This window comes from Micromonospora sp. NPDC048040, from assembly GCF_055587185.1.
The window spans coordinates 1-48,894 of sequence record NZ_JBVJGT010000015.1; the positions used below are offsets into that span (position 1 = coordinate 1).

A 48,894-nucleotide genomic window follows, 5' to 3' on the forward strand; every position below is an offset into this window, starting at 1 on the left:
CCCCCCCCCCCCCCCCCCCCCCCCCCCCCCCCCCCCCCCCCCCCCCCCCCCCCCCCCCCCCCCCCCCCCCCCCCCCCCCCCCCCCCCCCCCCACCGCCGTGGAGGTCAGTCGAAGATGGGGCCGAGCTCGCGGGAGCGCTTGAGCTCGTAGAAGCCCGGGGTGCCGGCGACCAGCAGGACGCCGTCCCAGAGCCGACCCGCCGCCTCGCCCTTCGGACGCGGGGTGACCACCGGGCCGAAGAAGGCGACCATGCCGCCGTCCGGGCCGGGCGCGTGGATCACCGGGGTGCCGACGTCGGTGCCGACCGGGCGCATGCCGGCCTCGTGGCTGGCCCGCAGCGCCTCGTCGTAACCGGCGCTCTCGGCGGCTTCGGCCAGCGCCGGGTCGAGCCCGGCGTCGGCCAGCGCGGCCGCGAACAGCTCCGGCGAGAGCTTCTCCTCCCCGAGGTGGATCCGGGTGCCCAGCGCGGTGTAGAGCTTCCGGACGGCCTCCTGGCCGTACCGCTGCTCCGCCGCGATGCAGACCCGCACCGGCCCCCAGCCCGTGCGCATCAGCTCCTGGTACTTCTCGGGCACCTCCCGGCCCTCGTTCAGCACCGACAGGCTCATCACGTGGAAGCGGACGTCCACGTCCCGGACCTGCTCGACCTCCAGCAGCCAGCGGGAGGTGATCCACGCCCACGGGCAGATGGGGTCGAACCACATGTCTACGGCGACACGCTCGCTCACGGTTGGTCCCTTCACGACAGGTGGCGCCGGCCTCCGGCGCCTTCCCTGATCTTCACCCCGCCGGCCATCGACCGACACCGGAATGAGAGCGTGACCTCGCCCACCGCGGGGTGTTCGTGCATGGAAGACTCGAATCCGGCCGTCACGAGCGGTCGGTGACGGCGCCAACGAGGCGTACGGCGAGACGGGATGGAGACGAACAGTGCCGGGAGTGCGCAACCTGACGCAGGTCGAGGCCACCGAGCGGGCCCGCCTGCTCGACGTGACCGGGTACGACATCAGTCTGGACCTCTCGACCGCCGTCCAGGCGGCCGAGGGTCGCACCTTCCGATCCACCACCGAGATCCGGTTCCGGTGCACCGAGCCGGGGTCGAGCACCTTCATCGAGGTGGCCGCCGACTCGGTGCGGTCGGCGACGCTGAACGGCGCCCCGGTCGACCTCGGCGGCTGGTCGGCGGAGAAGGGTCTGACGCTGTCCGGGCTGGGCAGCGAGAACACGCTGGTGGTCGACGCGGACTTCGCGTACTCGAACAGCGGGCAGGGCCTGCACCGCACGGTCGACCCGGTCGACGGCGAGACCTACCTCTACAGCCAGTTCGAGACGGCGGACGCGCAGCGGGTCTTCGCCTGCTTCGACCAGCCCGACCTGAAGAGCGTCTACACCTGGCACGCCACCGTCCCGGACCACTGGAAGGTGGTCTCGAACATGCCGGTGGAGCGCGAGGAACCGGCGGGCGAGGGCCTCAAGACGGTGCACTTCGCCACCTCCGTGCGGATGAGCACCTACATCACCGCGCTCTGCGCCGGCCCGTACCACGAGGTGCGGGACAGCCACGACGGCATCGACCTGGGCGCGTACTGCCGCGCCTCCATGGCGCAGTACATGGACTCGGACGACCTCTTCCTGATCACCAAGCAGGGCTTCGACTTCTTCCACGAGCAGTTCGGCGTCCGCTACCCGCTGCCCAAGTACGACCAGCTCTGGGTGCCCGACTTCAACGCCGGCGCGATGGAGAACTTCGGCTGCGTCACGCACGCGGAGGCGCACTACATCTTCCGCTCGCAGGTGACCGACTTCGAGTACGAGCAGCGGGCCAACACGATCCTGCACGAGCTGGCCCACATGTGGTTCGGCGACCTGGTCACCATGCGCTGGTGGAACGACCTGTGGCTGAACGAGTCGTTCGCCGAGTGGGCCAGCCACTGGTGCAACACCCACGCGACCCGGTTCCGCGAGGCGTGGACGACCTTCCTCTCCATCCGCAAGAACTGGGGCTACCGGCAGGACCAGCTCTCCTCCACCCACCCGGTCTACTGCGAGATGCCGGACCTGGAGGCCGTCGAGGTCAACTTCGACGGGATCACCTACGCCAAGGGCGCCAGCGTGCTCAAGCAGCTGGTCGCGTACGTGGGCGAGGAGCCGTTCCTGGCCGGCCTGCGGGCGTACTTCGGCAAGCACGCGTGGGGCAACGCCACCTTCGACGACCTGCTCACCGAGCTGGAGGCCGCCTCCGGCCGGGAGCTGCGCAAGTTCGCCGCGCAGTGGTTGGAGACCGCGCAGGTCAACACGCTGCGGCCGGAGGTGACCATCGGGACGGACGGCGCCTACGAGAACGTCGTGGTACGCCAGGAGGCGCCGGCCGGGCACCCGACGCTGCGCACGCACCGGATCGGGGTCGGCCTCTACGACCTGACCGACGGCCGGCTGGTCCGCCGCGAGCGCATCGAGGTCGACGTGACCGGCGAGCGGACGGAGCTGGCCGAGCTGCGCGGCGTGCGCGCCGCCGACGTGCTGCTGCTCAACGACGACGACCTCACCTACACCAAGCTGCGGCTGGACGAGCGGTCGATGGCCACCGTGGTGCAGCACATCGCCGGGCTCGAGTCGTCGCTGGCCCGCGCGCTCTGCTGGACGGCCGCCTGGGACATGACCCGGGACGCCGAGCTGGCCGCCCGCGACTACGTGGCGCTGGTGCTGGCCGGGCTGCCCGCCGAGACCGACATCAACCTGGTCACCGCGACGCTGCGGCAGGCCACCACGACCCTCACCGTCTACGCCGACCCGGCCTGGGCGCCGACCGGCTGGGCGGAGCTGGCCCGCACCGCCCGCACCGCGCTGGCCGCCGCCGAGCCGGGCAGCGGCTTCCAGCTCGCGTGGGCCCGGGCGTACGCCTCGGCGGCCCGCTCCGCCGAGGACCTGGCGACCCTGCGCGGCTGGCTGGCCGGCAGCGGCGTCCCCGCCGGGCTGACCGTCGACACCGAGCTGCGCTGGACGGTGCTGGACGCGCTGGTCGCCAACGGCGCGGCCGGTCCCGCCGAGATCGAGGCCGAGCTGGCCACCGACCGGACGGCCAGCGGCGACCGGGAGGCGGCGCACGCGCACGCGCTGGTGCCGACGGCGGAGAACAAGGCCGCCGTCTGGGCGGAGCTGACCGGGCCGGAGGCACTGCCGAACTGGCGGCACCGGGCGCTGCTGCAGGGCTTCACCCACGCGGCGCAGGTCGAGCTGACCGCGCCGTACCGGGAGAAGTACTTCGCCGTGGTGGGTCAGGTGTGGGCCAGCCGGGACAGCGAGCCGGCGCAGGAGTTCGCGCAGCTGGCGTACCCGACGTACCTGGTGGAGGACGAGACCGTGGCGGCGACCGACGCGTGGCTGGCCGCCGACGGGCACCCGGCCCCGCTGCGCCGGCTGGTCGCCGAGGGCCGCGACGGCGTCGTCCGGGCCCTCAAGGCCCGCGCCAGGGACGCCCGGAGCGCCTGAGCAGGTCCGACAGGCCGGGGCCGGCGTGGGGAGACCCGCGCCGGCCCGACCGCCCGGGTCCGCTCACGACGAAGCCCGGTCCGCACTGGCGGACCGGGCTTCGGTGTGAACGGGGGCGCTCAGCCCTTGCCGGCGTGGCTGGCGAGCTGGTCGAGGCCGTTGATGATGCCGCCGGCCAGGTCGCCGCCGCCGAAGGCCGCCACCATGGACAGGGCAGCGAGCCGGGCGTACGTGTCCGGGATGCGCTTGCGGGCGTGCCGGCCGGTGACGATCTCCAGCTGGCGCTGGTTGGGCGACACCGCGATCAGCACCGACCGGTCCGGCTCGGCGAGCTGGCGGTGCAGCCGCTCGGCGTGCTCCCGGATCGGCTCGTCGAGGCCGCCGACGAACACCGAGAAGACCAGGCCGGTGCCCTGGTCGGCCAGGCGCAGGGCCTCGTCGATGCGCAGCAGCTGGCGGGTCGTGAACGGCCCGTCCAGCACCTCGGGCGGATTCCCCGTCCCGACCTGCTTCTCACCAACGGTCACTTGCGCCTCCGGTTCCACCGGCCGGCGCCTCGATGCCGGCCTTCTCCTGCTTGCGGCTGGTCAGCGCCGGCGCCTGCGCGCCCGCTGCCAGGGCGGTGCCGGCCGAGTCGGCCAGCTGCTCCGGACGGCCCAGGAACCAGACCGGAGTGAAGTCGAAGGGCCGGCCCGGCCGGTAGCGCTTGTCGCCGCCACCGCCGCCACCACGGCTACCGGCGTACGCCAGGCCGGCGATCACCAGCACAGCGGCGGCCGGGATGCCGACGAAGACCAGCAACGTCTCGGTTACAGACAATCCCAACGCCCCCAGGCGGAAGAAGAGACCTCGAAAATCCGGGTCGGGTGGACGATCATGGTGTCGACCGCCCGACTCCGCTGCCATTCACGTTAGCGGAGCCGACGGTCCGCCAGATTGCGGGGTGGCGTTCCCACCGGCCACTGGAGTTCTCCAGTTGCGCAGCGGTGGCGACCAACCTCGCGTCGTCGCCGTACCGGCCGGTGAGCAGGACTCCCACGGGCAACCCCTCGGCGGTGACGCCGACCGGCAGCGAAACCGACGGATCGCCGGTGACGTTGAAGACGGCGCAGTACGGCGAGAACCGGCGTTGCCGGTCGAAATCCTCCGCCGGGTCGCCGCCCTCGGCGAACCAGCCCACCGGGGCCTGGGGCGCGGCGAGCGTCGGGCAGAGCAGCAGGTCGCACCCGGCGGTGCGCCGGACACCGAGGCGCACCTGCGCCTGGAGCTCGCCGAGCGTGGCGGTGAGGGTGCCGGCGGAGACCTCCGCACCCCGGGCGCGCAGGTGGCGGGTCAGCGGCAGCAGGTCGCCCTCCCGCTCCGGCGGCACGGGCGCGAGCGCCAGCACGTACCAGACGATCTCGAACAGCGGCCACACCGCGGGCCCGAGCGGCGCGGGGACGTCGACCACCTCGTGGCCGGCGGCGGTGAGCAGCGCGGCGGCCCGGTCCACGGCGGCGACGCAGTCGGGGTGGACCGGTTCCTCGGCGAGCATCGGGGCGGTGAACCGGCCCACCCGCAGCCGACCGGGCTCCGCCGCCCGGGCCGCGGCGAGGAAGCCGCCGGCCGGCGGGGCGGGCGCCAGGTAGGGCTCGCCGGGCACCGGCTGGGCCAGCACGTCGAGCAGGGCCGCCACGTCGGCGACCGTCCGCCCGACCGGCCCGTTGGTCGGCAGGCCGTAGGCGCCGAACCCGACGGGGCCGCCGGGGACCAGGCCCCGGCTCGGCTTGTAGCCGACCAGCCCGCACAGCGACGCCGGGATGCGCAGCGAGCCGCCGCCGTCGGAGCCCTGGGCGACGGGCACCAGCCCGGCCGCGACGGCCGCCGCCGCCCCGCCGCTGGAGCCCCCGGCGGTGTACGCCAGGTCCCACGGGTTGCGGGCCGGCGGGGCGACCAGCCCCTCGGAGTAGAGCGAGCAGCCCAGCTCGGAGGTGGTGGTCTTGCCCAGGCTGACCAGCCCGGCCGCGCGCATGAACCGGACCACGTCGGCGTCGACGGGCGGCACGAAGTCGGCGAACGCGGCCGAGCCGAAGGTGGTGCGCACCCCGGCGGTGAGGGTGAGGTCCTTGATCGCCGTCGGCACGCCGTGCAGCGGGCCGCGGTCCCCGGCGGGCGCGGCGTCGGCGGCGCGGGCCGCCGCGCGGGCCAGCTCCGGGGTGACCGTGACGAACGCGCCGACCGTGTCGCCGAGCGCGTCGACCCGGGTGAGGTGGTGCTCGACCAGCTCGACGCTGGACAGCTCGCCGCGGGCGATCGCGGCGGCCTGCTCCAGCGCGGTCAGGTCGTGCGGCTCGGCCATCCCGTCATCCTGCCTGGTCCGGCCGCCGCTTTGCCGGACGACACGACCGGCCGGCCCGGCGAGAGGCCCAGGTCCCCCGGCACGCCGGAACCGGCCGGTCCCTCGCCGAACGCGCCCGTGCGACGTACGGCACTCCTGCCCCGTCCCGTTACCGACCGAGGAAGCGCAGGGCGTTGCCGCCGAGCAGCTTGGCGCGCTGGTCGTCGGTGAGGAAGTCCGCCTCGCGCACCACCCGCCCGACCGGCCGCTCCCCCAGCGGGTACGGGTAGTCGCTGCCGAGCAGCACCCGGTCGGCGCCCATCGTGTCGACCAGCAGCCGCAGCGCCGGCCCGGAGAAGACGACCGAGTCGACGCGGAACCGGTCGACGTAGGAGCTGGGCGGGGCGGCGGAGGATCCGCGCACCAGATCGCCCCGGCGGTGCCAGGCGTTGTCGGCGCGGCCCAGCCAGAACGGGAAGCTGCCACCGCCGTGGGCGAAGCAGATCCGCAGCGTGTCGGGCACCTTGTCGAAGACGCCGCCGAGGATCAGCGCCAGCACCGACAGGTGCGTCTCGGCGGGCATGCCGGTGAGCCAGCGGGCCATCCAGCGGTCCAGCCGGGGGCCGCCCGGCATGTCCCACGGGTGCACGAAGACCGGCGCGCCGACCTCGGCGCAGTGGGTCAGGAACTGCACGATCCCGGCGTCGTCGAGGTCGCGGTCGCCGACGTGGTTGCCGATCTCCACGCCCGCGTGCCCGGCCGCGAGGCAGCGGTCCAGCTCGGCGCAGGCGGCGTCCGCGTCCTGCAACGGCACCTGGCAGAACGGCACCAGCCGGTCGCCGCCGGCGGCCGTGACCTCCAGGGTGAGGTCGTTGAAGATCCGCGCGACCTTCGCGGCCTGGTCGGCGGGGCGGTCGTAGCCGAAGAAGACCGGGGTGGGCGAGACGACCTGCACGTCGACGCCGTCCGCCGCCATGTCGCCGAGCCGCGTCGGCGCGTCCCAGCACTCCGCGCCGACCGGCCGGAACTCCGTCTCCCCCACCATGATCATGGCGGCGCGCTCGGAGTCGACCCGCAGCCAGGGCCAGCCGGACCCGCCGCACGCCGCGGCCAGGTCCGGCCACCCCCTCGGTACGACGTGCGTGTGCACGTCGACCACCGGGAACCGCGCCTGCCCCGGCAGGCCCTCGGCGGGACCCGCCATCAGCCCTTGCCCGGGTGCAGCGCGCCGCAGTTGTCGCAGGTGCGCGCCTTCTCGTCGGCGTAGAACGCCTGGAAGACCGGGGGCAGGTCGGCGGCGATGTCGCGGACCTGCAACTCGACCTCGTGCACCTTGTGGCTGCACTCCGGGCAGTACCACTGGAACCTCTCCAGCGTGCCCTCCTCGCGTACCCGCTCGATGACCATCCCGATCGAGCCGGCCTCCGGCCGCTGCGGCGAGTGCGGCGTGTTGCGCGGCAGCATCCACATCTGGCCCTCGCGGATGTGCACCGTCCGCGGCCCCTCCGGGGTCATCAGGTTGACGTGCATGTTGCCCTTGACCTGGTAGAAGAACTCCTCGTACGGGTCGACGTGGAAGTCGGTGCGCTGGTTGGGCCCGCCCACCACCATGACGATGAAGTCGTCGCTGCCCGGCAACATCTCCTTGTTGCCCACCGGCGGCTTGAGCAGGTGCTGGTTCTCGGCAATCCAGCCCGGAAAGCTGAACGGCTCGGCGATCTCACTCATGACTGACCTCCCGAGGGAAGAAGGGCCACGGCCTGAATCTCGATGAGCAGGTGCGGGTGGGGCAACTGGTGCACCGCCACCGTGGTGCGGGTCGGGCCGGTCGCGTCGAAGAACTCCGCCCAGACCTCGTTGTAGCCACCGAAGTCGTTCATGTTGACCAGATAGGTGGTGACCTGCACGAGGTCGGACAGGTCCGCGCCGACCGAGCGCAGCAGGTCCCGGATGTTCTCGACGACCGCCCGGGTCTGCACCCGGATGTCGAGGTTGGTGGTGCCGAACTCGTCCACCTCGACGCCGGCGAAGGTGTTGTCCGGCCGCCGCGACGACGTACCGGAGACGAAGACGAACCCACCCGCCACCTTGACGTGCGGAAACGCCCCCCGCGGCACGGCCTTCCCCGCCACGACGCGCGCCTCGGTCCCGCTCATGACCCACCACCTGGCAGGGACGCCGGAGCGGCGACCACGACGGGGTTCCGGGCAGCCCGCCCGGCGGAGGGATCAAGCCTGACCGCCCGGAGCTGGGCGGGCTGCCCGGAACCCCCCACCCCGATCACGACGACGCCCGCAGCGAAGCGGTGCCGAGCTTCTCCACTACGGCCCGGACATGAGCCCCCGGACGCAGCGGCACGGCGGCGGTGGCCGCGCCGGCCAGGAACACCCAGCCCTCGCGGAGGCGCACCCCGTGCCGGCCCGCGAGGCGGATGCCCTCGTCGAGCGCCCGGCGCGGGTCACCGAGGATCGCCGCGGTCGAGCCGACCTGGGCCACCCGCCCGTCGACCTCCAGCAGCACGCCCAGGTTGTCCAGCCCGTCCGGCACCGGGCACCACGGCCCGACCACGAACGCGGCGGCCGACGCGTTGTCGGCGACCACGTCCGGCAGCGAGAAGGTGAAGTTCGCGTACCGGGAGTCGATCAGCTCGATCGCCGGGGCGACCGCCCGGACCGCGTCGGTGAAGTCGCCGACCGGCTCGCCGGGCTCGGGGAGCCGGTCCAGCAGGAACGCCACCTCCGGCTCGGCCCGGGGATGGATGTAGTCGCCGACCTCGACCGTGCCGCCGTCCGGCACCCGCATCGTGTCGGTGAGCCGACCCCAGATCACCTCGTCCACACCGACCTGGGCCATCTTCGCCTTGCTGGTCAGGCCCATCTTCAGCCCGACCAACCGCTCGCCCCGGTCCAGCCGGCGCTGCAACAGCACGGTCTGCACCGCGTACGCGGCGTCGACGTCCAGGCCGGCCTCGGCCGCCAGTTGCGGGATCGCGGTGGCGGTGTCGGCCGCCGCGCCCAACCGCTCGGCGATCCCCGCCGTGTCCGGGCCGATCACCGTGCCACCTCCGTTCGCGACTGCGGGGCTCGCAAAACCGGCTCACTCCTCGCGCTCACCGTGCCACCTCCGTTCGCGACTGCGGGGCTCGCAAAACCGGCTCACTCCTCGCGCTCACAGCGATTCCTCCTTGCCGGCGAGGTCCAGCGCCACGTCCACGATCATGTCCTCCTGCCCGCCGACCATCCGGCGCCGGCCCAGCTCGACCAGGATCGACCGGACGTCCACGCCGTACTTCTCCGAGGCCCGCTCGGCGTGCCGGAGGAAGCTGGAGTAGACCCCGGCGTACCCCAGCGAGAGCGTCTCCCGGTCGACCTGCACGGGCCGGTCCTGCAACGGCCGGACGACGTCGTCGGCGGCGTCCATCAGCGCGAAGACGTCGCAGCCGTGCTTCCAGCCGTGCAGCTCGGCGACGGCGACGAAGACCTCCAACGGCGCGTTGCCGGCGCCGGCGCCCTGCCCGGCCAGTGAGGCGTCCACACGCACCGTCCGGCCGTGCGGCGCGCCGAGCGGGCCGTCGCCGAGAATCCGGCCGTGCTCGACCGCGACCACGCTGTTGGCCACCCCGAGCGACAGGTTGTGGTGGGCGTGGATGCCGATCTGCGTCGCCGGCTCCAGCACCTGCCGGTACGCGTCGACCCGCTCGGCCACGTCGGACATCAGCAGCCGGCCACCGGAGTCGGTGACGTAGACGCAGTGCGCCCCGTACGACTCCATCAGCTTGGCCTGGGCGGCGAGCCCGGCCGGATCGTTCATGTGCGACATCATCAGGAAGCCGGAGACGTCCATGCCGTTCTCGCGGGCCCAGGAGATGTGCTGGGCGGAGATGTCCGCCTCGGTGCAGTGGGTGGCGATCCGCACGCTGGTCACCCCGAGCGCCTTCGCCGCCCTCAGGTCGGCGATGGTGCCGATGCCGGGCAGCAGCAGGGTGGTCAGCTTCGCGGTCGTCAGCACCTCGGCCGCCGCCGAGATCCACTCGGCGTCGCTGGCCGCGCCGTGGCCGTAGTTGACGCTGGAGCCGGCGAGCCCGTCGCCGTGCGCCACCTCGATGGCGGCCACCCCGGCCGCGTCGAGCGCGGCGGCGATGGTGCGCACCTGGTCGACGGTGTAGCGGTGGGCGATGGCGTGCATGCCGTCGCGCAGCGTCACGTCCTGGATGTACAGGTCGGTCATGCGGTCACCTCCACGGCGGCGTCGCGGTCCGCCGCGCGCAGGGCCACGAGCCGCTCCGCGGTGCGCAGCGCGGCCGAGGTCATGATGTCCAGGTTCCCGGCGTACGCCGGCAGGTAGTGCCCGGCGCCGGAGACCTCCAGGAAGACGGAGACCTGCAACCCGGTCAGGTGCCGACCCAGCGACGGCACGTACGTGTCGACCCGGTCGAACTGCACGTCCTGCTTGAGCCGGTAGCCGGGGACGTACTCCTGGACGGTCGCCACCATCCGCGCCACCGAGGCGGCGATCGCGGCCCGGTCGGCGTCGGCGTCCGGGCAGAGGCAGTAGACCGTGTCCCGCATCAGCAGCGGCGGGTCGGCCGGGTTGAGCACGATGATCGCCTTGCCGCGCTCGGCGCCGCCGACCACCTCGATCGCCCGGGCGGTGGTCTCGGTGAACTCGTCGATGTTCGCCCGGGTGCCCGGCCCCGCCGACTTCGAGGCGATCGAGGCGACGATCTCCCCGTACGCGACCGGGGTGACCCGGCCGACGGCGGCGACGATCGGCACGGTGGCCTGCCCGCCGCAGGTCACCATGTTGACGTTGCGCTCGTGCAGGTGCTCGTCGAGGTTGACCGGGGGCACGACGTACGGGCCGACGGCGGCGGGGGTCAGGTCGACCACGGTGCGGCCGTGCCCCCGCAGCACCGCGTCGTTGTGCCGGTGCGCGCCGGCCGAGGTGGCGTCGAAGACCAGCTCGACGTCGGCGAACTCGGGCATCGCGACCAGCCCGTCGACGCCCTCGGCGGTGGTCGCCACGCCGAGGCGCCGGGCCCGGGCCAGGCCGTCGGAGGCCGGGTCGATGCCGGCCATCGCCACCATCCGAAGGCTGTCGCTCAGCCGGAGCACCTTGATCATCAGATCGGTGCCGATGTTGCCGGACCCGATCACCGCCACCCCGACAGTCATGCCGCCTCCTCCGACGACGAGAAACACGTCCGGACCGAGCCGAGGCCGGAGACCCGCGCCTCGTACGCCGCGCCCGGGGTCACCGGCACCATCGGGCCGAGCGCCCCGGAGAGCACCACGTCGCCCGCGCGCAGCGGATCGCCGGAGCGGGCCAGCGTCTGCGCCAGCCACTCCAGCGCGTGCAACGGGTTGCCCAGGCAGGCCGCGCCCGCGCCGACCGACACCGGTTCCCCGGCGTGTTCGAGGACCATCCCGCACAGCCGCAGGTCCACGTCGGCGAGGCGGCGCGGCGTGGTGCCCAGCACGAACAGGCCGCTGGAGGCGTTGTCGGCGACGGTGTCCACGATGGAGATGTCCCAGCCGGCGACCCGCGAGTCGACGATCTCGATCGCCGGCAGCACGTGGTCGACCGCCCGGACCAGGTCCGCGGTGGTGACCCGCTCGTCGGGCAGGTCCGCGCCGAGCACGAAGGCGACCTCCGCCTCCACCCGGGGCTGGAGCAGCCGGTCGATCGCCACCTCGGCCCCGTCCGGCACCGCCATCGCGTCAATCAGCACGCCGAAGTCCGGCTGGTAGACGCCGAGGCCCTCCTGCACCGCCCGCGAGGTCAGCCCGATCTTCGCGCCGACCCGGCGGTGGCCCCGCTGCAACCACTGCCGCACCTGGAGCTGCTGGACGAGGTACGCCGAGGTGACGTCCCCCTCGGGCAGCAGCCGCCCGCGCAGCGGCGGGCAGGGCTTGCCGCTCTCCCGCGCGTCGACCAGTTCCCGGGCCGCGGCCTCGTAATCGATCATGAGAAGTCCACACAGACGTTGGTGAGTTCGGAGTAGAAGTCGAGCGAGTGCACGCCGCCCTCGCGCCCGATCCCGGACGCCTTCACCCCGCCGAACGGGGTGCGCAGGTCGCGCAGGAACCAGGTGTTCACCCAGACGATGCCGGCGTCGAGCCGGGCCCCGGCCCGGTGCGCCCGCCCGACGTCCCGCGTCCAGACCGTCGCCGCCAGGCCGTACTCGGTGCCGTTGGCCAGCGCGTACGCCTCGTCCTCGTCGTCGAACGGGGCGACGTGCACCACCGGGCCGAAGATCTCCTCGGTGTTGGTGCGGGCGTCCGGGCCCAGCCCGGTCAGCACCGTCGGCTGCACGTACGCGCCGCCGTCGCGGGCGTCGCCGAAGGCCGGCGTGCCACCCCCGGCCAGCACCTCGGCGCCCTCGGCGCGGGCGAGGTCGTAGTGGCCGAGCACCTTGGCGCGGTGCTGGTGCGAGATCAACGGCATGTTGACGGTGGCCTCGTCGGCCGGCCAGCCGTACGGCAGCTCCCCGGCCCGCTTGGCGAGCCGGGCGGTGAACTCCTCGAACACCGGGCGCTGCACGTAGATCCGCTCCGTGCAGAGGCAGACCTGCCCGCCGTTGGTGAAGCTGGAGCGGACGGATCCGGCCACGGCCGCGTCGAGGTCGGCGTCGGCGAAGACCAGCCCGGCGTTCTTGCCGCCCAGCTCGAAGGAGACGGCCTTCACGCCGTCGGCGGCGGCCCGCATGATCGCGCCGCCGGTGGCCGACTCGCCGGTGAAGGTGATCGCGTCGACCCCCGCGTGGCGGGTGAGGAACTCCCCGGCCGAGTCCGGGCCGAAGCCGTGCACCAGGTTGAACACCCCGTCCGGCACGCCGGCGGCGGCCATCACCTCGGCGAGCAGGGTCGCCGAGGCGGGAGTCTCCTCGCTGGGCTTCACCACCACCGCGTTGCCGCAGGCCAGGGCCGGGGCGACCTTCCAGGTGAGCAGCAGCAGCGGCAGGTTCCACGGCACGATCACCGCGACCACGCCGACCGGCTTGCGGACCGCGTAGTTCAGCGCCCGGCCGCCGGCCGGGGTGACCGTGGTGAAGGACTCGGTCGGCGCGGTCGCCACGATCTCTGCGAAGGCGCGGAAGTTCGCCGCGCCGCGCGGGATGTCCAGGGTGCGGGCCTGCGAGATGGCCTTGCCGGTGTCGGCGACCTCGGCGGTGACCAGGTCGTCGAAGCGGCGCTCCAGCTCGTCGGCGACCCGGCGGAGCACCTCGGCGCGCTCCCGCTCCCCCATCCGGCCCCACGGCCCGCGCAGCGCCGCCCGCGCGGCGGCGACGGCGTCGTCCACGCGCGCCCGGTCGGCCTCCACGACCTCGAAGACCGGCTCGCCGGTGACCGGGCTGCGCTTGGTGAACCGGCGCCCGGCGTCGACGAACTCGCCGCCGACGAAGTTGCGCAGCAGGCCCGGACCGTCGGGCGCCCGCCCGGTCATCAGCCGGGGATCCCAGGTGACGGTCATCGACGCCTCCCTCGGTTGATCGCCACGCCGACCGCGCCGGCCAGCAGCGCCGCCGCGCCGGCGGCCACCGCAGCCAGCACCCGGTGCTGACGGCGGACGCGCCGCACCACCTCGGCGTACGGGGTGGTCGAGAAGGACACCAGCTCGTACCGGGAAACGTACCGGCCCGGCAGCGCCCGTTCCAGCGCGTGTTCGACCTTCCGGCCGGCCTGGAACAGCGGGGAGGCCACCTTGTCCCGCATCTCCACGAAGTTGGCCAGCGCCATCCGCGCGATGGCCTCGGCGTTGGCCTGTCGCCGCTGCTGGAACAGCGGCAGCGCCGCGGACCAGTCGTCGGCGCACTCGTCCAGGCAGCGGTCCAGCTCGACGACGTCCTCGAAGGCGCAGTTGGCGCCCTGGCCGTAGAACGGGACGATGGCGTGCGCCGCGTCGCCGAGCAGGCCGACCCGCCCGTCCGCCTGCCACGGCGTGCAGCGCACGGTGCCGAGCACGCCCACCGGGTTGTGCTGGTAGTCGTCGACGAGGTTCGGGGCGAGCGGCGGCAGGTCGGGGTAGTGCTCGGCGAAGTGCCGCTCGATCGCCGCGGGGCTGCCCAGCGAGGCGAAGCTGGCGGTGCCGTGGGTGGGCCAGAAGAGCGTGCAGGTGAACGAGCGGTCCGGGTTCGGCAGGGCGATCATCATCGAGGTGCCGCGCGGCCAGATGTGCAGGGCGTCCGGGTCGAGGGCGAAGTCCCCGCCCAGCGGCGGGATCGTCAGCTCCTTGTAGCCGTAGTCGAGGAAGTCCAGGCTCTCGGTCAGCAGCCCGTACGCCAGCAACTGCCCGCGCACCGCCGAGCCGGCGCCGTCGGCGCCGAGCACGACCGACGCGCTGGCCGCGACCTTGCCCGCCGGGGTCTCGAAGGTCATCTCGCCGGTGGCCGGGTCGAGCCCGACCAGCCGGTGGTCGAAGGCGGTCCGCACCCCGGGCAGGGCGGTGGCCGCGTCCAGCAGGGCGTTGTTCAGCGCACCCCGGCTGATCGAGTTGATCGCCCGGTCGCCGGAGGCGCTGTACGACTGGAACTGCGGCTCCCCGACGACCGGGTGGACCATCCGGCCGCGCATGGGCAGCGCGTCGGCGAGCACCTGCCCGTCAAGGCCGATGCGGCGCAGCGCGTCGAGACCCCGCTCGGAGAGCGCCAGGTTGATCGAGCGTCCCCGCTCGACGGTGCCGGTACGCGGGTCGGGCCGCCGCTCGTAGAGCGCCACCGGGTAGCCGCGGCGGGCCAGGAAGCAGGCCAGCAGGCAGCCGGCCAGGCCGGCACCGACCACCGCGATCTCGTCCCGTTCCTCGGTCATGACTTGACCTCCACCGTGGTGGCCAGCGCGTCGGCGACCCGCCAGCAGTCGTGGTACGTGGAGTAGAGCGGCACCGGGGCGAACCGGATGATGTCCGGTTCCCGGGCGTCGGCGATGACGCCGTGCTCGTGCCGCAGCCGCTTGGCCAGCCCGGCGGCGCTGCCCGCGCCGATCCGCACCGAGAGCTGGCAGCCCCGCCGCTCGGGCTCGCGCGGGGTGACCACGGTCAGCGGGCGCTCCGCGGTCACCCCGTCGAGCAGCCCGGCCAGGTAGCCGGTGAGCCGGATGCTGCGCTCGCGCAGCGCCGGCATGCCGACGGAGTCGAACAGCTCCAGCGAGGTCCGCACCGGGCCCATCGCGAAGATCGGCGGGTTGGAGACCTGCCACGCCTCCACCGTGGCCGGCGGGCGGGAGACCGGGGTCATCTCGAACCGGGTCGCCGCGTCGGTGCTCCACCAGCCCTCGAAGCGCGGCAGCCCGGGGTCGCCCAGGTGCCGCTCGTGCACGAACACGCCGGCCAGCGCGCCCGGCCCGGAGTTGAGGTACTTGTAGGAGCACCAGGCGGCGAAGTCGACGTCCCAGTCGTGCAGGGCCAGCGGGACGTTGCCGGCGGCGTGCGCCAGGTCCCAGCCGACGACGGCCCCCGCCGCGCGGCCGGCGGCGGTGATCGCCGGAATGTCCATCAGCTCGCCGGTGAGGTAGTTGACCCCGCCGAGCAGCACCAGCGCCACCCGGTCGCCCTCGGCGGCCAGGTAGTCGGTCACGTCCTCGGTGCGCAGGGTGTCCTCGCCGGCGCGGGGGCGCAACCGGACGACGGTGGCGTCCGGATCCAGGCCGTGGAAGCGGGCCTGGCTGCGCACGGCGTAGCTGTCCGAGGGGAAGGCGCTGTCCTCGATGACGATCCGGGTCCGCGCCCCGGCCGGCCGGTAGAAGCTGACCATCAGCAGGTGCAGGTTCACCGTCAGGGAGTTCATCACCACGACCTCCGCCGGGGCGGCGCCGACCAGTCGCGCGGCGGGCGCCGTCAGCAGCTCGTGGTACGGCAGCCAGGGGCGCTCCGCCTCCAGGTGGCCCTCGACCCCCAGGCGGCTCCACGCGTCCAGGTCGGCGAGCAGCTCCCCACGGGTGGCCCGCGGTTGCAGGCCGAGGGAGTTGCCGGCCAGGTACGCGGCCTCGGGGTAGCGCCCGCCGTCGGCCGCCGGCACGTGGAACAGGTGGCGGTGCCCGGGGTCGGCGGCGTCGCGGCGGCGCGCCTCGGCCTCGCCGGCGGCGAACCCGGAAGAGTCTGGTGCGGGGGTGTTCATGGGGTGTCTCGCTCTCCGGTCACATCGCGGTCCGGGCCGACCACAGCTCGGGGAAGACCACCCGGGCCATGCTGCGCTGCAACCACGCCAGTCCGGCGGAGCCGCCGCTGCCGACCTTGGCGCCCATTGTGCGCTGCACCGCCTTGACGTGGTGCTGTCGCCAGTCGCCGAACTGCTCGGCGACCTCGGTCAGCGCCTCGCCCAGCAGCCGGAGGTGGTTGTCCGGCCCGGCGTGGGCGTAGATCCGCACCCAGGCCGCCTCGACGGCGGCGTGCGGCTCGTGCTCGACGGCGACGTCCCGGTCCAGCAGGTCGGCCGGGAGGTCGTGGCCGTGCCGGGCGAGCAGCGCGAGCACGTCGTCCCAGACGCTCGGCGCGGCCAGGGTGGCCCGCAGCTCGGCGTGCACCTCGGCCTGGCGCCGGAACGGCCGGATCAGCGCCTCGTCCCGGAGCCCGAGCAGGAACTCCAGGTGCCGGTACATCGCCGACTGGAAGCCGGAGCCCTCGCCCAGCAGGTTGCGGAACCGGTTGAAGTCGGCCGGGGTCATCCAGCGCAGCCCCTTCCAGGCGGCGTTCAGCGCCTCCAGGTGCAGGGCGGCACGGCGCAGCGGGGCCAGCGCGTCCCACACCCGGTCGACGCGCAGCAGCCGCTGGGTCTCGCGCAGCTCGTGGCAGGTCAGCCCGAAGTACAGCTCCATGATCTGGCTGACCATCAGGAAGGACATCTCGCCCGGGTCGTCGCTCAGCGGTCGCTGCAGCCGGTGCAGCGTGCTGGCCTGCACGTACGCGTCGTACGGCACCCGCTCGGCGAACTCCAGGGTCGGCTCCCCGCCGTTGCGGGCCGCTCGGGCGGCGCGCTGCCCCGGGGTGACCGGGCGTACCGCCGCCCGGGTGGGCTCCCGCAGGTCCGTCTGCTCCACCGCTCCTCCTCTGCTCGCTGGGTGCGCCGGCCTGGCCGGGCCGGGTGACCGACATGATCTCGCGGTGGAACGGGCAGACGGAATGCCGGATCAACGGCTCTGCCGCCCTCCGACCTGCGGCGCGGAAGGTGCGAGAGCGATTCGGCTTGGAGAATGTAAGGTCGCCTCATGGACGACATGGACTGGGCGCTGCTGCGGGAGCTGCAGGCCGACGCCCGCCTCTCCTTCAGCGAGCTGTCCCGGCGGGTGCACCTGTCGCCGCCGGCCGTGGCCGAGCGGGTGCGCCGGCTGGAGGAGGCCGGGATCATCGCCGGCTACCACGCCCACGTCGACCTGACCCGGGCCGGCCGCACGGTGGTCGCGTTCATCCGGATGTCCTGCTACGGCTCGCGGTGCATCCTGCACGACCCCGAGGTGGCGGGGTGGCCGGAGATCCTGGAGATCCACCGCATCACGGGCGACGCGTGCAGCATGCTGAAGGTGGCGGCCGGGTCGATCGGGGAGTTCGAGGCCGTCATCGACCGGCTCGCCCCGTACGGCCAGCCGTCCAGCACGATGGTCCTGTCCACCCCGCTGGACTGGCACCCCGTCACCCCGCTGCCCTCCTCCCCCCGCCACCGCTGACCGCCTCCTCCCCCCGCCAGCGCTGACCGCGATCCGGGTTTGCCCCGGAGCCAGCGGGAAAGCAGGCGCTGTTGCCCGGGGGAGGATTCCGGTGATCGTCACCGGAAGGGGGGATCATGCCGGTGTTCACAGCGTTCACACGTGCCCTGACCAGCGCCCTGTCCGTGTTGGGCCTGGTCGGGGCGTTCGTCCTGATCACGATCGCGCCCGCACCCGCGCGGGCGGGCGAGAACACCTTCGTCGAGGTGGTGCCCAACAGCGCCCAGGCCGGCACCCGGGTCAGGATCCGGGCCAGTTGCGACAACGCCAACAACCGCCAGGCCACCGTACGCTCCGACGCCTTCGGGGGACCGGTGGTGCTGCGGCCCGACAACGGCTTCCTGACCGCCCAGGCCACGATCCCGGGCAACAAGCAGCCCGGGGACTTCCCGGTCGACCTGCGCTGCGACAACGGCAACACCGCGACGACCACGCTCACGGTGCTGAACATGGAGCAGCCCACGAAGGGGCCGGCGACCGGGGGCGGCGGCACCGCCGGCGGCACGGGCACCGGCTCGGTGCTGCTGGTGGGCGGCCTCGCCGCGGTGGCCCTGGCGGTGGGCTTCGGATTCTTCGGCAACCGTCGTCGGACCGGGACCGGTTCCTGACCCGCCGCCGCCATGGCCCGCTCCCAGAGGCGTACCAGGCGATCCGATCCGGGCCGGGTCAGACGATCCGATCCGGGCCGGGTCCGGGCGACCACCCGGCGGGCGCTGCGGGCGTCCCGCCGGGCCGCGGCCGCCACCGCCCGGCGGCTGCGGCGGGTGGCCGGGGAGACGGTGTCGGCCAGCGTCGCCACCACCGACCCGGCGGTCGGGCCGCTGCCCGCCCGACCCCGGCACCGCTGGGTCGCCGCCGGCCGCCGGCTGGCGCCCGGCCGGAACCCCGGGCTCCCGGTCCTGGTGATCGGGACGCTGATGGTGCTGATCATCGCGATGCTCGCCGTGGAGCGGGTCGCCGGCGTGAGCGTGCTGCCGGACCGGTTCATCGCGGGGCTGCGGCCACCGCCGAAGAAGTTCCCGGTGCTGCCCGCCAGCCCTCCCGTCGACCTCACCATCGCGCCGATCGACGTCCGGGCGCCCGTACACAACGTCGGCATCGCCCCGGACGGCAGCATCGGCGTGCCGGACGCCGCCCGCGCCCAGGAGGCCGGCTGGTACGACCAGGGCCCGACCCCCGGGCAGTACGGCCCGGCCGTCATCGTCGGGCACGTCGACACCTCGACCGGGCCGGCGGTCTTCCACAAGCTGCGGGACCTGCGGGAGGGCGACCCCATCGAGGTCACCCGCGCCGACCGCTCGGTGGCGGTCTTCGAGGTGGACACGGTCGAGCGCTTCGGCAAGGAGCGGCTGCCCGTCGACGAGGTCTTCGGCGACTTCAGCCGCCCCCGGCTACGCCTGATCACCTGCGGCGGGCGTTGGGTCGGCGGGGAGACCGGCTACGCCGACAACGTGGTGGTCTTCGCGTCCCTCGTGCGATCCCGCACCGCCTGACCGGGGTGGCCTCGCGGGTCAGGCGGCCTCGGGCTCACGCAGGTCGAGCCAGTCGGCCCAGCGGGGGTCGGGCACCCGGTGGCCGAGGACCCGCCAGGCGGTGCCCTTCGGGGCGGCCGGCAGCGCGTGCAGCCGCCAGCCCAGCTCGGCCGGGGTCTTGTCGCCTTTGGTGTGGTTGCACCGGGCGCAGGCCGCGACGACGTTCTCCCAGGCGTGCCGGCCGCCCCGGCTGCGCGGGAAGACGTGGTCGATGGTCTCGGCGGGGCCCCGGCAGTAGGCGCAGCGCCAGCCGTCCCGGGCGAAGATCGCCCGCCGGGAGAGCCCGACGTGGGTGTGGTAGGGCACCCGCACGAAGCGGGTGAGCCGGACGACCGACGGCACCGGCAGCGCGTTGCGGGCGCTGTGCAGGACGCCGTCGCCGTCGGCGACGCAGACCGCCTTGGCGGAGAGCACGAGGATGGCGGCACGACGCACGGACACGACACACAGCGGCTCGTAGGTGGCGTTGAGGACCAGCGCACCGGAGCCCACCGTGGGTCGTATGTCAGGCATCGCGATCACCCTCCCGGTTCAGCGGCCCCGCACTCACCACCGCCGACCGGGAAACGGGCACAGCGACCCACCGCGGCCGACGCCGGCCGGATCACCGACGTCCGTGCGCCCATCGTCCCTGATCGGCCCCCGGATTGCACGTACTAATCCGGGGGTCCCTCCGGAAGCGTTTCCCCCGTCTGTCACGATGACCGGTTCGCCCTCGTACGGGCCGCCGCGACCCGGCAGCGCGCGGGGCCCGGGTCACGGCCCGGAGGGTCGGCGGGAGTACGAGGCCCCCGGTGCGGTACGAAGACAGCGTGACCGCCAGCCTCCTGCCGCTCGCCCTGCCCGCCGTCGAGGCGCCGACGCCGGACCCGTCGCCGACCTGCCTGGACGACGCGCTCTGCCGCAGCGTCTTCGACATCACCAACTCGGTGTGGTTCGCCGAGGGCAGCTACTGGATTTTGCTCAAGCCGCTGCGGATCGTCATGATCCTGCTGCTGGCGGTCGCCGCCCGGTGGCTGGTGCACCGGACGATCAGCCGGCTGGTGCGCACCACCACCGACGCGGGCGTGCCCACCATGCTGCGGCCCCTGCGCGAGCGGATCCCCACCGCCGCCGCGGAGCCGGGCGAGTTCGTCCCGGAGCGGCGCCGCCAGCGGGCCGAGGCGATCGGATCGGTGCTGCGCAGCCTCAGCACGGCGTTCATCTTCGGCATCGCGGTGCTGATGGTGCTCAAGGAGTTCAGCTTCGACCTGGCCCCGTTGCTCGCCAGCGCCGGCATCGCGGGCGTGGCGCTCGGCTTCGGCGCGCAGAGCCTGGTCAAGGACCTGCTCGCCGGCCTGTTCATGCTGATCGAGGACCAGTACGGCGTCGGCGACACGGTGGACCTCGGCGAGGCGACCGGCGTGGTGGAGTCGGTCGGGTTGCGGGTCACCACCGTCCGCGACGGTCGGGGCGTGCTCTGGTACATCCGCAACGGCGAGATCGTCCGGGTGGGCAACAAGAGCCAGGGCTGGGCCCTGGTCGTGGTGGACCTGCCGATCGGCTTCGCCGGCACCGAGCAGGCCACGGCGGTGCTGCGGACCGCGGCCGCCTCGGTGGCGGTGGACCCGGAGCTGGCGCCGGAGATCGTCGAGGCGCCCGAGGTGCTGGGCGTCGAGCAGATGACGGTCGAGGGCGCGGTGATCCGTACGGTGGTCAAGACGACCGCCGACGGGCAGTTCGCGGTCGGCCGGGAGCTGCGGCGCCGGCTGGCCGAGGCGCTGGAGAACTCCGGCATCACCGCGAAGATCGCGGCCGCCCGGCTCTATCCCGGCGTGCCGATCGCCGCCCCCGGCGAGACCGGGCAGGGCGGCGCGACCTGAGCGGCCGGGAAGGCCATCGGCGGGGGTCGCGGTCCGGGCGGCCCCTCGGGTATCGTCCGTTCGTTCAGTCGGAGATGCGACGATCAATCCGTTCGCCCTAGCCAGTTGTCAGACGATCGGGCAGAATCCGGTGCACGCGCTCCCCCAGAGCGTGATCACGTCCTCGCTGATCCGTGAATCTGACGACGGTTCCCGGGCCCGTCCATCACGAGTGGACCGCCCCGGGAACGATGGAGGCGACGGTGCCCGACGAGCGACCATCCCCGGAAGGGCCGGCAACCTTCCGTGAGGTGTTCGTCGATCGCGAATACCGCGCCGTCTTCGCGGCGAGCGCTCTCTCCTGGATCGGCGACTACATCGCCAAGGCCGCGGTCACCCTGCTGGTCTACGAGGCGACCCGGTCGGTCGCGCTCTCCGCGGCCGCGTTCGCGGTGAGCTACCTGCCCTGGCTGGTCGGCGGCCCCCTGCTCGCGACGCTCGCGGAGCGGCACCGCTACCGGCAGGTCATGGTGGTCTGCGACCTCGTCCGGATGGTGCTGATGGTCGGCATCGCCATCCCCGGCATTCCCGTCCCGCTGATCCTGGCCCTGCTCTTCGCCACCACCCTGGCCAACCCACCCAGCCAGGCCGCCAAGTCCGCGCTGATCCCCCTGATCCTCACCGGGGACCGGCTGGTGCTGGGGCTGTCGATCAACAGCAGCGTGGGCCAGGCCGCCCAGGTCGTCGGCTACCTCGCCGGCGCCGCCATCGCCGCCTTCAACCCCACGGTCGCGCTCCTGATCAACGCGGCGACGTTCGCCCTGTCGGCCGCACTGGTCCGCTTCGGGGTGGCGGACCGCCCGCCGGCGATGACCGCCGCGCACCGCAGCCACCTGTTGCGGGAGACCGCGGAGGGCTTCCAGATCGTGTTCGGCACCCCGGTGCTGCGGGCCATCGCCGTCCTCGTCTTCGCCGCCATGCTCTTCTCCGTGGTGCCGGAGGGCCTGGCCGCCGCCTGGGCCAGCGAGCACGCCGGTCGCCTGGACCCCGGCACCGCCCAGGCGATCATCATGGCGGCCAGCCCCGTCGGCTTCATCGTCGGCGGCCTCGTGGTCGGCCGGGCGTTCGGGCCGGACCGGCGGCTGACCATGATGCGGCCGTTGGCGGTGCTCTCTCCGCTGGCCCTGGTGCCCGCCCTGTTCGACCCACCGGCGCTGGTGGTGGCGCTGCTCGCCGCGGCCTCCGGGTTCGCGGTCGCCGGCATGCTCCCCGTGGCCAACGGCCTCTTCGTCCGGGCCCTGCCGGCCGGCTTCCGGGCGCGCGCCTTCGGGGTGATGGCCACCGGCCTCCAGGTGATCCAGGGCCTGGCCGTCCTGATCACCGGGCTGCTGTCCGAGCGCTACCCGATCCCGATCGTGGTCGGGGTGTGGAGCGCGGTCGGCGTCCTGCTGATGGCGCTCGTCGCCCTGCGCTGGCCGAGCCGGCCGGCCGTCGACGCGGCCGTCGCGGGGGCCGAGGCGGCGGGCAGGGCGACAGCGGGCACGGCGGTCCCGCTGGTCGGCGGTGCCGGTACGGAGACGGGGCCGTCGGGGGACGGCCGGCGCGGCCCGTCGGAGCAGCTCGACGGCGATCCGGTGGGCGGCCGGCCGGGCGAGCCGGGCTACCAGCGGCACGCGGTGAGCTGACGCACAGCCGCCACCCCCCGACGCCGCGGATGGCACCTGGCAGGATGGAACGGTGAATCCCGCAGGTGAGTCCGACCGTCCCGGCGCGTCGATGACCCTCTTCGAGGCGGTGGGCGGCGAGCCCACCTTCCGCAAGCTGGTGGACGAGTTCTACGCCGGGGTCGCCACCGACCCACTGCTGCGTCCCATGTATCCCGAGGAGGACCTGGGCCCCGCCGCGGACCGACTGGCCCTGTTCCTCATGCAGTACTGGGGCGGCCCGCACACGTACTCCGCCCAGCGCGGGCACCCCCGGCTGCGGATGCGCCACGCGCCGTTCCGGATCGGCGCCGCCGAGCGGGACGCGTGGCTGCTGCACATGCGCCGCGCCGTCGACCGGCTCGACCTGCCGCCGGAGATCGCCACCGCGCTCTGGGACTACCTTGAGCGGGCCGCGTACTTCATGGTCAACATGATGGAGGACCCGGCCGGGCCCGCCTGACCGCGCGCCGGGCACGGGGGTCGGTTCGGGGCAGGCCGCGTCGGCACCGGACGGCCTCGGCTCGACGCACGGCCGCCTCGGCTCGGTGCACGACCGCCTCCGCTCGCAGCACGGCCGCCTCCGCTCGGTGCAGGACGACCTCGGCTCAGAGCAGGGCGCCCTCGTCGTGCAGCCAGTCGACGAAGCTGGTGGCCACCGCCGCGCCACAGTCGAGCATCTCGACCAGGAGCGCGTCGTGCGCCCCGGCGCCGAACGGCACCTGCAGCTCGGCGTAGATCGGCAGCTGCCCGCGCTCCGTCGGGTCGCCGATGTATGCCTTGCAGAAGCGGCGGGTGTGGTTCCACTCGTTGACCACCCGGTAGGCCCGATCGGCCCAGTCGGGCGGCACCGTCGCGTGTGGACGGGCCCGCATCACCAGGATCTCGTCCTCGGGGCCCTCCAGGGTGACCAGCACCGCGTGCCGCTCCCACATGGCCAGCAGGTTCCCGTCGCCGTCGGCCAGGTAGCGCACGTCGAGCAGGTCGAGCGCGTCGCAGACACGACGCAGGGTGACCGGCTCGACGGTGGCCGGCATGTCCGCCATCACGGGTCGCTCGGCCACCGGGCAGTCGTCTCCCGGCTGACGGGGGGCCGGTGGTCCGACCCGGACGGTGCCCTCCACTGTGATCCCGCTCCGACTGTCCGGATCGCCGCCACCGTTGGCGGGACCGGGGCGCCATGACCACCACGGCATCGTTCGCGCACCTCACTCCCCAGCGGATCCAGCCGCCTACGGTGCGTTGGATCCGAGGATGGACGGTACCCGGACAGCCGGGTTGAAGCACCCCCCCAACGACAGCCCCAGGACAGAAGAATGACCGCGGGTCATCCGAACGGATGACCTCAGAGGGGCCGCACGGCAAGATCCGTAGCCTTCTGCGACCAGATCGCTCCGTAAGGTCCCACGAGTCCGACCCAACGGCCGACCGTACGCACCTGGACGTCGCCCGCGCCGGTCGCCTCCCCGGCGGTGCCCAGGAAGCCCATCCGGACCAACCCCTGGACCATCCGCTGGGTCACCTCGACCGGCTCGCCGGGCGGGTCGTCGGGGGTGACCACCACCGGCACGTGGTCGAGCAGCGCGTCGCGCAGCGCCCGCTGGCCGACCGCCCGGCCGGCCACGCCGTGCGCGGCGGCGTCGCGCAGGGTGCCCGCCGCCGCCGCGGCGATCCGCCGCAACTCCCCCGCCGGCAGCGTCTCCACCCGCCGGCTGGCCGGGGGCGGCAGCGGCCAGCGCCACCGCTCGTCCCGACGCCGGGGCAGCGCCCCGCCGCCGGCCGCCAGCTCGGCGAGCAGCTCGCCGGCCCCGACGGTGACGTCGCCGGGGCCGTCGCCGGCCACGGTGCGGACGACCAGCACCCCCCACGGCAGGCGCCCCCAGAGGGCCGTACGCCCCGCCACGCCGGTCGGCCGCAGCCGCACCGGCGCGTCCCGGTCCAGCCGCACCAGGCGGGCGAGGAAGGCCCCCGCGTCGGCCGCGTCCACGATCCCGTGCCCGCCGCCGGCCGCGCCCGCCGGAGTGGGGGCCGGCCCCCCGGCCCCCGTCACGCCGGCCCGAGCCGCGGCGCGTACGAGAGCAGGAACTCGCGCTCCTCCGGGCTGACCCGCCGGGGCGTCTGCCGGGTCAGGTCGAACGGCACCAGCACGGAGCGGGCCCGACTGGCCAGCACGTCGCCGTCGTACAGCTCGTAGGCGACCGTGAAGGACGCGGCCCGGATCTCCTCCACCCACAGCTCGATGCGCACCGTCGGAGCCGCCTCGGCGGTGGCCCGGCCGAGGGCGTAGTCGACCGGGCGCAGGTAGTCGACCTCGTGCCGACGGATCACGACCCCGTCGGCGAGCGAGCCCACGCCCCACGCCCGGCCGCCGGCGAACATCAACGCCACCCGCGCCTCCTCGTAGAGGGTGAGGAAGCGCGAGTTGTTGACGTGGCCGTACGCGTCCAGGTCCGACCACCGCAGGGTGCAGTGGTAAACGAATCGGTCACTCATGTTCGGCAGCGGTCCGCCGCGTCAGTCACGGGTCAGCTTGCGGTAGGTCACCCGGTGCGGGCGGGCCGCCTCGGCGCCGAGCCGGTCGACCTTGTTCTTCTCGTACGCCTCGAAGTTGCCCTCGAACCAGAACCACTTGGCCGGGTTCTCGTCGTCGCCCTCCCAGGCCAGGATGTGCGTGGCGACCCGGTCGAGGAACATCCGGTCGTGGGAGATGACCACGGCGCAGCCGGGGAACTCCAGCAGCGCGTTCTCCAGGCTGCCGAGCGTCTCGACGTCGAGATCGTTGGTCGGCTCGTCGAGCAGGATCACGTTGCCGCCGATCTTCAGCGTCAGCGCCAGGTTGAGCCGGTTGCGCTCGCCGCCGGAGAGCACCTTGGTCGGCTTCTGCTGGTCCGGCCCCTTGAAGCCGAACGCCGCGATGTACGCCCGGGACGGCATCTCGACCTTGCCGACCAGCAGGTGGTCCAGCCCGTCGGAGACCGTCTCCCAGACCGTCTTGTCCCCCGCCAGGCCGGCCCGGCTCTGGTCGACGTACGACAGCGAGACGGTGTCGCCGACCTTCACCGAGCCGGAGGTCGGCTCCTCCAGCCCGACGATGGTCTTGAACAGGGTGGTCTTGCCGACGCCGTTCGGGCCGATCACGCCGACGATGCCGTTGCGCGGCAGCGAGAACGACAGGTCGTCGATCAGCACCCGGTCGCCGAACGCCTTGACCAGGCCGTTGACCTCGATCACCGTGCTGCCCAGGCGCGGGCCCGGCGGAATCTGGATCTCCTCGAAGTCCAGCTTGCGGGTCTGCTCCGCCGCGGTGGCCATCTCCTCGTACCGCTCGAGCCGGGCCTTGGACTTGGTCTGCCGAGCCTTGGCGTTGGAGCGGACCCACTCCAGCTCCTCGTCGAGGCGCTTCTTCATCTTGGCGTCGCGGCGCCCCTCGACGGCCATCCGGGCGGCCTTCTTCTCCAGGTAGGTGGAGTAGTTGCCCTGGTAGCCGATGGCCCGACCGCGGTCCAGCTCCAGGATCCAGCCGGCCACGTTGTCGAGGAAGTACCGGTCGTGGGTGATCGCGATGACCGTGCCGGCGTACTTCGCCAGGTGCTGCTCCAGCCACTGCACGCTCTCCGCGTCCAGGTGGTTGGTGGGCTCGTCGAGCAGCAGCAGGTCGGGCGCCTCCAGCAGCAGCTTGCAGAGCGCGACCCGCCGGCGCTCGCCACCGGAGAGCTTGGTGACGTCGACGTCCGGCGGCGGGCAGCGCAGCGCGTCCATGGCCAGCTCGAGCTTGGAGTCGATGTCCCACGCGTCGGCGTTGTCCAGCTCCTCCTGGAGCCGGCCCATCTCCTCCATCAGCTCGTCGGAGTAGTCGGTCGCCATCTGCTCGGCGATGGCGTTGAACCGCTCCAGCTTCGCCTTGGTCTCCGCGACCGCCTCCTCGACGTTGCCGAGGACGGTCTTGGCGTCGTTGAGCGGCGGCTCCTGGGCCAGCATGCCCACGGTGTAGCCGGGCATGAGCCGGGCCTCGCCGTTGCTCGGCCGGTCCCACCCCGCCATGATCTTGAGGAGGCTGGACTTACCGGCGCCGTTCGGACCGACCACACCGATCTTGGCCCCCGGGAGGAAGCTCAGCGTCACGTTGTCGAGCACGACCTTGTCGCCGTGCGCCTTGCGCGCCTTTTCCAGGACGTAGATGTACTGGGCCACGGTGCGGGCTACCTCCGTAGGTTGCGACTGGGGGCCGGCGGGCGCGGGCTGCGACTTCCGTCCGCCGCCGCCGGCCGCTGGCCGGCCGCACGCACGCCGTCGTCAATCCTGACAGGTACGCGCCCCCGCGCCCACATCACCCCGCCCCGCCGGCCGGGCGCGCCGCGTCGCCGCCGCAGGCGACCGGCACTGTCGACAAGATCACGTACGGGGTTGCGCCGACGTGGACCGGGTAGGTGACTCCGGCACGGGGCCCCAGACGCCGCAGCTAGGCTCAGTACGCTCATTCGCGGTTGACCCGTCAGCACCCGGAGGTGGCCGAACGTGACCGTCCGCAGCTCCTTTGTCGTAGTGGCGAACCGGCTACCGGTCGACGAGGTGAGCACACCCGAGGGACGGCAGTGGCGCCGCAGCCCCGGGGGGTTGGTGACCGCGCTGCACCCCGTCCTCGCCGAACACCAGGGCACCTGGGTCGGCTGGGCCGGCGGCACCGGCGCCGCCCCCGAGCCCTTCGACCTGGAGGGCATCCGGCTGCACCCGGTGCCGTTGAGCGCGGAGGAGCTGGAGCGCTACTACGAGGGCCAGTCCAACGCGACGATCTGGCCGCTCTACCACGACGCGGTGGAGACGCCGGCCTACAAGCGCCGCTGGCGCGAGGCGTACCGCCTGGTCAACGCCCGCTTCGCGGAGGCCGCGGCGGAGGTCGCGGCCGAGGGGGCGACGGTCTGGGTCCAGGACTACCAGCTCCAGCTCGTCCCGGCGATGCTCCGCGAGCTGCGGCCCGACCTGCGGATCGGCTTCTTCCTGCACATCCCGTTCCCGCCGATCGAGCTGTTCATGCAGATGCCGTTCCGCACCGAGATCCTGCGCGGCCTGCTCGGCGCGGACCTGGTCGGGTTCCAGCAGCGGCTCGCCGCGCAGAACTTCGTCCGGCTGGCCCGGCACCTGCTCGGGCTGCGCTACGAGGGCCAGATGATCCAGGTCGACGGCCGCCAGGTGAAGGCCGGCGCGTTCCCCATCTCGATCGACACCAAGGAGATGGAGCGGCTGGCCGCCGACCCGGCGATCCAGGCCCGCGCGAAGGAGATCCGCGAGGAGTTGGGCAACCCGAAGACGATCATCCTGGGCGTCGACCGGCTCGACTACACCAAGGGCATCGAGTTGCGGCTCAAGGCGTTCCGCGAGTTGCTCGCTGACGGAAAGTTGACAGTCCCGGACGCGGTTATGGTGCAGGTGGCCACGCCCAGCCGCGAGCGGGTCGAGCACTACCAGGCGCTTCGCGTCAAGGTGGAGCGGGAAGTTGGTCGGATTAATGGCGAATTCGGCAGGGTCGGCGTGCCGGCGGTGCATTATCTGCATCAGTCGTACAGTCGCACTGAACTGGCCGCGATGTACGCCGCTGCCGACGTGATGATGGTGACCCCGCTCCGGGACGGAATGAATCTGGTGGCCAAGGAGTACGTCGCATCACGCGCCGACCAGGGCGGTGCGCTCGTGCTCAGTGAGTTCGCCGGCGCGGCCACCGAGCTGCGTCAGGCGTTCCTGTGCAACCCGCACGACCCCGACGCGGTCAAGGACGCCCTGCTGCGGGCCGTGCATGTCGAGAAGCCGGAGGCCCGCCGCAGAATGCGGACTATGCAACGCCATCTACGCGCCCACGACGTGGGGCACTGGGCCAAGTCCTTCCTCACCGAGCTCGGTGTGCCCGAGGCGGAGGAAGCGTGAACGCCGCCAGCGACATCGTCACGCCCGCGGCGGGCACGATGGACCCGGAGCTGCGCGCCGCCATCGGCCGGATCGCCCGGGTGCCACAGCTCCTGATCGCCTGCGACTACGACGGCACCCTGGCGCCGATCGTGGAGGACCCGAGCAAGGCCGTCCCGCTGCCGGAGTCGGTGGCCGCCGTCCGGGCGCTGGCCGCCCTGCCCCAGACCACCGTGGCGGTGGTCTCCGGGCGGGCCCTGCGCGACCTGGCCGCGCTCTCCCGGCTGCCCAGCGAGGTGCACCTGGTCGGCAGCCACGGCTCCGAGTTCGACATCGGCTTCGTCGAGCGGCTCTCCCCCGAGCTGATCGCCGTGCGCACCCGGCTGCGCGACGCGCTGCGCGAGATCGCCACGGCGCACCCGGGCATCCGGCTGGAGCGCAAGCCGGCGAGCGTCGCGGTGCACACCCGCGGGGTCGACCCGCAGGTCGCCGCCGCCGCCATCGAGGCGGTCCGCACCGGCCCCGCCACCTGGGATGACGTCACCGTCACCCAGGGCAAGGAGGTCATCGAGCTGTCGGTGGTCGCCACCCACAAGGGCACGGCCGTCGACCAGCTGCGCACCCAGCTCTCCGCCAGCGCGGTGCTCTTCATCGGCGACGACGTCACCGACGAGAACGCCTTCGGCAACCTGCACGGGCCGGACGTCGGCATCAAGATCGGCCCCGGCGACACCCAGGCCGGCTACCGGGTGGCCGACCCGATCGAGGCCGCCCGGGCCCTCGGCCTGCTGCTCGAGACCCGCCGGCACTGGCTCTTCGGCGAGCGGGCGGTGCCGATCGAGCGGCACTCGATGCTGGCCAACGGCCGCACGGTGGCGCTGCTCACCCCCGAGGCCAAGATCACCTGGCTCTGCCACCCCAAGCCGGACTCGGCGGCGATCTTCGCCGACCTCGTCGGCGGCAGCCCGGCCGGGCACTTCAGCGTCGCCCCGGAGCGCGGGGGCATCCCGCTCGGCCAGCGCTACCGCTCGGGCACGATGACCGTCGAGACCCGGTGGTCGGGCCTGACCGTCACCGACTGGCTGGACAAGCCGGCCACCGAGACCACGCCCGACGGCCCGGCCGTCATCACCGGCGACTCGACCCTCGTCCGGGTGCTCACCGGCTCCGGCCGGGTCCGCCTGGAGTTCGCGCCCCGGCCCGAGTTCGGCCAGGTCGCGGTGCAGTTGCAGCCGCTCGGCGACGGCCTGCTGGTGCTCGGCTCCAACGAGCCGGTCGCGCTCTACTCCCCCGGGGTGGAGTGGCAGGTCAGCGGCGACGGCGGCAACTACGAGACGGCCAAGGCGGTCGTCGACCTCTCCGCCGCCGGCGGGCAGGTCGTGCTGGAGCTGCGCTTCGCCACGCACAGCCTGGAACACCACCGGCTGCCGGTCCACGAGCGGCAGGCCCTCGCCGAGCAGCCGTGGAAGGACTGGGTCGCCTCGCTCCGGCTGCCCAACACCGCGCGGGACATGGTGGCCCGCAGCGCGCTGACCCTGCGGGGGCTCTGCCACGAGGCCACCGGCTCGATCCTCGCGGCCGCGACCACCTCGCTGCCCGAGGAGCTGGGCGGCGTCCGCAACTGGGACTACCGCTACTGCTGGCTGCGGGACGCGGCGATGACCGCGCGGGCGCTGGTCGACCTGGGCTCGACCGAGGAGGCCGAGGCCCTGCTGCGCTGGGTCGACGGGTGCATCGAGCGCACCGGCGGGCACCCGGAGCGGCTGCACCCGCTCTACACGGTGGACGGCTACGAGCTGGGCGCCGAGGCGGTCATCGACACGTTGCCCGGCTACGCCGGCTCCCGGCCGGTCCGCGTCGGCAACCTCGCCAACCACCAGCTCCAGCTCGACGTCTTCGGCCCGATCGCGGACCTGATCGCCGCCGTCGCCGACGCCCGGGGCTCGGTCCGCGAGGACGAGTGGCGGGTGCTGGAGAACATGGTCGAGGCGGTCCGCCGCCGCTGGCACGAGCCCGACCACGGCATCTGGGAGGCCCGCCTCCCCCCGCGGCACCACATCTTCTCCAAGGTCATGTGCTGGATGACCGTCGACCGGGCGTTGCACGTCGTACGCCAGCACGGCGGCGAGGACCGGCCGGAGTGGGTGGAGCTGCGCGACCGGATCGGCGCAAACGTGCTGGAGTACGGCTGGCACGAGGCCGTCGAGGCGTACAGCGTGGCGTACGGGGACGAGGACATGGACGCCTCGTCGCTGTGGATCGGGCTGTCCGGCCTGCTCCCCGGCGACGACCCGCGCTTCCTCTCCACGGTGCTGCGGATCGAGGCGGACCTGCGCAGCGGGCCGGTCGTCTACCGCTACCACTGGGACGACGGCCTGCCGGGGCGCGAGGGCGGCTTCCACATCTGCACCGCGTGGCTGATCGAGGCGTACCTGCGCACCGGGCGGCGTACCGACGCCGAGGAGCTGTTCACCCTGATGGTGGACACCGCCGGCCCGACCGGCCTGCTCCCCGAGCAGTACGACCCGCTGGCCGAGCGCGGGCTGGGCAACCACCCGCAGGCGTACAGCCACCTCGGGCTGATCCGCTGCGCCCTGCTGCTGGACAACATGCTCAAGCAGTGACCTGACCAGCAAAAACGGCGGCCGGAGACCACGTCTCCGGCCGCCGTCGTTCATCCCACGAGATCAGACCCGAGCCGGACCCGAGCCACCGCACGGACCACGACCACCGGGGATTTCCGGGAAGCCCGCTCGCGGAGGGATCAGGCCTGACCGCCCGGAGCGAGCGGGCTTCCCGGAAATCCGTCAACACCAGCCCCGGCGAGGGCAGTGACCACGTCTCCCACCACGACGACGGCCGGCGGTCGCAGGTCGGCGGCGACCACGTCGGCGGCCACCGCGCCGAGCGTGGAGCGGAGCACCCGCTGCGAGCCGGTCGTCGCCTCCTGCACCACCGCGGCCGGCGTCTCGGCCGGGCGGCCGTGCGCGACCAGCGTCGCGGTGATCGCGGCGAGGTTCTTCAGCCCCATCAGGACGACCAGCGTGCCGCGCAGCCCGGCCAGCGCGTCCCAGCGGACCAGGGAGGCCGGCGAGTCGGGTGCGACGTGCCCGGAGACCACCGTGAACTCGTGGGCCACCGCCCGGTGGGTGACCGGGATGCCGGCCGCGGCCGGTGCCGCGATGGAGCTGGTCACGCCGGGGACCACGGTCACCGGCACGCCCGCCGCCGCGCAGGCCAGCAACTCCTCGCCGCCCCGGCCGAAGACGTACGGGTCGCCGCCCTTGAGCCGCACCACGGCCTTCCCGGCCAGCGCCCGGTCCACCAGGATCCGGTTGATCTCCTCCTGGGCCCGGGACGGCCCGTACGGGATCTTCGAGGCGTCCACGAGTTCCACGTCGGCGCGCAGCTCGTCGAGGAGCAACCCCGGCACCAGCCGGTCGGCGACCACCACGTCCGCCTCGGTGAGCAGCCGCCAACCCTTCACGGTGATCAGCTCCGGGTCGCCGGGCCCGGCCCCGACGAGCGCCACCCGCCCGGGCCGGGTGCGCCGCCGGGTCCCTTCCCCCACCGCAGGCGGCGGTAGGGGGCCCTTCCCCGCATCCAGCAGGTCGCGGACCGCGTCACGGACAGCCATCGCCCGACGCGGGTCGCCGCCGCCGAGCACCGCCACGGTCACCGGCCCGTGCCGGGTCACCGCCGGGGTCCAGGCGGTGGCGGCGGCCCGGTCGTCGGCGCGTACGCAGAAGATGCGGCGCTCGGCGGCGGCGGCGCTGACCGACGCGGCGGCGAGCGGGTCGTCGACCGCGACCTGCACCAGCCACGCGCCGTCCAGGTCGTCGGGGGCGAACCGGCGCGGCGCCCAGTGCAGCCGTCCGGCGTCGACGTGCGACCGCAGCGCCGGGGTCAGCTCCGGCGCGACGAGGAGGACGTCCGCGCCGGCGTCGAGCAGGGCGGGCACGCGGCGGGTGGCCACCGTTCCCCCACCCACCACGACCACCCGCCGGCCGGCGAGCCGCAGGCCCAGGGGGTACGGGTTGCCGCTCACGCCGCCGCCTCGCTACCGAGCCCGATGGTTCGCTCGCTCCGCCCGCTCACTTCTCGGCCACCCCCGCCGAGTCGAAGGTGGCGACCTCGTGCAGCACCCGGACCGCGCCGGTGACCACCGGCAGCGCGAGCAGCGCGCCGGTGCCCTCGCCGAGGCGCAGCCCCAGGTCGATCAGCGGCTCCAGCCCCAGCCGGCGCAGCGCGACGGTGGCGCCCGGCTCGGCGGAGCGGTGCCCGGCCACCATGGCGGTCACGGCGTGCGGGGCGAGGGCCGCCGCGGCGAGGGCCGCGGAGACCGCGATGACCCCGTCCAGCAGGACCGGGGTCCGGCGGGCGGCGGCGCCCAGGATCAGTCCGGCCAGGGCGGCGTGCTCCAGGCCACCGACGGCGGCCAGCACGCCCAGCGGGTCGGCCGGGTCGGGGGCGTGCCGGCGCAGCGCGGCGCGCACCACGTCCACCTTGCGGGCGTACGTGGGGTCGTCGACCCCGGTGCCCCGGCCGGTCGTCTCCGCCGGGTCGATGCCGGCGAACGCGGCGATCAGGGCGGCGGCCGGCGTCGTGTTGCCGATGCCCATGTCCCCGGTGAGCAGGATGCCCGCGCCCGCGTCGACCAGCTCGCCGGCCACCCGGATGCCGGTCTCCACCGCCGCCCGGGCCTCGTCCCTGGTGAGCGCGGCCGTGACCGCCAGGTCCCGGGTGCCGGGTCGGACGTTCGCCGCGACCAGCCGGGGCACGTCCCGGGCCGGCGCGGTGCCGGTGGCGCCCGCCCCGGCGGGGTCCGCCGCCGGCGCGTCGGGGACCGGCAGCGGGGTGGCCACGCCGACGTCGACCACCGTGACGGAGGCGCCGGCCTGCCGGGCGAACGCGTTGACCACCGCCCCGCCGGCCAGGAAGTTCCCGATCATCTGCGCGGTGACCTCCTGCGGCCAGGGGGTCACCCCCTGGGCGTGCACGCCGTGGTCGCCGGCGAAGATCGCGACCGCGGCCGGCTCCGGCAGCGGCGGCGGGCAGTGCCCGGCCAGGCCGGCGAGGCGTACGGAGAGCTCCTCCAGGGCACCGAGCGAGCCGGCCGGCTTGGTCAGGCGCCCCTGCAACTCCCGGGCGGCGGCCATCGCCGGCTCGTCCGGCGGCCGGATCGCCGCGATCGTCGTCTCCAGCATCATGCCTCCAGGATCTCCACCAGTACCTCGGTGAACGCGTCGGTGGTGGCCGGGTCGCGCACGGCGATCCGCAGCCAGTCCGGCCCGAGACCGGGGAACGTGTCGCCCCGGCGCACCGCCCAGCCGCGCTGCCGCAGGGCGGCCCGCACCTCGGCGGCCCCGGGCAGATGCACGAGCACGAACGCGCTGGCGGGGCGGCCGGCGACGCGTACGCCGGGCAGGGCCGACAGGCGGGCGACCAGGTGCGCGCGGTCGGCGGCGAGCCGGGCGGCGATGGCGCGCTCGGCCTCGACCGCGACGGGCGTGGCACAGGCCGACGCGGCGGCCAGGGCCGGGGTGGAGACGGCCCACAGCGGCTGGGCGGCGGCCAGCCGCTCCAGCAGCGCGGCCTCGCCGAGCAGGTAGCCGATCCGCAGGCCGGCCAGTCCCCAGGTCTTGGTGAGGCTGCGGACCACCACCAGGCCGGGCAGGTCCCGTCGGGCGGCCAGGGACTCCGGTTCGCCGGCCACCCCCGCCGCGACCGTGGTGTCGGCGAACGCCTCGTCGACCACCAGCACCCGGCCGGGCCGGGCCAGCGCGGCCAGGTCGGCGGCGGGGTGCAGCACGGAGGTGGGGTTGGTCGGGTTGCCGATCATGACGAGGTCGGCGTCGGCGGGCACCCGGGCCGGGTCGAGCCGGAAGTCGTCGCCCGCGTCGAGCAGCACCCGCTCCACCTGGTGCCCGGCCGCGCGCAGCGCCGCCTCCGGCTCGGTGAACTGCGGGTGCACCACCACCGGCCGGCGTACGCCCCGCAGCGCCCGGGCCAGCAGCACGAAGCCCTCGGCCGCGCCCGCGGTCAGCAGCACCTCGGCCGGCGGGCGCCCGTGCCGGGCGGCGACGGCGGCCCGCGCCGGCCCCGGGTCGGGGTACGCGGCGAGGTCGCCGAGGGCGGCGGTGATCGGGTCGGCCAGCCAGTCCGGCATGGCGTCCCGCCGCACGTTGACGGCGAGGTCGACCAGCCCGTCGCCCACCTCGGCGTCCCCGTGGTGGGTGAGGTCGGGCTCGTTCCCCGCGGGGTCGGGTCCGGGCCCCGCAGGGCCGGGTCCGGTCCGGGCGGGGTCGGGCTCGTTCCCCGCGGCGTCGGGTCCGGGCTCGGCGGCGGGGAGGGTCTCGGTCGGCTGACCACGCATGTCCGCGATCCTGCCGGGAAGGCGGCGCACGGGACAGCGGATCCCGGCGTGGGACGCGTCACCACACGGGCGTTTATGAATATTTCTCAAGTGCGAATCGGAATTGTCATAACTTGGCCCTGTGAGCAACCGACCCCTTGCTGCCGCTGGTCGTCTCGTTCCCCTTCTCCGCGCCGGGCTGATCGCCGGCATCGTGGTCGCCGCCGTGGCCTACCCGGTGGCCGCCGCCACCGGCCTCGGCGCGAAGGTCACGGCGCACGCCATGGAGCACAAGACCAAGATCCTCACCACCGCGCTGCCGGCCGAGACGTCGTACCTCTACGCGCCCGACGGCAAGACGGTGCTGACGATGTTCTACGAGGAGTACCGGCAGTACACGAAGCTGGCGGACATCTCGCCGAACATGCAGCAGGCGATCGTCGCCGCCGAGGACAACCGCTTCTACCAGCACCGGGGCGTCGACCCGAAGGGCGTCGCCCGCGCCTTCGTGGCCAACGCCCGCTCCAGCGGCGTCTCCCAGGGCGCCTCCACCCTCACCATGCAGTACGTCCGGATGGCGCTGCGCGACAGCGCGAAGACGCCGAAGGAGGTGCAGGAGGCCACCCAGCAGACCAGCCTGCGCAAGGTCCGGGAGATGCGGATGGCGCTGGACCTGGAGAAGGAGCTGAGCAAGGAGCAGATCCTCGAGCGTTACCTCAACTCCGCCTACTTCGGGCACCGGGCGTACGGCATCTACGCGGCCAGCGAGATCTTCTTCTCCAAGCCCCCGAAGGACCTCACGCCGGTCGAGGCGGCCACCCTCGCCGGGCTGGTGAAGTCCCCGTCCGAGTACGACCCGGCCACCTCGGACCAGAAGGACGCCACCGGCCGGCGCAACTACGTGCTGGACCGGATGAGCCAGCTCGGCTACCTCTCGCCCGACGACGTGGCGCAGGCCAAGACCGAGCCGATCCGGCTGAAGCTGACCTACCCGCCGAACGACTGCGCGGCGGTGCCGGAGAAGTGGAACAGCTGGGGCTTCGCCTGCGACTACCTGAAGAACTGGTGGAGCGCGCAGCCCGCGTTCGGGGAGAACCGGCTGGAACGGATGGACAAGCTGCGCCGGGGCGGCTACCGGATCGTGCTCAGCATGGATCCGAAGATCCAGGCGGCCGCCGAGCAGAACGTCGGCAGCAAGGAGAACACCGGCAGCCCGTTCGCCAACGGCATCGTGGTCTCCGAGCCCGGGACCGGACGGGTGAAGGCGATGGCGGTGAACCGGACGTACTCGCTGAAGCTGGACGAGAACCCGCCCAGCTCCAACCCTGAGGCCGGGCCGAAGGTCAAGGCGAACTACCCCAACACGGTGGCGCCCCTGCTCGGCGGCGGCGACCTGCCGGGCTACCAGGCCGGTTCGACGTTCAAGATGTTCCCGATGCTGGCCGCGCTGAACGCGGGCATGCCGCTGTCCACCTCGTTCAACGCCCCGTACCGGTACCGCTCCGAGGTCTACAACGGCTGGGCGCCGTCCAACGCCAGCGGCGCGATGTCCGGTAACCAGACCATGTGGTCCGGCTTCGGCAAGTCGGTGAACACGTACTTCGTGTGGCTGGAGGAGCAGGTCGGCGCCGACAAGGCGGTCCGCCTCGCCGAGCAGCTCGGGCTGCGCTGGCGCACCGACGTCGACCGGGAGCACGCGTCCCCGGCCAAGGCGAAGACGTGGGGCGCGTTCACCCTGGGCGTCTCCGACGCCACCCCGCTGGAGATGGCGAACGCGTACGCCGCGATCGCCGCGGACGGCCGGTACTGCGAGGCGATCCCCGTGCAGGCGATCTACAACCGGGACGGCACGCCGACCACCTGGAAGACCGCCTCCGGGATCGAACGCGAGGTCGCCAAGCCGCGCTGCCGGCAGGTGGTGAACGCCGACGCGGCCCGGGCCGCCACCGACGCCGCCCGCTGCCCGACCGGCGACACCCCGGCCCGCGGGAGCTGCGGCGGCTGGTCGACGGCGGACAGCGTACGGGGCACGGTCGGCCGGCCGGTCGCGGGCAAGACGGGCACCACCGACAGCACCCGGTCGGCCTGGTTCGTCGGCTACACCCCGGAGCTGGCGGCGGCGAGCTTCATCTCCGACCCGGACAACCCGTTCAACGCGGTCGGCGACGGCCAGTCCCAGATCCCGATCGCCGCGGTCGCGGAGACCCTCCGTGACGCGCTCAAGGGGCAGCCCACCCGCCAGTTCACCCCGCCGTCGGACCGCATCGTCGGCTGACCACCGCCCGCCGCCCCCGCCGTCGGCGGGGGCGAGGGTCGGGCGGGTCAGCGGAGGTCGGGCGGGTCAGCGGAGGTCGGCGGCGACGAAGGACCAGACCTCCAGGTCGACCCGGCCGCCCCGGACGAAGCCGGCGTTGCGCAGCAGGCCCTCGTAGCTGAAGCCGGCCTTCTCGGCGACCCGGCGGGAGGCCAGGTTACCGGGGGCGACGCGCAGCTCGACGCGCTGGAAGCCGTGTTCGAGGATCAGCGCGATGGCGAGCGCGTCGACCGCCTCGGCGGCCAGCCCGAAGCCCCTCGCGTGCGCCGCCATCGCATAGGAGACCTCGGTGCACCGGGCGCCCCAGTCGGTGCGCCGGGTCCACAGGCAGCCGACCACCCGGTCGTCCTCCCGGCGCACCACCGCGTAGTGGTCGCCGTCGCCGCTGTCACGCCGTTGCCGGGCCAGGTCGGTGCACCAGGCCAGCCCGTCGATCTGGCCGGACGTGTCGACCAGCGGCAGCCACCGCTGGGTCTGCCGGTCGGCGAAGACCTCGTCGGCGGCCTTCGCGTCGGCGGCGGTCAGCGCGCGCACCTCGGTGCGGGGCGTGGAGACCGTCAGCGCCGGGAAGCGGCGCACCGCCACCTGGCCGATCACGCGGGCACCCCGCCGAGCCGGGCGGTCGCGGAATCGACCGCCGCCTCCGCCGCCGCGTCGACCAGCCGGGCGGCGAGCTGCGGGTACGCCGCCCAGTGCACGGTGAGCTGCGAGGCGTGCACGCCCCGCCAGACGAAGCCCTCGGGCGCCCCGCCGTCCCAACTCCAGGCCGCCCGCGCGCCGGCGCGCGGGGTGAGCACGGCACGGTGCTCCTTGTACCCGGTCACCACCGTGCCCGCCGGCGCCACCACGCCGTCGGTCAGGGCGGTCGCCTCCCGGTAGCCGACGACCAGGCCGTCCCGGCTGGTCCCGACCGCGTCGAGCACCCCGCACATGGGCAGTCCGTCCAGTTCCCGGGCCAGCCAGAGCAGGCCGGCGCCCTCGGCGACGACCGGCCGCCCGGTGCGGGCCAGCTCGGCGACCGCGATGCAGAGCCGACGGTTGGCGGAGAGCTGCTCGGCGTACGACTCGGGAAGCCCGCCGCCGACGACCAGCGCGGCGGCACCGGCGGGCAGCGCCTCGTCGTGCAGCGGGTCGACCGTCACCACCTCCGCGCCGGCCGCGCGGAGCAGCTCCGTGGCCTCGGCCTGGCCGTAGCTGCCGCCCGCCGCCCCGGCGACCGCGACGACCGGGCGCGGGCCGGCGGCGGGCCGGTCGGCCGCGGGCGACCACGGCGGCGTCGGCAGGGGCGGGGCGGAGCGGGCCAGCCCCAGCAGCCGGTCCAGGTCGACCGTGGCGGCGACCGCCTCGCCGAGCCGGCGTACGGCGCGGGTGGCCTCACCGGTGCGGGCGAGCGCGGGCACCGCCCCGTGCCGGCGCGGCGGCAGCACCGCCGGCAGGTCGTGGCGGCGCAGCACCCCGTAGACCGGTACGCCGATGTCGTCGAGCGCCGCGCGCAGCAGCTCCTCGTGCCGCGCCGAGGCCACCCGGTTGAGGACCACCCCGCCGAGCCAGAGCTGCTCGTCGTACGCCCGGAAGCCCTGCACCAGGGCGGCCACCGACTGCCCCATCGCGGCGACGTCCACCACCAGCACGACGGGGCTGCGCAGCGCGGTCGCCACGGCGGCCGTCGACTCGCTCTCCGGACGGCCGGTGAGGCTGTCGTACAGCCCCATGCTGCCCTGCACCAGCGCGAGCCCGGCGCCCGACGCCCCGTGGGCGACCAGCGGGGCGATCCGGTCGGCGCCGACCAGCCGGGGGTCGAGGGTGCGACCGGGGCGGCCCGCGGCCAGCCCGAGGTACGCGGCGTCGACGTGGTCCGGGCCGATCTTGAACCCGGCGACGTCGACGCCCCGGTCGGCGAGCGCCGCGAGCAGCCCGATCGCCAGCGTGTTCTTGCCGTGGCCGGAGGACGGCGCGCTGAGCACCAGGCGCGGCACGACGGTCATCATCGACTCCCTGCGGGGCGGCGGGGGAACCCTGCGGCGGGCCGACCGCGCGGTCCGCCCGCGTGACGATAGCCGACGCGGGCGGCGGCCGGCCGTCGCCGAGCGGACCTGTCGGGCGCGGCGCCGGGGGGCGGATCGGGGCCGCTGGGACCGGTGACCCGGCGCGGATCGGGGCCGCCGAGGTCGCTGACCGGCGCGGATCGGGGCCGCCGAGGCCGCTGACCGGCGCGGATCGGGGCCGCCGAGGTCGGTGGCCCGGAGCACAGGGGTAGCCTCGTGGTCGTGTACCGGTTCCTGCTGACGCCGCGCTGGCTGGGCATCCTCGCGCTGACCCTGGTCGCCGCGGCGGTGATGGTGCTGCTCGGAAACTGGCAGCTGGACCGCTACCACGGGCGTACGGCGATCAACGAACGGATCGACGCCGGCCTGCGGATGGACCCGGTCCCGCTGCGAGACGTGCTGCCCGCCCCGACCGGCGGCAGCGGCACGGCCGGCCCCGCGCCCGCCGAGGAGAGGTCCTGGACCAAGGTCACCGTGACGGGCCGGTACGACTCCGCGAACGTCGTCCTGGTCCGGGGCCGTGCCGTGGAGCGCACGGTCGGCTTCGAGGTGCTCACCCCGCTCGTGCTTGCCGACGGCACGGCGGTGCTGGTGGACCGTGGTTGGATCCCGCCGGCTCCGGGCGGTGACGCGACCGTCCAGCCGAACGTGCCGCCCGCTCCCACCGGTGAGGTCACCGTGACGGGCCGGGTGCACCTGAGCGAGAGCGGCTCGGTCGGCGTCACCCGGCGCGACGGCAAGCTGGAGACCCGGCGGATCGGCGTGCCCCGGCTGGCCCAGGAGCTGCCGTACCCGGTGCACGGGGCGTACCTGCTGCTGGACGAACAGACCCCGGCGGCCGACCCGACCTTCAAGGACGTGCCGGTCGGGCACACCAACAACTGGCAGAACTTCGGCTACGTCGTGCAGTGGTGGATCTTCGCCGCGATGACCCTCTTCGGCTACGGCTGGGTGGCCCGCCGGGAGGCCCGCCGGCTGGCCGGCGTGGGGCAGGAGCGGCCCACCGACCGCGCCGCGGAGCCCGCGTCGCACAGCGTCGCCTGAGCGACGCGGTCCGCCGCGCCGGTCCCGGGCGCTGGACGGTCGATCCGCGGTTCCTCGGCCGCACCGGTCCCGTTGTAGGGTCCGTCAATGATCAATCTGCGTGGGGGTTCGCAGTGACCCCTGATCCCACCATGCCGCTGCCGCCCTCGGAGCCGGCGACTCAGCCGCACCCGACGACCGATCCCTGGGCATCCGCCCCGGTCTCGACCGGTTACCAGGCGCCGCCGGCAGCGCCGCACCACCTCGCACCGCCGCTCCCGGGCCCGGACTCCGCCCCACCGGCCGCGCAGTACTCCGCCCCGCCGGCCCAGCCCTACTCCGCCCCGCCGGCAGCCGCGCAGTACTCCGCCCAGCCCTACTCCGCCCCGCCGGCCCAGCCCTACTCCGCCCCGCCGGCCCAGCCGTACGCGGCGGCGCCCGGTACGGATCTGGTCCGGCCGGGACCGCACCCGCCGGTGATGGCGCCAGCAGCCGGGCAGCCGGGCCCGCTGCCGACCGGCTACCCGCCGCCCGCACAGGGCGCGGTGGCGGTGCAGATCGGCGAGATCATGGTGAGCCCGCCGGTGATCCGTACGCCGGCCGGCGTGCTGCCGCTCGCCGGCGCCTCCTGGCACGTCGTCGACCACTGGCAGCAGGAGCAGAAGACCGCCACCTGGGCGGTGGTGTGCGCCATCGTCGGTTTCTTCTGCCTGACCTTCTTCAGCCTGCTGTTCCTGCTGATCAAGGAGACCCGGCACCACGGCACCGTGCAGGTCACCGTGTCGAACGGCGCCCAGCAGTACGTGGCCCGGATCCCCGTCGCGAACCAGGTCCAGGTGCAGCACATCAACAACCAGGTCAACTACGCCCGGTCGCTGTCGAACATGTGACCCGCCCACGGCTCGCGCCGCCCGGCACACCCCCGCCGGGCGGTCAGCCGCTGGCCCGCCCTGCGTGGATGGCGCGCACGTCGTCGATGGTGTCGGCATCGGCCGCTGTCTTGTCGTCGCGGTAACGCACCACCCGGGCGAAGCGCAACGCCACCCCGCCCGGGTAGCGGGAGCTGGTCTGGACCCCGTCGAAGGCGATCTCGACCACCTGCTCGGGGCGGACCCGCACCACCCAGTCGCCGCGCTCGACGGCGAGGGAGAGGAACCGCTCGGTCTGCCAGCGCAGCACCTCGTCGGTCAGGCCCTTGAACGTCTTGCCGAGCATCACGAAGTCGCCGGTGCGCGGGTCCCGCGCGCCGAGGTGCAGGTTGGACAGCCAGCCCTGGCGCCGGCCGCTGCCCCACTCCACCGCGAGCACCACCAGGTCGAGGGTGTGCCGGGGCTTCACCTTGACCCAGGCGGCACCCCGACGGCCGGCGTCGTAAGGGGCGTCGGGCGCCTTCACCACGACCCCCTCCTGGCCGGCGTCGACCGCGGCGGCGAACGCCTCGCCGGCCCGCTCCGGGCCGTCGACCTCCATCCGACCGACCAGCAGCGGAGGGTCGACCGCGGCGGCGAGCGCGGCCCAGCGCTCCCGGCCGGGCAGGTCGATCAGGTCGTTGCCGTCGAGGTGCAGCAGGTCGAAGAAGTACGGCGTCAGCACCGTCTCGCCGGTGGACTCGGCGGCGGCGAGCACGGCCGGGGCGACCGGGGCCCGGCCGGTGGTGCTCGGCGTGGTGCGCCGCGCCGCGCGGCTCGACGTCTCCTGGAAGGGCAGCGGCCGGCCCGTCGCGTCGAGCCCGATCGCCTCGCCGTCGAGCACCAGCTCGCGGGCGGGCAGCGCCCGCACGGCGGCGACCACCTCGGGCACCCGGGCGGTGATGTCGTCGAGGCTGCGGGTGAAGACGGCGATGTCGTGGCCGGAGCGGTGCACCTGGATCCGGATGCCGTCGAGCTTGACGTCGACCACGGCGGGCGTCCCGGTGGCGGCGAGCGCCTCGTCCACCGAGGGCGCGCTCTGGGCCAGCATCGGCGCGAGCGGGCGGCCGACCTGGAGGCCGAAGGCGGCCAGCGCCGGCGCGCCGCCGTCGAGCGCGGCGACCGCGACCGCCCGCAGGTCGCCGGCGAGCAGCAGAGCCCGGCGTACGGCGGCGACCGGCACGTCGGCCGCCCGGGCCACCGCGTCGGCGAGCAGCCCCGCCTGGGCGCCCTGCCGCAGTTCGCCACTGAACAGGCCGGTCAGCAGCCGCTGCTCGTCGGCGGTGGCGGCGGCGTAGAGCGCACCGAGCAGCGCCCGGCGGCGGGCCTGCGAACCCGGCCCACGCACCGCCGCGATCTCGTCGACGGCCGCGTCGACGGCGGCCACGGTCAGGGTCGGCTCGGCCGCCGGGGGCGGCAGGTCACGCAGGCTCGCCCAGCCCACCCCGGTCTGCCGCTGACGCAGCTCGCCGGCCAGCCACCCCGAGCCGGCCGCGACCTCGTCGGGGTCGAGCGACCGCAACGCCTCGGCGAGCAACTCCACCTTGGCCCGGCGGGCCCGGGTGGCGCCGACGGCGGCGGAGGTGGCTGCCAGGTCGATGAACCGCACGGGTCCATCCTGCCAGCCACCCCCGACACCACCCGGGCATTGCCGTGCCCGGGCGTCATGCGGGCCGGGCGGTCAGGCCGAGACGGGCTCCTCGATGCGGAGCCCGCGGGCGCGGATCTCGTCGGCGACCCGGGAGAGCACCGTGTCGAGCGCGACCAGGGCGGCGGAGAGCTCACCGAGCTGTTCCTTGAGCGTGTCCTCGGGCCACGCGGAGACATCGACGTCCCCCAGAGCGCTGACGGCGGCTTCGAGCCGGCTCATCACCTCGTTCGTACGCATGTTCGAGAGGCTATAACAAGCCCGCGCCCGACACACCGCAAACTCCCACATCGACCCGGAAGTTACGGTTCCGACACCTAACGCCCGTCGGCGCCCGCCTCGGCGACCTTCTTCAGCAGCAGCGCCTCGGCCAGGCAGACCCGGGCGAACTCGCCGAGGTGCAGACTCTCGTTCGGGCCGTGCGCCCGGGCGTGCGGGTCCTCGACGCCGGTCACCAGGATCGCCGCCCGCGGGAACATCTCCTGGAAGGTGGCGATGAACGGGATCGAGCCGCCGACGCCGATGTCCACCGGGTCGGTGCCGTCCCAGGCGGTCCGGAACGCCGAACGGGCGGCGTCGAACATCGGGCCGGACGCGTCGATGACACACGGGTCACCGTCGTGCTCGAAGGTGACGGTCACCCGCGCGCCCCACGGCGCGTACTTCTCCAGGTGAGCGCGCAGGGCCGCGTACGCCCGCTTGGGGTCGTCGCCCGGCGCCAGCCGCACGCTCAGCTTCGCCTTCGCGGTCGGAACCAGGGCGTTCGGCGCCTCGCCGGTGGCCGGGGCGTCGATGCCGAGCACCGCGAGGGCCGGCTTGGTCCAGAGCCGGTCGGTGATCCGACCGGTGCCGATGAAGTCGACGCCCTCGCTCAGCCCGGCCTCGGCGCGGATCCGCTCCTCCGGGTAGTCGACGACCGCGCCCTCCCGGCCCACCAGGCCGTCGACGGCGACGTCGCCGGCATCGGTGTGCAGGGTGGCCAGCAGCCGGACCAGCGCGGTCAGCGCGTCCGGCACCGCACCGCCGAACATGCCGCTGTGCACGGCGTGGTCGAGGGTGCGCACCTCGACGAAGCAGTTGACGATGCCCCGCAACGAGGTGGTCAGCGCCGGCACGCCGATGTCCCAGTTGCCGGAGTCGGCGATGACGATGACGTCCGAGGCGATCTCGTCGCGGTGCTCGGCGAGCAGCCGCTCCAGCGAGTCGGAGCCGTACTCCTCCTCGCCCTCGATGAACAGGACCACGCCCACCGGCAGCGCGTCCCCGAACGCGCGCAGCGCCGCGACGTGCGCCATGATGCCGGCCTTGTCGTCGGCGGCGCCCCGGCCGTAGAGCCGGCCGTCCCGCTCCACGGGCTCGAACGGGTCCGACTCCCACAGCGACAGGTCGCCCACCGGCTGCACGTCGTGGTGGGCGTAGAGCAGCACCGTCGGCGCACCGGGCGGGGCGGGCTTCTTCCCGATGACCGCCGGCTGGCCGCCGGAGCGCACGATCTTGACGTCGAGGCCGCAGCCGCGCAGCAGCTCGGCCACCGCCTCGGCGGAGCGCTCCACGTGCGAGTGGTCGAAGCCCTCGAACGCGATGCCGGGGATGCGGACGAGGCGTTCCAGGTCGGCACGGACGCCGGGCAGCTCCCGCTCGACGGCGACCCGGACCTCGGACTCGGACATGATCGGTGTGGTCATGACCGGCATCGTATGCCGGCCTTACCGGTCGCCTCGCCCGAGGCCATGGCCACCCTGGTCAGGGCCGCCGCACGTAGTAGCGGGCGGCGTCGTGCGGCAGGGTCGGCGCGCCGTCGACCACCAGGTCGGCCCGGGCCTCGGTGCGGTCCGCGGCGAAGTGCGCCCGCTCCCCGAGGTGCCAGCGGCGCAGCTCCGGCAGGATGCCGGAACCGTCCCGCCGCACGGCCCGGGTGAGCCGCAGCGGCGCCGGGGCGGTGACGAAGACGGCGAGGGTGCGGTCCGCCGCGGTTGCGGCCCGCGCCGCACTGACCCCCTCGACCACCAGCACCGGCGCGACCGGCACCGGCACCGGACGGGGCAGGAAGGCCCGGCGGACCCAGCTGTACCGCCGGTACGCCCCCGGCCGACCGGCGCGCAGCGGCGCCAGCACGCACTCTTCGAGCCGGGGCCAGAAGGTGAGCTGGTCGTCCCACCCGTCGAGCAGGTCGTCGGTGTGCACCACGGGCGGCCGCCCGGCGCCGGGCAGGTCGGCGAGGGCGTCCGCGAGCCGCGCCGCGAACACGCTCTTGCCCGCGCCGCTCGGCCCGTCCACCACCACGAGCCGGGTCCGCCCCAACCGCGCCGGCCCGGCGAGCACCCGCCGGGCCAACCGGTCGTACGCCTCGACCACCGCCACCACCACCTGAGCGACGGTAGTGGGAGGCGCGGAGCGGGCCGACGACGGGCGAGCCGCGCGGAGCCGGGCCGACGACGGGCGAGCCGCGCGGACGGCGCGTGGGCCGGCCTCGGCGGGGCGTCGGGGGCGACCGCCGTGCGGGCACACCGATCGGGGGTCGCCCGAACGAGCGGTCGTCGGGCTGGCCGGAGCGTTCGGTCGGCGGCGCCCCGGACCGGGCGGGATGATCGGCTGGTGTCCCACAGCGTGATGAGTCCGGGCGTCGACGCCCTGCTGGAACAGGCCCGCGCCGGCGTGCGCCGGCTGACCCCGCACCAGACCGTCGAGGCGGTCCGCACCGGGGCCTTGCTGGTCGACACCCGCACCGACGTGCAGCGCCGGGAACAGGGCGACCTCCCGGGGGCCGTCGTGATCGACCGGACGGTGCTGGAATGGCGGCTGGACCCGGCCAGCGCCTGGCGGATCCCCGAGGCCACGGGTTACGACCGGCGGATCGTCGTGGTGTGCCGGCAGGGCTACGCCTCCAGCCTCGCGGTGGCGAGCCTGCGGGCGCTCGGTCTGCACCGCGCCACCGACGTAATCGGCGGCGTGCAGGCGTGGCGTGAGGCGGGGCTGCCCATGTCCGACCGCCCGGCCGACATCCGCTACTGACTCCCGACCCGGCGGGTCCGATCCGGCGGGTCCGATCCGGCGGGTCCGATCCGAATGGTCTGGGTCCGCCAGCCACCGTCCGGCCACTGTCGAGCTGCCCCGTCCATGGGACCACCATCGGTGGCGCGAGGGTGCGCGGCGCAGGTACAGCGCCCAGCCCGCAGCGTCAGCCGCACGGCACGTAGGCCGCGGCGCGGACCGCAGGCGCACGGCACACGCCACAAGCACACGGCGCACGGCAAGGCCCGTTCGGCACGGACGTGCGCGGGGCGGGGCGTCGTCAGGGGGCCGGTGGGGCGCCGGGTGGGATGAAGGGGAGGTCGGCCGGCGGGCCGGTCTCGACGAGACGCCAGAGGGCATCGGTGTCCAGGTGCTCCTCGACCAGATCGCCGAGCAGGTCAAGGGAGCGCTCGCGGGCGGCGGCGAACGACGTGTCCGGCGCGACCCGGAAGCCGGACCGGCCGGCCAGCCGGGCCACCTCGGTCAGGAAACGGCGGCGGAATTCGTCGGACTCGAAGGCTCCGTGCCAGTGGGTGCCGTGCACCGTGCCCGCCACTGCGCCCTCGCCGCTGCCGTCAGCGCAGGTCAGCAGCGGGGTCAGCGTGGGATCGGTGTGCGAGATGTAGCCGTGGTGGATCTCGTAGCCACGGACCGGGACGTCGCCGCCGGCGGTCCCGACCGACTGCCGGACGGTCTTGCGCGGGTCGAAGGTGACCTCGATCGGCAGCAGGCCCAGCCCCGGCACGCTCCCCTGCCGGCTCTCCACCGGGTCGTGGATGGCCCGGGCCAGCATCTGGAAGCCGCCGCAGATGCCGAGCAGCGGCCTGCCCGCCGCCGCGTGCGCCAGCACCGCGTCGGCGAGCCCGGTCTCCCGCAGCCAGGCCAGATCCGCCACCGTCGACTTCGAGCCGGGCAGGACGATCAGGTCGGCGGCGGCCAGCTCGGCCGGCTCGACGGTCAGCCGCACCCGTACGCCGGGCTCGGTGGCGAGCGCCTCGACGTCGGTGGCGTTGCTGATCCGGGGCAGCCGGACCACGGCGACGTCCAGCCAGTCGGTGCCGCGCGGGGCGGCCGGCCGGCCGAGCACCCGCCCGTACGCGAGCGAGTCCTCGGCGTCGAGCCAGAGGTCGAGCGCCCAGGGCAGCACCCCGTACGCCGGCCGACCGGTGACCCGGTGCAGCATGTCCAGCCCGGGCCGGAGGAGCCCGAGGTCGCCCCGGAACTTGTTGATCACGAACCCGGCGATCAGCGCCTGGTCGGCCGGGTCCAGCAGGGCGACGGTGCCGAACATCGAGGCGAACACCCCGCCCCGGTCGATGTCACCGACCACGATCGTGGGCAGGTTGGCGTGTCGGGCCAGGCCCATGTTGACGTAGTCGCCGGCCCGCAGGTTGATCTCTGCCGGGCTGCCCGCCCCCTCGCAGATCACCACGTCGTACGCCTCCCGCAGCTCGGCGAGCGCCGCGTACGCCGTCTCGGCGAGGCGGGGCCGCAGCTGGCGGAAGTTGCCGGCGGTGACCGTGTCGACGGCCTCGCCGAGCAGCACCACCTGACTGGCCAGGTCGCTGCCCGGCTTGAGCAGAACGGGGTTGAACCGCAGGTCGGGGGCGAGCCCGCAGGCCGCCGCCTGCATCGCCTGGGCCCGGCCGATCTCGCCGCCCCGGCCGTCCGCACCGACGACCACGGCCGAGTTGTTGGACATGTTCTGGGCCTTGAACGGCGCCACCTTCACGCCCCGGCGGTGCAACCACCGGCAGATGCCGGCGGTGAGCACGCTCTTGCCGGCGTCGGAGGTCGTGCCGGCGACCAGCAGCCCGCCGCTCACCGGCCGCTCCCCCGCCCCGCCGTCGCCGCGACGCGGCGACCGACGGCGGTCACCAGGCGACCGACGGTCAGTGGATAGGCGGCCGCCAGGCCGAGCGCGGCCAGCCCGACCGCGCCCGAGATCCGGGCGGCCCGCTTCAGGTGCCGCGCCTCGGGCCGGGGGCCGTCGCCGAGGAACGGCCGCACCTCCGAGCGGCCGAAGTAGACGTTACGCCCGCCGAGCCGTACGCCGAGGGCGCCGGCCATCGCGGCCTCACACTGCCCGGCGTTCGGGCTGGGGTGGTCGTCGCGGTCCCGGCGCCACACCCGCCAGGCGCGTTCCCGGTCGCCGTCGGCGGTCGGCGCGACGGCGATGGTGAGCAGCCCGGTCAGCCGCGCGGGCACCAGGTTGAGCAGGTCGTCGAGGCGAGCGGCTGGGGTGCCGAACCGGGCGTAGCGGGGCGAGCGGTGGCCCACCATCGCGTCGAGGGTGTTCGCCGCCCGGTAGCCGAGCAGGCCGGGCAGGCCCGCGACCGCTCCCCAGAGCAGCGGGGCGACGACGGCGTCCGACGTGTTCTCGGCGACCGACTCCACGGTCGCACGGGCCAGCTCGGGCTCGTCGAGCGCCGACGGGTCCCGGCCGCAGAGATGACCGAGCCGCTGCCGCGCCGCCGGCAGGTCGCCGTCGCGCAGGGCCCGCCCCATCACGGTGGCCTCGTGCCGCAGGGTACGCCCGCCCAGCACCGTCCAGGTCCCGGCGGCGACCAGCGCCGCCCGGGCCACCGGGCGGTGTCGGGTGGCAACCGTCGCGGCCACGCCGAGCAGCACCGGCGCGCCGACCGCCAGCGCGGCGAACGCCGTACCGGCGCCCCTGTCCGGGCGGTAGATCCGCCGCTCCAGGGCTCCGGCGGCGCGGCCGAAGCCGGCCACGGGGTGGTAGCGGCGGGGGTCGCCGAGGAGCGCGTCGAGTGCGTACCCCGCGACCAGTCCCGCCGCGGTCGCCACCGGCGTCGCCTGTCGCACCCGCCATCACCTCCGGCCGGCCAGCCTAGCCGAGCGCCTTCCCGCCCTCGGGCGGGAGCGACCGGAACTCGCGGGCCAGCGACCTGGCGGCCCGCCGACAGGGACCGTGCCACACCGACAAAGGCCCGCCGACAGGGACGCCCGCCGACAAGAACCCCCGACAGGGCCATGCCACGCCGACGAGGGCCGCCTCCAGGGGTGCCCGCCGGCCAAGGGCCCCGGCAGGGGCCGTGCCACGCCGACGAGGGCCGTGCTCGCTGACAGGCGTTCCCCCGGCCGCCACGAGCCGCGC

At 74.3% G+C, this 48,894-nt stretch carries 44 protein-coding genes; 13 read left to right on the forward strand and 31 right to left on the reverse strand.

Features of this window, described 5'->3' with window-relative positions:
* Positions 1–105 precede the first annotated feature (105 nt).
* Positions 106–729 carry a mycothiol-dependent nitroreductase Rv2466c family protein gene (locus tag ACZ6O2_RS16980; RefSeq protein WP_466023477.1) on the reverse strand — a complete coding sequence of 208 codons (624 nt, stop codon included), beginning with the start codon at positions 727–729 and terminating at the stop codon, positions 106–108.
* 211 nt (positions 730–940) lie between these two features.
* On the opposite strand from ACZ6O2_RS16980, the gene pepN reads away from it, so the two are divergent.
* Positions 941–3,490, forward strand: coding sequence for an aminopeptidase N (pepN, locus tag ACZ6O2_RS16985; protein WP_466023478.1), 2,550 nt, complete (start codon positions 941–943; stop codon positions 3,488–3,490).
* Positions 3,491–3,609: 119 nt separating this feature from the next.
* Here pepN and ACZ6O2_RS16990 read toward each other — a convergent pair whose 3' ends face one another.
* The 14 genes from ACZ6O2_RS16990 to ACZ6O2_RS17055 form a co-directional block, all read right to left on the reverse strand.
* Positions 3,610–4,017 (reverse strand): DUF5130 family protein, encoded by a 408-nt coding sequence (locus tag ACZ6O2_RS16990; protein WP_350708464.1) that lies wholly within the window; start codon positions 4,015–4,017, stop codon positions 3,610–3,612.
* On the reverse strand, positions 4,004–4,309 hold the full coding sequence (gene ctaJ, locus ACZ6O2_RS16995; protein WP_466023479.1) for an aa3-type cytochrome oxidase subunit CtaJ: 306 nt from the start codon (positions 4,307–4,309) through the stop codon (positions 4,004–4,006). Before ctaJ ends, ACZ6O2_RS16990 begins: the two co-directional genes overlap by 14 nt.
* A gap of 55 nt (positions 4,310–4,364) precedes the next feature.
* A complete protein-coding gene (locus ACZ6O2_RS17000; protein ID WP_466023480.1) occupies positions 4,365–5,828 on the reverse strand; it encodes an amidase in 1,464 nt (487 codons plus the stop codon).
* Between the two features lie 148 nt (positions 5,829–5,976).
* Entirely contained in the window at positions 5,977–7,011 is a 1,035-nt protein-coding gene (locus tag ACZ6O2_RS17005) for an amidohydrolase family protein (RefSeq protein ID WP_466023481.1), read from the reverse strand.
* Positions 7,011–7,535: a 3-hydroxyanthranilate 3,4-dioxygenase gene (locus tag ACZ6O2_RS17010; protein WP_350708470.1), complete on the reverse strand. Its 525-nt coding sequence runs from the start codon at positions 7,533–7,535 to the stop codon at positions 7,011–7,013. Before ACZ6O2_RS17010 ends, ACZ6O2_RS17005 begins: the two co-directional genes overlap by 1 nt.
* Entirely contained in the window at positions 7,532–7,963 is a 432-nt protein-coding gene (locus ACZ6O2_RS17015; protein ID WP_350708472.1) for a RidA family protein, read from the reverse strand. The genes ACZ6O2_RS17010 and ACZ6O2_RS17015 overlap by 4 nt, the downstream gene beginning before the upstream one ends.
* 124 nt (positions 7,964–8,087) lie before the next feature.
* On the reverse strand, positions 8,088–8,861 hold the full coding sequence (locus ACZ6O2_RS17020; protein WP_466023482.1) for a 2-keto-4-pentenoate hydratase: 774 nt from the start codon (positions 8,859–8,861) through the stop codon (positions 8,088–8,090).
* Positions 8,862–8,975: 114 nt separating this feature from the next.
* The gene (gene dmpG, locus ACZ6O2_RS17025) at positions 8,976–10,034 is read right to left on the reverse strand and encodes a 4-hydroxy-2-oxovalerate aldolase (protein WP_350708476.1); all 1,059 of its coding nucleotides are present in this window, start codon (positions 10,032–10,034) and stop codon (positions 8,976–8,978) included.
* On the reverse strand, positions 10,031–10,981 hold the full coding sequence (locus ACZ6O2_RS17030) for an acetaldehyde dehydrogenase (acetylating) (RefSeq protein WP_350708478.1): 951 nt from the start codon (positions 10,979–10,981) through the stop codon (positions 10,031–10,033). The genes dmpG and ACZ6O2_RS17030 overlap by 4 nt, the downstream gene beginning before the upstream one ends.
* Positions 10,978–11,775 (reverse strand): 2-keto-4-pentenoate hydratase, encoded by a 798-nt coding sequence (locus tag ACZ6O2_RS17035; protein WP_350708480.1) that lies wholly within the window; start codon positions 11,773–11,775, stop codon positions 10,978–10,980. Before ACZ6O2_RS17035 ends, ACZ6O2_RS17030 begins: the two co-directional genes overlap by 4 nt.
* Positions 11,772–13,253 (reverse strand): 2-hydroxymuconic semialdehyde dehydrogenase, encoded by a 1,482-nt coding sequence (locus ACZ6O2_RS17040; RefSeq protein ID WP_466023545.1) that lies wholly within the window; start codon positions 13,251–13,253, stop codon positions 11,772–11,774. Before ACZ6O2_RS17040 ends, ACZ6O2_RS17035 begins: the two co-directional genes overlap by 4 nt.
* A 23-nt stretch (positions 13,254–13,276) precedes the next feature.
* Complete coding sequence (locus ACZ6O2_RS17045; RefSeq protein WP_350708482.1) at positions 13,277–14,614, reverse strand: FAD-dependent oxidoreductase; 1,338 nt, start codon at positions 14,612–14,614, stop codon at positions 13,277–13,279.
* On the reverse strand, positions 14,611–15,918 hold the full coding sequence (gene kynU / locus ACZ6O2_RS17050) for a kynureninase (protein WP_466023483.1): 1,308 nt from the start codon (positions 15,916–15,918) through the stop codon (positions 14,611–14,613). The genes ACZ6O2_RS17045 and kynU overlap by 4 nt, the downstream gene beginning before the upstream one ends.
* A gap of 19 nt (positions 15,919–15,937) precedes the next feature.
* Positions 15,938–16,837 carry a tryptophan 2,3-dioxygenase gene (locus ACZ6O2_RS17055; RefSeq protein WP_350708485.1) on the reverse strand — a complete coding sequence of 300 codons (900 nt, stop codon included), beginning with the start codon at positions 16,835–16,837 and terminating at the stop codon, positions 15,938–15,940.
* A gap of 168 nt (positions 16,838–17,005) precedes the next feature.
* Here ACZ6O2_RS17055 and ACZ6O2_RS17060 point away from each other — a divergent pair, with 168 nt between their 5' ends.
* The 3 genes from ACZ6O2_RS17060 (at position 17,006) to ACZ6O2_RS17070 (ending at position 18,993) form a co-directional block, all read left to right on the forward strand.
* Positions 17,006–17,461 carry an Lrp/AsnC family transcriptional regulator gene (locus ACZ6O2_RS17060; RefSeq protein ID WP_466023484.1) on the forward strand — a complete coding sequence of 152 codons (456 nt, stop codon included), beginning with the start codon at positions 17,006–17,008 and terminating at the stop codon, positions 17,459–17,461.
* A 164-nt stretch (positions 17,462–17,625) separates the two neighbouring features.
* Complete coding sequence (locus ACZ6O2_RS17065) at positions 17,626–18,108, forward strand: hypothetical protein (protein ID WP_466023546.1); 483 nt, start codon at positions 17,626–17,628, stop codon at positions 18,106–18,108.
* A 12-nt stretch (positions 18,109–18,120) separates the two neighbouring features.
* Positions 18,121–18,993, forward strand: a complete 873-nt coding sequence (locus ACZ6O2_RS17070; protein ID WP_466023485.1) for a class F sortase — start codon at positions 18,121–18,123, stop codon at positions 18,991–18,993.
* An 18-nt stretch (positions 18,994–19,011) separates the two neighbouring features.
* On the opposite strand, the gene ACZ6O2_RS17075 is transcribed toward ACZ6O2_RS17070, so the two are convergent.
* A complete protein-coding gene (locus tag ACZ6O2_RS17075; protein ID WP_466023486.1) occupies positions 19,012–19,545 on the reverse strand; it encodes an HNH endonuclease in 534 nt (177 codons plus the stop codon).
* 299 nt (positions 19,546–19,844) lie between these two features.
* Here ACZ6O2_RS17075 and ACZ6O2_RS17080 point away from each other — a divergent pair, with 299 nt between their 5' ends.
* From ACZ6O2_RS17080 to ACZ6O2_RS17090, 3 genes are all read left to right on the forward strand, one after another.
* Positions 19,845–20,894 carry a mechanosensitive ion channel family protein gene (locus ACZ6O2_RS17080; protein ID WP_350708517.1) on the forward strand — a complete coding sequence of 350 codons (1,050 nt, stop codon included), beginning with the start codon at positions 19,845–19,847 and terminating at the stop codon, positions 20,892–20,894.
* Between the two features lie 230 nt (positions 20,895–21,124).
* Positions 21,125–22,558: an MFS transporter gene (locus ACZ6O2_RS17085; RefSeq protein WP_466023547.1), complete on the forward strand. Its 1,434-nt coding sequence runs from the start codon at positions 21,125–21,127 to the stop codon at positions 22,556–22,558.
* Between the two features lie 91 nt (positions 22,559–22,649).
* Complete coding sequence (locus ACZ6O2_RS17090) at positions 22,650–23,039, forward strand: globin (protein ID WP_350708727.1); 390 nt, start codon at positions 22,650–22,652, stop codon at positions 23,037–23,039.
* A 145-nt stretch (positions 23,040–23,184) separates the two neighbouring features.
* Here ACZ6O2_RS17090 and ACZ6O2_RS17095 read toward each other — a convergent pair whose 3' ends face one another.
* The 4 genes from ACZ6O2_RS17095 to ettA all read right to left on the reverse strand — a co-directional run bounded on the left by ACZ6O2_RS17095 (position 23,185) and on the right by ettA (position 26,767).
* Positions 23,185–23,772 carry a type III secretion system chaperone family protein gene (locus ACZ6O2_RS17095; protein ID WP_466023487.1) on the reverse strand — a complete coding sequence of 196 codons (588 nt, stop codon included), beginning with the start codon at positions 23,770–23,772 and terminating at the stop codon, positions 23,185–23,187.
* A 149-nt stretch (positions 23,773–23,921) separates the two neighbouring features.
* Positions 23,922–24,626: a DUF8185 domain-containing protein gene (locus tag ACZ6O2_RS17100; RefSeq protein WP_466023488.1), complete on the reverse strand. Its 705-nt coding sequence runs from the start codon at positions 24,624–24,626 to the stop codon at positions 23,922–23,924.
* A complete protein-coding gene (locus ACZ6O2_RS17105; RefSeq protein ID WP_350708522.1) occupies positions 24,623–25,069 on the reverse strand; it encodes an acyl-CoA thioesterase in 447 nt (148 codons plus the stop codon). Before ACZ6O2_RS17105 ends, ACZ6O2_RS17100 begins: the two co-directional genes overlap by 4 nt.
* Before the next feature lie 21 nt (positions 25,070–25,090).
* On the reverse strand, positions 25,091–26,767 hold the full coding sequence (ettA, locus tag ACZ6O2_RS17110) for an energy-dependent translational throttle protein EttA (RefSeq protein ID WP_350708524.1): 1,677 nt from the start codon (positions 26,765–26,767) through the stop codon (positions 25,091–25,093).
* A gap of 324 nt (positions 26,768–27,091) precedes the next feature.
* On the opposite strand from ettA, the gene ACZ6O2_RS17115 reads away from it, so the two are divergent.
* Positions 27,092–28,492: an alpha,alpha-trehalose-phosphate synthase (UDP-forming) gene (locus tag ACZ6O2_RS17115; RefSeq protein ID WP_350708526.1), complete on the forward strand. Its 1,401-nt coding sequence runs from the start codon at positions 27,092–27,094 to the stop codon at positions 28,490–28,492.
* Between the two features lie 38 nt (positions 28,493–28,530).
* Positions 28,531–31,095: a trehalose-phosphatase gene (gene otsB, locus ACZ6O2_RS17120; RefSeq protein WP_466023548.1), complete on the forward strand. Its 2,565-nt coding sequence runs from the start codon at positions 28,531–28,533 to the stop codon at positions 31,093–31,095.
* 140 nt (positions 31,096–31,235) lie between these two features.
* On the opposite strand, the gene cobA is transcribed toward otsB, so the two are convergent.
* From cobA to cobC, 3 genes are read right to left on the reverse strand one after another with little or no spacing between them, the layout of a single operon-like run.
* Positions 31,236–32,519 (reverse strand): uroporphyrinogen-III C-methyltransferase, encoded by a 1,284-nt coding sequence (gene cobA, locus ACZ6O2_RS17125; protein WP_466023489.1) that lies wholly within the window; start codon positions 32,517–32,519, stop codon positions 31,236–31,238.
* A 46-nt stretch (positions 32,520–32,565) separates the two neighbouring features.
* Positions 32,566–33,678 (reverse strand): nicotinate-nucleotide--dimethylbenzimidazole phosphoribosyltransferase, encoded by a 1,113-nt coding sequence (gene cobT, locus ACZ6O2_RS17130; protein ID WP_466023549.1) that lies wholly within the window; start codon positions 33,676–33,678, stop codon positions 32,566–32,568.
* Positions 33,678–34,847: an Rv2231c family pyridoxal phosphate-dependent protein CobC gene (gene cobC / locus ACZ6O2_RS17135; protein ID WP_466023490.1), complete on the reverse strand. Its 1,170-nt coding sequence runs from the start codon at positions 34,845–34,847 to the stop codon at positions 33,678–33,680. Before cobC ends, cobT begins: the two co-directional genes overlap by 1 nt.
* A 121-nt stretch (positions 34,848–34,968) precedes the next feature.
* Between cobC and ACZ6O2_RS17140 the strand changes: the two genes are divergently transcribed.
* Positions 34,969–37,101, forward strand: coding sequence for a transglycosylase domain-containing protein (locus tag ACZ6O2_RS17140; protein WP_350708534.1), 2,133 nt, complete (start codon positions 34,969–34,971; stop codon positions 37,099–37,101).
* A gap of 66 nt (positions 37,102–37,167) precedes the next feature.
* Here ACZ6O2_RS17140 and ACZ6O2_RS17145 read toward each other — a convergent pair whose 3' ends face one another.
* Both ACZ6O2_RS17145 and ACZ6O2_RS17150 read right to left on the reverse strand, forming a co-directional pair.
* Complete coding sequence (locus ACZ6O2_RS17145) at positions 37,168–37,737, reverse strand: GNAT family N-acetyltransferase (protein ID WP_350708536.1); 570 nt, start codon at positions 37,735–37,737, stop codon at positions 37,168–37,170.
* The gene (locus tag ACZ6O2_RS17150) at positions 37,734–39,125 is read right to left on the reverse strand and encodes a cobyrinate a,c-diamide synthase (protein ID WP_466023491.1); all 1,392 of its coding nucleotides are present in this window, start codon (positions 39,123–39,125) and stop codon (positions 37,734–37,736) included. Before ACZ6O2_RS17150 ends, ACZ6O2_RS17145 begins: the two co-directional genes overlap by 4 nt.
* Positions 39,126–39,401: 276 nt before the next feature.
* Between ACZ6O2_RS17150 and ACZ6O2_RS17155 the strand changes: the two genes are divergently transcribed.
* Both ACZ6O2_RS17155 and ACZ6O2_RS17160 read left to right on the forward strand, forming a co-directional pair.
* A complete protein-coding gene (locus tag ACZ6O2_RS17155; RefSeq protein ID WP_466023492.1) occupies positions 39,402–40,229 on the forward strand; it encodes an SURF1 family cytochrome oxidase biogenesis protein in 828 nt (275 codons plus the stop codon).
* Between the two features lie 113 nt (positions 40,230–40,342).
* The gene (locus ACZ6O2_RS17160) at positions 40,343–41,098 is read left to right on the forward strand and encodes a hypothetical protein (protein WP_466023493.1); all 756 of its coding nucleotides are present in this window, start codon (positions 40,343–40,345) and stop codon (positions 41,096–41,098) included.
* A gap of 43 nt (positions 41,099–41,141) precedes the next feature.
* On the opposite strand, the gene ACZ6O2_RS17165 is transcribed toward ACZ6O2_RS17160, so the two are convergent.
* From ACZ6O2_RS17165 to ACZ6O2_RS17180, 4 genes are all read right to left on the reverse strand, one after another.
* Positions 41,142–42,725: an ATP-dependent DNA ligase gene (locus tag ACZ6O2_RS17165; protein ID WP_466023494.1), complete on the reverse strand. Its 1,584-nt coding sequence runs from the start codon at positions 42,723–42,725 to the stop codon at positions 41,142–41,144.
* Between the two features lie 72 nt (positions 42,726–42,797).
* Positions 42,798–43,004, reverse strand: a complete 207-nt coding sequence (locus ACZ6O2_RS17170) for a hypothetical protein (protein WP_350686124.1) — start codon at positions 43,002–43,004, stop codon at positions 42,798–42,800.
* Positions 43,005–43,081: 77 nt separating this feature from the next.
* Positions 43,082–44,434, reverse strand: a complete 1,353-nt coding sequence (locus ACZ6O2_RS17175; protein WP_350708732.1) for a dipeptidase — start codon at positions 44,432–44,434, stop codon at positions 43,082–43,084.
* Positions 44,435–44,507: 73 nt separating this feature from the next.
* Complete coding sequence (locus ACZ6O2_RS17180) at positions 44,508–45,131, reverse strand: uridine kinase family protein (protein WP_350708543.1); 624 nt, start codon at positions 45,129–45,131, stop codon at positions 44,508–44,510.
* Positions 45,132–45,374: 243 nt separating this feature from the next.
* Between ACZ6O2_RS17180 and ACZ6O2_RS17185 the strand changes: the two genes are divergently transcribed.
* Positions 45,375–45,776 carry a rhodanese-like domain-containing protein gene (locus ACZ6O2_RS17185; RefSeq protein ID WP_350708734.1) on the forward strand — a complete coding sequence of 134 codons (402 nt, stop codon included), beginning with the start codon at positions 45,375–45,377 and terminating at the stop codon, positions 45,774–45,776.
* Positions 45,777–46,056: 280 nt separating this feature from the next.
* Here the strand turns inward: ACZ6O2_RS17185 and ACZ6O2_RS17190 are convergent, their stop codons facing one another.
* Both ACZ6O2_RS17190 and ACZ6O2_RS17195 read right to left on the reverse strand, forming a co-directional pair.
* Positions 46,057–47,601 (reverse strand): cobyric acid synthase, encoded by a 1,545-nt coding sequence (locus ACZ6O2_RS17190; protein ID WP_466023495.1) that lies wholly within the window; start codon positions 47,599–47,601, stop codon positions 46,057–46,059.
* Positions 47,598–48,602, reverse strand: coding sequence for a cobalamin biosynthesis protein (locus ACZ6O2_RS17195; RefSeq protein ID WP_350708547.1), 1,005 nt, complete (start codon positions 48,600–48,602; stop codon positions 47,598–47,600). The genes ACZ6O2_RS17190 and ACZ6O2_RS17195 overlap by 4 nt, the downstream gene beginning before the upstream one ends.
* Positions 48,603–48,894: the final 292 nt, after the last annotated feature.

Coding starts and splice junctions, on each gene's coding strand:
- otsB (WP_466023548.1), top strand. CDS start 28,531: ATGGACCCGGAGCTGCGCGCCGCCATCGGCCGGATCGCCCGGGTGCCA.
- dmpG (WP_350708476.1), bottom strand. CDS start 10,034: ATGACCGACCTGTACATCCAGGACGTGACGCTGCGCGACGGCATGCAC.
- ACZ6O2_RS17090 (WP_350708727.1), top strand. CDS start 22,650: ATGACCCTCTTCGAGGCGGTGGGCGGCGAGCCCACCTTCCGCAAGCTG.
- ACZ6O2_RS17015 (WP_350708472.1), bottom strand. CDS start 7,963: ATGAGCGGGACCGAGGCGCGCGTCGTGGCGGGGAAGGCCGTGCCGCGG.
- cobT (WP_466023549.1), bottom strand. CDS start 33,678: ATGCTGGAGACGACGATCGCGGCGATCCGGCCGCCGGACGAGCCGGCG.
- ACZ6O2_RS17070 (WP_466023485.1), top strand. CDS start 18,121: ATGGCCCGCTCCCAGAGGCGTACCAGGCGATCCGATCCGGGCCGGGTC.
- ACZ6O2_RS17010 (WP_350708470.1), bottom strand. CDS start 7,535: ATGAGTGAGATCGCCGAGCCGTTCAGCTTTCCGGGCTGGATTGCCGAG.
- ACZ6O2_RS17175 (WP_350708732.1), bottom strand. CDS start 44,434: ATGTCCGAGTCCGAGGTCCGGGTCGCCGTCGAGCGGGAGCTGCCCGGC.
- kynU (WP_466023483.1), bottom strand. CDS start 15,918: ATGAACACCCCCGCACCAGACTCTTCCGGGTTCGCCGCCGGCGAGGCC.
- ACZ6O2_RS17000 (WP_466023480.1), bottom strand. CDS start 5,828: ATGGCCGAGCCGCACGACCTGACCGCGCTGGAGCAGGCCGCCGCGATC.
- ACZ6O2_RS17040 (WP_466023545.1), bottom strand. CDS start 13,253: ATGACCGGGCGGGCGCCCGACGGTCCGGGCCTGCTGCGCAACTTCGTC.
- ACZ6O2_RS17185 (WP_350708734.1), top strand. CDS start 45,375: ATGAGTCCGGGCGTCGACGCCCTGCTGGAACAGGCCCGCGCCGGCGTG.
- cobC (WP_466023490.1), bottom strand. CDS start 34,847: ATGCGTGGTCAGCCGACCGAGACCCTCCCCGCCGCCGAGCCCGGACCC.
- ACZ6O2_RS17085 (WP_466023547.1), top strand. CDS start 21,125: ATGGAGGCGACGGTGCCCGACGAGCGACCATCCCCGGAAGGGCCGGCA.
- ACZ6O2_RS17105 (WP_350708522.1), bottom strand. CDS start 25,069: ATGAGTGACCGATTCGTTTACCACTGCACCCTGCGGTGGTCGGACCTG.
- ACZ6O2_RS17045 (WP_350708482.1), bottom strand. CDS start 14,614: ATGACCGAGGAACGGGACGAGATCGCGGTGGTCGGTGCCGGCCTGGCC.
- ACZ6O2_RS17075 (WP_466023486.1), bottom strand. CDS start 19,545: ATGCCTGACATACGACCCACGGTGGGCTCCGGTGCGCTGGTCCTCAAC.
- ACZ6O2_RS17035 (WP_350708480.1), bottom strand. CDS start 11,775: ATGATCGATTACGAGGCCGCGGCCCGGGAACTGGTCGACGCGCGGGAG.
- ACZ6O2_RS17150 (WP_466023491.1), bottom strand. CDS start 39,125: ATGACCGTCGTGCCGCGCCTGGTGCTCAGCGCGCCGTCCTCCGGCCAC.
- ACZ6O2_RS17095 (WP_466023487.1), bottom strand. CDS start 23,772: ATGCCGTGGTGGTCATGGCGCCCCGGTCCCGCCAACGGTGGCGGCGAT.
- ACZ6O2_RS17170 (WP_350686124.1), bottom strand. CDS start 43,004: ATGCGTACGAACGAGGTGATGAGCCGGCTCGAAGCCGCCGTCAGCGCT.
- ACZ6O2_RS17060 (WP_466023484.1), top strand. CDS start 17,006: ATGGACGACATGGACTGGGCGCTGCTGCGGGAGCTGCAGGCCGACGCC.
- ACZ6O2_RS17030 (WP_350708478.1), bottom strand. CDS start 10,981: ATGACTGTCGGGGTGGCGGTGATCGGGTCCGGCAACATCGGCACCGAT.
- ACZ6O2_RS17005 (WP_466023481.1), bottom strand. CDS start 7,011: ATGGCGGGTCCCGCCGAGGGCCTGCCGGGGCAGGCGCGGTTCCCGGTG.